Origin of the sequence: Klebsiella sp. BIGb0132 (assembly GCF_024810075.1) — a bacterium.
Classification (GTDB): Bacteria; Pseudomonadota; Gammaproteobacteria; order Enterobacterales; family Enterobacteriaceae; genus Klebsiella; species Klebsiella terrigena.
In genome coordinates, this window is the sequence record NZ_JANUDW010000018.1 from 1 (window position 1) to 54,690 (window position 54,690).

A 54,690-nucleotide genomic window follows, 5' to 3' on the forward strand; every position below is an offset into this window, starting at 1 on the left:
TGAGACTTGGTATTCATTTTTCGTCCGAGGACGTTAAGAATCCATGTCACTTTGAGTGCCCACACAGATTGTCTGATAAATTGTTAAAGAGCAGTTGCGACGCGCTTTAGCGCTCTGTCGCGAGGTCCCGTATATTACGTTTTCCTCATTCAGAGTCAAGCGTTTATTTTGCTTTTCTCTGTCGGCTTTCGCGGCTGATATTCAGCGCTGGAGCCTTCTGACCCGGCGGCGTGTTGGCCGTTGTTCCGTGTCAGTGGAGGCGCATTATAGGCGGTAATTCTGAGGTGACAAGTATAAATTCAAAAAAATGATGCGTTCGATTACTTTTCATACAAAACCACGTTCAGACTTTAATTCTTGCCTGGTTTTTAAACAAAAACGAGCCCATCGGGCCCGTTTTTGTCGTTTTGTGATTTACTGCACTGCCACTATCCGCTCATCTTTCACTACCAGCTGCACTTCTTTACCGGGAATAAGTTCACCGGAAAGGATTTGCTGCGCCAGCGGGTTTTCGATCTGCTGCTGGATGGCTCGTTTTAACGGCCGCGCACCGTACACCGGATCGTAACCATTCGCACTGAGCAGCTTCAGCGCCTCATCGGACATGCGCACTTCATAGCCACGCTCTTCCAGACGCTTGTACAGACGCTGCAGCTGAATCTGAGCAATAGAGGCAATGTGTTTTTCACCCAGCGGGTGGAATACCACAACCTCATCTATACGGTTGATGAATTCCGGACGGAAGCTTTGGCTAACAACGCCCATAATCACATCTTTCATATGACTATAATCCAGCTCACCAAACCGCTCCTGAATCAGATCGGAGCCGAGGTTAGAGGTCATAATGACGACCGTATTACGGAAATCGACCGTTCTCCCCTGCCCGTCCGTCAAGCGCCCATCATCCAGCACCTGCAGCAGAATGTTGAACACATCAGGATGCGCTTTTTCGACCTCATCCAGCAAAATCACCGAATAAGGACGACGGCGCACGGCTTCCGTCAGATAGCCGCCCTCTTCGTAACCGACGTATCCCGGAGGCGCACCCACCAGCCGCGAGACGGAGTGTTTCTCCATAAACTCGGACATATCGATACGCACCATCGCGTCATCGCTATCGAACATGAAGTTCGCCAGCGTTTTACACAGCTCGGTTTTACCGACACCGGTCGGCCCCAGGAACAGGAACGAACCGATAGGACGGTTAGGGTCGGACAAGCCGGCACGGCTACGGCGAATGGCGTTAGAGACCGCTTCAACCGCCTCGTTCTGACCAATCACCCGACTGTGCAGCTCCTGCTCCATGCGCAGCAGCTTTTCACGCTCGCCTTCCATCATTCGCGCGACCGGAATGCCGGTCCAGCGCGCCAGCACTTCGGCAATTTCCGCATCCGTCACTTTATTACGCAACAAACGCATCGTTTTACCTTCAGACTGCGTGGCCGCCGCCAGCTGTTTTTCCAGCTCCGGGATTTTGCCGTACTGCAGCTCTGACATCCGGGCCAGGTCGCCAACGCGTCGCGCCTGCTCGATGGCAATTTTTGCCTGTTCCAGCTCGGCTTTAATCGTCTGCGTTCCGGAGAGGGACGCTTTTTCCGCCTTCCACTCCTCTTCTAATACGGAATACTGACGCTCTTTATCCGCCAGCTCTTCATTCAGCATATCCAGACGCTTCAGGCTTGCCTCGTCGGCTTCTTTCTTCAGCGCCTGCTGCTCCAGCTTGAGCTGAATAATACGTCTGTCGAGTCGGTCGAGCTCTTCCGGCTTCGAGTCAATCTGCATACGAATGCTGGAAGCGGCTTCATCGATCAGGTCAATCGCTTTGTCCGGCAGCTGGCGGTCGGCAATGTAGCGATGCGACAGAGTTGCGGCCGCGACGATCGCCGGATCGGTGATCTGCACATGGTGATGCAACTCATAGCGCTCTTTTAAGCCACGCAGAATCGCAATGGTGTCTTCCACCGAAGGTTCGGCCACGAAGACTTTCTGGAAACGCCGCTCCAGCGCCGCATCCTTTTCAATATATTGCCGATACTCATCGAGGGTTGTCGCACCGACGCAGTGCAGTTCACCGCGCGCCAGCGCAGGCTTCAGCATATTACCGGCATCCATCGCGCCGTCCGCTTTACCCGCGCCCACCATGGTATGCAGCTCATCGATAAACAGAATGACGTTGCCTTCCTGCTTCGAGAGATCGTTCAGCACGCCTTTCAGACGCTCTTCAAACTCGCCGCGATACTTAGCACCTGCCACCAGAGCGCCCATATCCAGCGCCAGTACCCGCCGGCCTTTTAGCCCTTCCGGTACTTCGCCGTTGACGATACGCTGCGCCAGCCCTTCGACGATAGCCGTTTTACCGACGCCAGGTTCACCGATAAGCACCGGGTTATTTTTAGTGCGCCGCTGCAGTACCTGAATAGTACGGCGAATCTCTTCATCACGACCAATGACCGGATCCAGCTTGCCCTGTTCAGCACGCTCGGTCAGATCGACGGTAAATTTTTTCAATGCCTGACGTTGGTCTTCGGCACCCTGATCGTTCACGCTTTCACCTCCACGCATTTGTTCAATCGCCTGAGTCACATTGGCGGTTGTTGCACCGGCAGATTTCAACAGATCGGTTAGCGTACCGCGTGATTCAAGCGCCGCCAGAACGAACAGTTCCGACGAAATAAAGTTATCCTTCCGCTTTTGCGCCAGCTTGTCGCAAAGGTTCAGAATACGCACCAGATCCTGCGACGGCTGCACGTCGCCGCCGGTGCCTTCCACCTGCGGTAAACGGCTCAACGCCTGAGTAATACTGGTGCTTAACTCGCCGGCGTTAATGCCCGCTGACGTTAATAAAGGACGTACCGATCCCCCTTCCTGATTTAGCAAGGCGCTCATTAGATGAAGAGGTTCGATGAATTGGTTGTCGTGCCCTAGCGCGAGCGACTGGGCATCGGCAAGAGCAAGCTGGAATTTATTGGTAAGACGGTCCAGACGCATAACTCCTCCCATAACAGGTCAAATTTGCTACTGGAGATTAAATGAGGTCATCCCTCAATTATTCAAGGTTAAAGACCTGAACTATGCGAAAAATAAGTCTGCCTTCCGGACCGTCTTGATGCACCAGGTTATATCAGCCAGATAAAACTAGCCATACGACCCGTCGTCTTATCGCGACGATAAGAGAAAAAATCGTCCTTTTCGCTTAGCGTACAGCGATCGCCGCCGAAGACTTGCTCCACCCCGACGTTGGCCAGGCGCTGACGAGCCAGCTGATAGATATCGGCGAAGTATTTCTCACCGAGCGGACGAAAAGCGCTGTCGGCCTTCGCGTCTTTGCTCATAAAGGCTTCGCGAACTTCCGCGCCGACTTCAAAAGCCTCGGGACCGATAGCCGGCCCGAGCCACGCCAGAATATTCTCCGGCTTATCGGCGAAGCAGGCGACCGTTTCCTCCAGCACGCCGTCGCATAATCCGCGCCAGCCCGCGTGTGCCGCCGCGACTTCGGTACCCGCACGGTTGCAAAAAAGCACCGGCAGGCAGTCAGCGGTCATCACCGCGCAAACGGTGCCCGGCGTATTACAGTATGACGCATCCGCACGTTTTGAGGCATACGGCCCGCCGTCGAGTTTCAGCACCGCCGTCCCGTGAACCTGTTCGAGCCACACCGGATACGCGGGGAGCCCGCCTGCGGCAAACATCCGCCGGCGGTTTTCTTCAACATCGGGCAGATTGTCTCCGCAATGGGCGCCCAAATTAAGCGAGCCATACGGAGGCAGGCTGACGCCGCCAACGCGCGTGGAGCTACAGGCCGCCACGCCTTCCGGCATTGGCCACTGCGGTACAATCAGTTTAGTCATAGCCAGTCAATACGGTCCTTGTGCTCTTCATAATCGGCGCGCATCGCGTCAATCAGCTCAATCATATCCTGAGGGATCGGCGCATGCCACTCCATCTCGATACCGCTGATCGGGTGATACAGACGCAGCATGGTGGCGTGCAGAGCCTGACGATCGAACTGGCGCAGTGCGGTGATGAACTCCTCTGACGCCCCTTTTGGCGGACGCGGACGGCCGCCGTAGACCTGATCGCCAACCAGCGGATGGGTGATATGCGCCATGTGTACGCGGATCTGGTGGGTACGGCCGGTTTCCAGACGCAGACGCAGGCGCGTATGAATGCGGAAATGCTCCATAATGCGGTAATGCGTTACCGCCGGTTTACCCATCGGGTGCACCGCCATATGCGTACGCTTCGTCGGGTGACGACTAATCGGTTCTTCTACCGTGCCACCAGAGGTCATGTGACCAATCGCTACCGCTTCATATTCACGGGTAATTTCGCGCAGCTGCAGCGACTCCACCAGACGCGTTTGCGCCGGGATAGTTTTCGCCACAACCATCAGGCCGGTGGTGTCCTTATCCAGTCGGTGGACAATGCCCGCACGCGGAACATCGGCAATCGTCGGACAGTAGTGCAGCAGCGCATTCAGCACAGTACCGTCAGGATTGCCCGCCCCCGGATGGACGACCAGGCCGCGCGGCTTATTGATCACGAGGATGTCGTCATCCTCGTAGACGATATTGAGCGGAATATCCTGCGGTTCGAAGCGCACATCTTCTTCGATTTCAACATCGATAGAGACGCTTTCTCCCCCTAAAACTTTCTCTTTCGGCTTGTCGCTGACAGCGCCGTTTACCAGCACTCGCTGGTCAAGGATCCATTCTTTTATGCGCGAACGCGAATAATCCGGGAACATTTCGGCCAAAGCCTGATCTAAGCGTTGCCCGAGTTGATTTTCGGACACCGTTGCGGTGAGTTGTACTCGTTGTGCCATATACAGCTTCTTCGTTTAACGTTGGGTTTTACGGCTTTGCCGTATAATATAGTGTGCTATTGTAGCTGGTCTTAATCGGGAGCAGGAACAGAGATTCTCCCGCATAAACATTTTGAGGAAGTCAAAACGTCATGACGCGCATGAAATACCTGGTGGCAGCTGCCACACTGAGCCTGGCTTTGGTGGGTTGCTCCGGCTCAAAGGAAGAGGTGCCTGATAATCCGCCGAATGAAATCTACGCGACTGCCCAGCAAAAACTGCAGGACGGTAACTGGAAACAGGCAATAACGCAACTGGAAGCGTTGGATAATCGCTATCCGTTCGGCCCTTATTCCCAACAGGTACAGCTGGACCTGATTTATGCGTACTACAAAAATGCCGATCTGCCGTTAGCTCAGGCGGCCATCGACCGCTTTGTTCGTCTGAACCCGACCCATCCTAACATTGATTACGTCATTTATATGCGTGGTCTGACAAATATGGCTCTGGATGATAGCGCGCTGCAGGGATTCTTCGGTGTCGATCGCTCCGATCGCGACCCGCAGCACGCACGCGATGCCTTCAATGACTTCTCGAAACTGGTGCGCGGCTATCCGAACAGCCAGTATTCGACCGATGCCTACAAACGTATGGTGTTCCTGAAGGATCGTCTGGCGAAGTACGAACTGTCGGTCGTTGATTACTATACCGACCGCGGCGCGTGGGTTGCCGTCGTAAACCGCGTTGACGGCATGCTGCGTAGCTATCCGGATGCGCAGGCTACCCGTGACGCATTGCCGAAAATGGAAAACGCCTATCGCCAGATGCAAATGAACGCACAGGCAGATAAGGTGGCCAAAATTATCGCGGCTAACGGCAAAAACACCTGATCGCTTTTGATATAAGCAAAACGGCAGCCCCAGGGCTGCCGTTTTTTTATTCATATGAGATATACGCTGAAGCGTTTTAGCGTCAAGTCATCCTATCAAATATGACGCTCTTTCCCGCGTTCGACAAGTAAAATCTCCCCCGTTCCTGTCCTGCCTCACAAATTGCATTCGTTGACAAAAAGTGACATTAAAATGTGATTTAGATCACGCATTTTGACATTGGGCGAGGTATGCTGAGTTCACCAAGACGGGAAAGACAAGAGGTAAAATTTATGACAATGAACATTACCAGTAAACAAATGGAAATTACTCCGGCTATTCGCCAGCATGTCGCAGACCGTCTCGCCAAATTGGATAAATGGCAAACCCACTTAATCAACCCGCACATCATTCTCTCCAAGGAGCCGCAGGGTTTTGTCGCTGACGCAACCATCAATACGCCAAACGGTCACCTGGTTGCCAGCGCGCGAAGTGAAGATATGTACGCCGCGATCAACGAATTAATCAACAAGCTGGAACGGCAGCTGAACAAAGTGCAACACAAAGGGGAAGCCCGCCGCGCCGCAACATCGGTGAAAGAGGCAGGCTTTGTGGAAGAAGAAGAGTAATCCTGAACTTTACTGTCCTTAACTTAATATTGTGTAACGCCACGCGCCTTCGGGCGCGTTTTTTATTGACAGGATGAAAACAGTCCGGGTACTGTAATCCCAGCCGATTAAAGGAATTTATCTTGAAACTACTGCCGTTCTTCTTCGCATTCTTTTTTACCTTCCCCTAACCGGGAGGCAATTCGTCGTGTGATAAAGAATGCGAAGACGAACTACAAGGCCTCCCACCAGGGAGGCCTTTTTTATTTATGCCCGCTATTTTTCAGGCTGCACGCGCGCTATCGGTAGCTCGAACGATTTAGGGTATCTAAACCAATAACAAGAAAGGCAACACATATGACCGAGGAAAATCCATTACTGGCCCTGCGCGATAAGATAAGCGCCCTGGATGAGAAGCTGCTCGCGCTGCTGGCAGAGCGCCGCGGGCTGGCTGTCGAAGTCGGCAAGGCCAAGCTGGCGTCGCATCGCCCGGTACGCGATATCGACCGCGAGCGTGACCTGCTGGAGCGCCTGATGACCCTGGGCAAAGCTCACCATCTGGATGCGCACTACATCACCCGCCTGTTCCAGCTGATCATCGAGGATTCCGTTCTCACCCAGCAAACCCTGCTGCAGCAGCACCTGAATAAGATCAACCCACATTCAGCGCGCGTCGCTTTTCTGGGGCCAAAAGGGTCATACTCGCACCTTGCCGCCCGGCAATATGCGGCCCGTCATTTTGAACAGTTTATCGAAAGCGGCTGCGCCAGGTTTGCGGATATCTTCGACCAGGTTGAAACCGGCCAGGCTGACTACGCGGTAGTGCCAATCGAAAACACCAGCTCTGGCGGGATCAACGACGTCTACGATCTGCTGCAGCACACCACCCTGTCGATCGTTGGCGAACTGACGATCCCTATCGATCACTGCGTCCTGGTTGCCGCCTCTACCGATCCGCAGCAAATTAACACCGTCTACAGCCATCCGCAGCCGTTCCAGCAGTGTAGCCAGTATCTAAGCCGCTATCCGCACTGGAAAATCGAATATACCGAAAGTACCTCGGCGGCAATGGAGAAAGTCGCGCAGGCCAAATCGCCAACCATCGCGGCGCTGGGCAGCGAAGCCGGCGGTGCGCTGTACGGGCTGCAGGTACTTGAACACTGCGAGGCCAACCAGACGCAAAATATCACCCGCTTCCTGATACTGGCGCGCAAGGCGGTGAACGTCTCCGATCAGGTTCCGGCAAAAACCACCCTGCTGATAGCGACCGGCCAGCAGGCGGGTGCGCTGGTAGAAGCGCTGCTGGTACTGCGCAACCACAACCTGATCATGACCAAGCTGGAGTCGCGCCCAATCTACGGCAACCCGTGGGAAGAGATGTTTTATCTGGATATCCAGGCCAACCTGGAATCCATCCCCATGCGCAAAGCGCTCAAAGAGCTGGCGGAGATCACCCGCTCAATGAAGGTACTGGGCTGCTATCCTGGCGAAAACGTGGTGCCCGTCGAGCCCATCTAACGCTCGATAAACGCCCGCTTCTTCATCCCTGCCACCGCAACCGGCAGGGTGAAGATCGCGCCGGAGAGCGGATATTTCGCCACTTCATCCGCAGCCATGTTTTCCCGGGTGGTGGTGATAAACAGCGTACGCATATCCGCCCCGCCAAAACAGACCATCGTCGGGCAGCGTACCGGCAGACGATACTCTGCCAGCTGTTCGCCGGTCGGCGAGAAGCGGGCTATACGCCAGCCGTCAAACATCGCGCTCCAGTAGCACCCTTCGACATCGATAGCCGCGCCGTCAGGAATACCTTCCCCCGGCTGAAAGCGCCGGAAAACCTCACGCCTGCCCGGCTCGCCCTGCTCATCCAGCGGCGTACGGTAGATAACGGCATTCGGCGTATCGGAGGTATACATCCAGCGCCGGTCCTCGCTAAAGGCGAGGCCGTTAGCACCCTGGATATCGCACTGAATGACCCGCGGGGTAAGATCGCTGTCAATACGCACCAGAAGCGCGCCGTTATAATCTCCCGGCGCCCAGAAGGTGCCGGCATAAAAGCGCCCGTCGCGATCGGTCCCGCCGTCGTTAAAACGGGCCAGCTGCGGGTTGCTTGGGTTGTCGCAGATTTTACGACGCAGCAGGCCGCGCGCGTCGGTTAACCAGATAGCGCTACGCAGCGCCACGATAAAGCCGCCCTTCTCGCGCAACGCAAAGCAGCCGACCTCTTCAGGAAACTGCAGGACCTGATGCTCACCGCTGCGCATCTCGTAACGGTGAATTTCGCCCGCCATAATATCGGCCCAATATAGAGCTTGCTCAGCCTCATTCCAGGTCGGGCATTCCGGCAGGTGTCCGGCGTAATCAAACAGCGGTTGTGGTTCAGCCATCGTTTTCATCCCTATAAAAAAAGCCAGCGGGTTGCCCCTCTGGCTTTGATTATATACGGTTTTCAGCTACTGCCGATTATCATTCGCCTGGCGCAGCAGCGTGCGGCTTTCGCTCTGGAAGCGCTGGGCATAATCGCCAAACCAGTGCTCAACTTTGCGGAAGCTGTCGATAAACGCCTGCTTATCTCCCTGCTCCAGCAGGCCAATCGCCTCGCCAAAACGCTGGTAGTAGCGCTTAATCAATGCCAGGTTACTCTCCGACGACATAATAATGTCGGCGTAGAGCTGCGGATCCTGGGCGAAGAGCCGGCCCACCATCGCCAGCTCAAGGCGGTAAATCGGTGACGACAGCGCCAGCAGCTGCTCCAGGCGAACGTTCTCCTCCGCCAGGTGCAGGCCATAGGCAAAGGTCGCAAAGTGGCGCAGAGCCTGAATAAACGCCATGTTCTGATCGTGCTCAACGGCGCTGATGCGATGCAGACGGGCGCCCCAAACCTGAATTTGCTCAAGGAACCACTGATAGGCTTCCGGCTGGCGACCGTCGCAGTAGACCACAACCTGCTTGGCGAGGCTGCCGCTGTCCGGACCGAACATCGGATGTAAGCCCAGCACCGGGCCATTATGCGCCGCCAGCATCGCCTGCAGCGGCTCCGCTTTAATTGATGCCAGGTCAACCAAAATGCAGTCCGCCGGCAGCGAAGGCAGGCGGGCAATCGTTTCAGCCGTGGTATGAATAGGGACGCTGACGATCACCATCCCGGCGTCGGCAACGATCTCCGTCGCCCGCGGCCAGTCTTCTTTCTCCAGAATACGTACCCGGTAGCCTGAAAGCGTCAGCATTTTCTCGAACAGGCGCCCCATCTGCCCGCCGCCGCCGACAATCACCACCGGCCGCAGGTTCGGACAGAGGGTTTTAAAGCCTTTGTCGTTTTCGCTGGAATAGGACTCGCGCATCACGCGGCGCAGCACGTCTTCAATCAGATCCGGCGGCACGCCGAGCGCGGCCGCCTCTTCGCGGCGGGAGGCCAGCATCGCCGCCTCCCGCTCCGGGACGTAAATGGGCAGGCCGTATTTGCTCTTGACCTCGCCCACTTCCGCCACCAGCTCGAGGCGCTTAGCCAGCAGGCTCAGCAGCGCCTTATCAACTTCATCAATTTGATCGCGCAACGCGGTCAGTTCAGCAACCATACTATCCTCTTACGCCAGACGAGCCGCCAGATGGCCGCGCAGATCCTTATCAAGTTCGCGGAGCAACGCATCGGTGGTTTCCCAGCTGATGCAAGCATCGGTGACGGATACGCCGTATTTCATATCACAACGCGGCTGCTCAGAGGACTGGTTGCCTTCGTGGATATTACTCTCAATCATCAGGCCAATAATGGATCGATTGCCATCCTTGATCTGCGCGACGACGGATTCTGCCACCGCTGGCTGACGGCGGTAGTCTTTATTGGAATTACCATGACTGCAATCTACCATCAGCGACGGCTTCAGTCCCGCCTGAGTCATCTCTTTTTCGCACTGCTCGACGTCCTGCGGGCCGTAGTTTGGCGCTTTACCGCCGCGCAGAATGACGTGACCATCCGGGTTGCCCTGGGTTTGCAGCAGGCAGACCTGGCCGGCCTGGTTAATCCCGACAAAGCGGTGCGGCATCGCCGCGGCGCGCATGGCGTTGATCGCCGTCGCCAGGCTACCGTCGGTACCGTTTTTAAAGCCGACCGGCATTGACAGGCCGGATGCCATTTCGCGGTGCGTCTGGGACTCAGTAGTACGTGCGCCGATCGCCGACCAGCTGAACAGATCGCCGAGGTATTGTGGGCTGTTAGGATCCAGCGCTTCAGTGGCCAGCGGCAGCCCCATATTGACCAGCTCGACCAGCAGCCGGCGCGCAATCTTCAGACCGCCTTCAACATCAAACGAGCCATCCATGTGCGGATCGTTAATCAGCCCTTTCCAACCGACGGTGGTGCGGGGTTTTTCAAAATAGACGCGCATTACCAGGTAGAGGCTATCGCTGACCTCTTCGGCAAGTGCTTTAAAACGATGAGCGTACTCGATTGCCGCTTCCGGATCGTGAATTGAGCAAGGACCGCAGACCACCAGCAGGCGCGGATCGCGGCCGGCAATAATGTCAGAGATAGTCTGCCGGGACTGCGCAATCTGCGCTTCTTGTTCAAGGCTCAGCGGGAATTCAGCCTTCAGCTGATCCGGAGTGATCAAAACCTGTTCGTCGGTAATATGTACGTTATTCAGCGCGTCTTTTTGCATGATGGCGATCCTGGGTAGCTCGTTTGCGATAGTGTTTTCCTCACTGAGGAGAACGTAACGATACCACACAAAGTAAAGATTTCAATCCATATTCCGTAAATTTTACTTTACACCAGCAAAATAAATGGCCCTTTACCCGCCATTAAACGTAAAGTTAAATTAACACCACCCGCAGCAGCCGCCAAATAATTATCCGTCGGGCCACCTTTTCTTTACGAAAAATCCTGGCCAAAATTAACCCATTGTAAAGACCGTGGCTAATGACGATTTTCACCAACAATGCTATTCTTCGGCCGGGCAACAGCGCGCTGCAATTCACGTACCATGACGAACCAGACGGATCCGTTAATGAAACAGTTTCACCGTCTTTTTTTGATGTCTTTGTTATTCATCGTGAGCTATCCCGCTTTTGCCGCCGGGTCGTCTGCAAATGTGCGAGCCATTGTTTCAGGGATCGTGACGTACACCCGCTGGCCAGAACTCTCCGCCCCGCCCAGGCTGTGTATTTTCTCTACGTCACGCTACACCCAAAGTCTGACCCAGCAATCGCCTGAGGCTTTGCCCTACCAGCCGGTCGTTGTTCACAGCACAGAGGAAGCGTTGAATACGGTTTGTGATGGTTTTTATTTTGGTAGCGAATCGCCGTCACAGCAGTCCGAATTCACCTCTAAATACCGGCCAAGGCCCCTATTACTTATCGCGGAACAGAATACCGAATGCGCTATTGGCAGTGCTTTTTGCCTGATCATCAATGACGACAGGGTCAAATTCTCCGTTAATCTTGATGTCCTGACGCACAGCGGTGTGCGGGTCAATCCAGATGTACTGATGCTTGCCCGGAAAAACGCACATGAATAAGGATTATCCTAAGGGCCCGCGCCCCACCTTCAAAAGAGCGCTACGCCGTATCAGCATGATAAGCGTAATCATATCGATGACTCTGGTCTGGCTGCTGCTCAGCACCGCCTCCGTATTCACGCTGAAACAATACGCGCAGAAGAATCTCGAGCTCACTGCCGCCACAATGAGCCGCAGCCTTGAAGCGGCGCTGGTGTTTGGCGACAGCGCGGCGGCAGAAGATACGCTGGCGACGCTGGGGAAGCAGGGACAGTTTTCCGAAGCACTGGTGCTTGATAGCCAGAAAAAGCATTTTGCCCTCTGGCATAACCACGATCTGGTGAGCGAAGAAAAGCTCAGCGGCCTTATCAGCAAATGGCTTTTCCCACAGCCCACCGTGCAGCCCATCTGGCATGAAGGGAAAACGATCGGCGAGCTTCGCCTGACGGCGCTGGATCGGCTGATAAGCCACTTCCTCGGCATTTCCATTATCGTCCTGACCGGCAGCATCCTGCTGGCGTCCTTTATCGCCCTGCTGCTGACCCACTCCCTGCACCGCGGCATCGTTACCGCGCTGCAGAGCATTACCGAAGTGGTGCACGATATCCGCGAAAACCGCCACTTCTCTCGTCGCGTTCCCGAAGAACACATTGAAGAGTTTCATCTTTTCGCCCAGGACTTTAACAGCCTGCTCGGCGAGATGGAGGACTGGCAGCGGCAGCTGCAGGCCAAAAACGCCCAGCTTCTGCGCAGCTCTCTGCACGATCCCCTGACCGGGCTTGCCAACCGCGCAGCGTTTCGTAACGTCATCAGCAAACTGATGAATGACGACGTCACCCACCGCAGCTCCGCGCTCTTATTCCTTGATGGCGACAACTTCAAGCTCATCAACGATAACTGGGGGCACGCGACGGGCGATAAGGTCTTAATCGAAGTGGCCAGCCGGCTGATGGCGTTTGCCGGTACCGACCATCAGGCGTGGCGGCTAGGCGGTGACGAATTTGCCATTCTGCTACGCAATGTCCACACCGAGGCTGAAGTCCAGGCGCAGTGCGCCTTACTCTCGGCACAGTTTCTCCAGCCGTTTAATCTGCACAACGGCCACACCGCTACCCTGTCGCTCAGCATTGGTTACGCGCTGGCGTGGGAGCATACTTCTGCCGAAAATCTGCAAGAGTTTGCCGATCAAAATATGTATCGGATGAAACATCAGCGTTTACAGCAGGTACAAAAATAAAAGGAATCATCATGCTCAGGAAATATTTTGCTCCCGCTCTGCTGGCCGCGGTTTTTCTCACCGGCTGCCAGGCTCCGCAAGGAAAATTCTCTCAGCAGCAGGTTGCGGCGATGAAGTCCTACGGCTTTACGGAAAGTAACGGCGACTGGTCCCTGGGCCTCTCTGACACCATTCTGTTTGATAAAAATGACTACCGCCTGCGTCCCGAGAGCCAGCAGCAAATTCACAGCATGGCTTCTCGCCTTGCCTCAACCGGGATTACGCACAGTCGTTTAGATGGTCATACGGATAACTATGGCGAAGATGGCTACAACGAGATGCTGTCGCTGAAACGCGCAAACAGCGTCGCTGACGCCTGGGCGGAAGGTGCCAGCATCCCGCGCAGCAATTTAACGACCCGCGGGTTAGGTAAAAAATATCCGATTGCCAGTAACGATACGGCCAAAGGTCGTGCCGAAAACCGCCGGGTGACGGTGATTATCAGCACGCCTTAACCCCCTTAGTCTACTGAACTGGCGAGCGTCACGGCGCTGGCCGCACGCCAGCGCAGATAGTCCACGGCAACACCCAGCAGCAGGCTGGCACCCATCAGCGGCAGCGCCAGCCCCAGCAGGACGGCCATCACCAGCGTGAGCGTACGGGCGGGCCATGCCAGATTAAGCCAGGCCTGCACCAGCGTACCGGCCGGATTAAACGCCGCCTTCGGCGGACGACGGATCCACCATAAGCGATACCCCACGACTATCATCACGCACAGCGCCGCGCCAAAGGCGATCAGCAGCAGCTGATTCGCCAGGCCAAAGAGGATCCCCATGTGGAAATCGACGCCCCAGCGGGTGAGTTTCGCCATCAGCGGGAAATCGGCAAAGCGCGTACGGTCAACAACCTGCATCCGCTCACCGTCAATCGCTACCGCATCCACCCGGGTCGGCCAGCTTCGGTCTATTTCGTTCACCGTCCAGGCGAACCCCGCCCCTTTGGGAGGGCGAATCTCAAGCTTGCTGGCGTCGAGACCTGCGCTACGCGCGAGCGTCAGCACCTGGTCAAACTGCTCGCCCTTCAGCGGCGGCATCGTTTCGGGCATCGCCATATTCCCCATATGATGCTCAGCATGGGCATCATGAGCCATCGGCATCGTGGCGTGCAGTCGGGCGTTGACCTGCGGCGTCAACCAGCCGAAAGCGGCGCGCATCTTATCGACATTATCCCCGGCCCACTGCGACCAGGTTAAGCCGGTCGCGGAGAACAGCAGCATTCCCGCCAGCAGCACCCAGCCGAGGGAAGCATGCAGCCGGCGCGTATTTTGCTGGCGGTTATTGATCCGCCGGCGTGGCCGGGTCATGGCCCATAGCGCAATGCCCCCCAGCGCGGCAACCCACATCCAGGATGCCGCCAGCTCGCTATACAGCCGCCCGATATTTCCTGCCAGCAGGGACCTGTGCGCATAATCAATCCACTGGCGCAGGGGCAAAATACCGCTGGTGCCATAGACCGTCATATCGCCTTTAACCTGCAGGGTTACCGGATCGATAAACAGCGCCCGGGATTCTGACTCTCCCAACCGCGGGTCAGCGAACATCACCCGCGTGGTCTCGCCGGTGACCATGGCCGGGCGCACCGCCTGCAGGCGAAGATTTCCCTGAGTTAGCGCCTCCGCGGCCGCTATTTGGGCACTCAGCGGCTGCTTCTCCCCGCCGGGTGTCGCGCTCAGTGCGTTGTGATACAGCCAGTTTTCCAGCTGCGGCGTGGCCACATACAGCGTACCGGTTAGCGCAGCCACGAAGATAAACGGCCCGATAAACAGGCCAATATAAAAATGAAGACGTCGCAGCAGGTTCAGCCATGCCGCGCGCGAGGTGCAGGTAGTCATACTTTTCCTTTCCGAAAGCAAAAAGAGAACGTTGCGCAGTGCGCACATTATTTTTTATCAACAGGAAACAGCAGACTGGTGCGGCGGCGCGCGGGTGTCGGGATAGAGCCAGGGGAAGTAGTGCCAATGCTTCTGCACCGGGCGGACCGTAAAGATACGCAGCCGACGCAGGATGAAGGTAATAAGCAGCGCCAGCGCCAGCAGCAGGCCCGGCACGTGGGCTAGCAGCACGCAGTAGCCGCAGGCCTCGGCGTGGTCGGCCGGCATAGTATGTGAAGGCGCAGACGTCTGCGCAGCGGAATGGGACATCGCCATGCCGTGCGGCATTTCCATGGCGTGAGGCGTATCCGCCATCATCATCGCGTGGTGCATCCCGGGCATCGCGCCCATCGGATCTTTTTGCAATGAGATAGATATCAGCGGTGCGACGACGATCAGCAGGATCGAAAACAGCGCCAGCCATGCGGCCCGCCGTTTATGTGCTGACTGTCGATAAATATTGCCGGTCACCGCCCCTCCATCGTGAGGGCGACAGTGTAAATGATTTACATCAAGATAGTTAAAACAAAGATAAAAAAAGGGCCAGCCTATCAGGCCAGCCCTTTTTATCAGGATGTCGCGAAAGCGAATCTTAGTTAAGACGCTCTTTGATACGAGCAGACTTACCGGTACGCTCACGCAGGTAGTACAGTTTAGCTTTACGTACAGCACCACGACGTTTAACAGCAATGCTGTCAACTACCGGAGAGTGAGTCTGGAAGACACGCTCAACGCCTTCGCCGTTGGAAATTTTACGAACAGTGAATGCAGAGTGCAGACCGCGGTTACGAATAGCGATAACCACGCCCTCGAATGCCTGCAGACGTTTTTTGGAACCTTCAACAACCCATACTTTCACTTCCACGGAATCACCCGGGCGGAAGGAAGGTACGTCCTGCTTCATCTGTTCTTGTTCAATTTGCTTAATAATGTTGCTCATAATTTAATCTCTTATCCTGGGTAAACTGATATCGGGGGCTTACGCCATCCCATCATGTTTATGCTGCTGTTGTGCGTGTTCAGTTTTGAACTGCGCCAGCAACTTTGCTTGCTCTTCAGTCAGAGCCAGGTTTTCCAAAAGTTCAGGTCTTCTAAGCCAGGTGCGGCCCAGCGACTGTTTCAAACGCCAGCGACGTATCTCAGCATGGTTTCCCGACAGCAATACTGGCGGTACCTCCATCTCTTCTAACACTTCAGGGCGGGTATAGTGTGGGCAGTCCAGCAGACCATCGGCAAAGGAATCTTCCGTTGCCGAAGCTTCATGACCCAGAACCCCCGGAATGAACCGGGAAACGGAATCAATCAGCGTCATTGCTGGTAACTCACCACCGCTGAGTACGTAATCGCCGATTGACCATTCTTCATCAATTTCGGTCTGAATTACGCGCTCGTCTATCCCTTCGTAGCGACCGCACACCAAAATCAGCTTCTGATTCGTTGCCAGTTCGCTGACGCCCGCTTGATCAAGCTTGCGTCCCTGAGGCGACAGATATATCACCTTAGCGCCTTCACCTGCCGCGGCTTTTGCTGTATGGATGGCGTCCCGCAAGGGTTGCACCATCATTAACATCCCCGGTCCGCCGCCGTAAGGACGATCGTCCACGGTACGGTGCCGGTCATGCGCGAAGTCACGAGGACTCCAGCTCTGGATGCTCAGCAGGCCATTTTTTACTGCCCGGCCAGTTACCCCGTAATCGGTAATTGCGCGGAACATTTCAGGAAACAGGCTAATTATGCCAATCCACATAGCGCCGTCTTTTACCGTTTATCCGGAGAATTTAAAAACCAGGATCCCAATCTACTTCGATTGTACGAGTAGCGAGATCGACTTTCTTGATAACCTGCCCATCGAGGAACGGAACCAGCCGCTCCTTGATGCCAAACGCATCTTTCAGGTTTGCCTTGATGACGAGAACGTCATTTGACCCGGTTTCCATCATATCGATGACTTTACCCAGGCCATAGCCTTCGGTGGTGACTACCTGGCAACCCATCAGGTCTTTCCAGTAATAGTCGCCCTCTCCGAGCTTCGGCAGCTGCGAGGAATCCACGATAATTTCGCAATTAGTCAGCAGATTCGCAGTATCGCGATCGTCAATGCCCTTCAGCTTGATGACGATATCCTGATTGTGGTGGCGCCAGCTTTCCAGCTCAACAACCTGCCACTGACCCGCCTTCTGGATTAACCAGGGCTGATAGTCAAAAATGCTTTCGGCGTCTTCGGTGGAGGAAAACACTCTGAGCCAACCACGGATACCGTAGGAAGAACCCATTTTGCCCAATACGATCGGATCAACAGGTGCTTGTGCGGTGTGTTGCTTGCTCATCATGACCACCGTGACAGATTAAGCTGCTTTGTTCGCTGCTTTGATCAGCGTAGCTACGCGATCGGAAACGGTAGCGCCCTGGCCAACCCAGTGAGCGATACGATCCAGATCCAGACGAGTTTCTTCTTCTTTCGCGGAAGCGATCGGGTTGAAGAAACCAACGCGCTCGATGAAGCGACCGTTGCGTGCATTACGGCTGTCGGTGACAACAACCTGGTAGAACGGACGCTTTTTAGCGCCGTGACGAGCTAAACGAATAGTTACCATAACATCCTCTTGTGTGAATAGAACAACCGGGCCCCATCGAGGAACGGGGCCCGGGTGTCATATTAAAAGCCCGAAAATTTTACTGATTTCTGTGCAAAAATCAATTCAAAACTGCAATACGCTAAATAATTCGAGTTGCAGGCAGGTGGCAAGTGAGCAAATCCCCGGGAGCGTACCAAGTACGTCACCGGGGTGAGCGAATGCAGCCAACGCATCTGCGGCTTGAATTATGAGGCGTATTAACGACCAGGGAAGCCCGGCGGCATCATGCCCTTCATGCCGCGCATCATCTTCATCATGCCGCCTTTCGACTTCATCTTCTTCATCATGCGCTGCATATCGTCAAACTGCTTGAGCAGACGGTTAACGTCCTGCACCTGCATCCCGCAGCCCGCGGCGATACGGCGCTTGCGCGAACCTTTGATGATCTCAGGCTTGGCGCGCTCTTTCAGCGTCATCGAGTTGATGATAGCTTCCATCCGTACCAGCACTTTATCGTCCATCTGCGACTTAACGTTGTCCGGGATCTGCCCCATGCCCGGCAGCTTGCCCATCAGGCTGGCCATGCCGCCCATGTTCTTCATCTGACGCAGCTGCTCGAGGAAGTCGGTGAGGTCAAAGCCGTCGCCCTTCTTCAGCTTGGAGGCCAGCTTTTCGGCCTGCGCGCGGTCAACTTTGCTCTCGATATCTTCGATCAGCGACAGCACGTCGCCCATGCCGAGGATACGGGAGGCAATACGATCCGGATGGAACGGCTCCAGGGCTTCGGTTTTTTCGCCGACGCCGAGGAATTTAATCGGCTTGCCGGTGATATGACGAATCGACAGGGCCGCACCGCCGCGGGCGTCGCCGTCCACTTTAGTCAGCACGACGCCGGTCAGCGGCAGCGCTTCATTAAACGCTTTCGCCGTGTTCGCCGCATCCTGGCCGGTCATCGCATCGACGACAAACAGGGTCTCTACCGGGTTAAGGGCAGCGTGAACCTGCTTGATTTCGTCCATCATCGCTTCGTCAACGTGCAGACGACCGGCGGTATCCACCAGCAGCACGTCGTAAAACTTCAGCTTCGCTTCTTTCAGCGCAGCGTTAACGATGTCGATCGGCTTCTGGCCGACGTCGGACGGGAAGAAATCAACGCTCACCTGCTCGGCCAGCGTTTCCAGCTGTTTAATCGCCGCCGGGCGATAAACGTCCGCGGAGACAACCAGCACCTTCTTCTTGTGCTTCTCACGGAGGAATTTACCCAGCTTCGCGACGCTGGTAGTTTTACCGGCGCCCTGCAGGCCTGCCATCAGCACCACGGCCGGCGGCTGAGCGGCTAAGTCCAGCGCCTGGTTCTCTTCGCCCATCGCCGCAACCAGCTCGTTGCGCACGATCTTGACGAACTCCTGACCCGGGGTCAGGCTTTTGTTAACTTCATGCCCCACCGCGCTCTCTTTTACGCGGCTGATGAAATCACGCACGACGGGCAGCGCGACGTCCGCCTCGAGCAGCGCCATGCGCACTTCACGCAGGGTTTCTTTAATGTTGTCTTCGGTAAGGCGTCCGCGGCCGCTGATGTTGCGCAGCGAACGCGACAAACGATCGGTTAAATTATCAAACATTGTCTCTCGCCTGAGGTGGAAACTGTCGGTCGCCGCAGCGACACTACAAATACAAATTTGCCGCAGTATAACACGACATGTACCGGGATGTGATGCAACGGTTGGAGCAGACGTCGCGTAACGCTATACTGCTTCTCTTTCTTATTTAGTCAACAGTCGACGCCCATATGCCTGTTTTTGCTCTACTCGCGCTTGTCGCCTATTCCATCAGCCTGGCGCTGATCGTCCCCGGCCTACTGCAAAAGAACAGCAGCTGGCGGCGGATGGCGATACTTTCAGCAACTATTGCGCTGATTTGTCATGCTTTTGCGCTGGAGTCACGCATTTTCCCCGGCGGCGATAGCGGGCAAAACCTCAGCTTGCTCAACGTCGGCTCGCTGGTCAGCCTGATGATCTGTACGGTGATGACCATCGTCGCGTCGCGCAATCGAGGCTGGCTGCTGCTGCCCATCGTCTACGCTTTTGCGCTGATCAATCTGGCCTTCGCCACCTTCGTACCCAACGAGTACATCACGCACCTGGAAACAACCCCGGGCATGCTGGTGCATATTGGCCTGTCGCTCTTCTCTTACGCAACGCTGATCATTGCCGCCCTGTATGCCCTGCAGCTGGCCTGGATTGACTATCAGCTGAAAAACAAAAAGCTGGCTTTTAGTCACGAAATGCCGCCGCTGATGAGTATTGAGCGTAAAATGTTTCATATCACCCAGGTCGGCGTGGTGCTGCTGACGCTGACGCTGTGCACCGGGCTGTTCTACATGCACAACCTGTTCAGCACGGAAAACATTGATAAAGCCGTGCTGTCGATCGTGGCGTGGTTCGTTTATATCGTCCTGCTATGGGGACACTACCATGAAGGCTGGCGCGGTCGCCGGGTCGTCTGGTTTAACGTCACCGGCGCAGGCCTACTGACGCTGGCTTATTTTGGCAGCCGCGTACTTCAGCAGTTTATTAGCTAAATCCAGACTACGAGCAACTCCACCGGGCAGCATTACAACAGGCCATATGAACGCCGGCAGCGCCGACAAACCGCCGCATATTCTAAGGATGCGAAGGTTACAGTCTCTGCCGGATCGGGCTGGTAATCGTCCGGTGGGACAGGCTTTAAGGAGTCCCTCCTGGAACACATCTCTACCACCACGCTAATCGTGACGTTGATTATCATGGTGATCATCTCAGCCTATTTCTCCGGTTCTGAGACCGGCATGATGACGCTGAACCGCTACCGCCTGCGTCATATGGCGAAACAGGGCAACCGGCAGGCGAAGCGCGTCGAAAAGCTGCTGCGCAAACCCGATCGCTTAATCAGCCTGGTGCTGATCGGCAACAACCTGGTTAATATCCTCGCCTCTGCGCTGGGGACTATCGTGGGTATGCGCCTGTACGGCGATGCCGGCGTCGCGATTGCCACCGGGATTCTGACCTTCGTGGTGCTGGTGTTTGCCGAGGTCCTGCCCAAGACTATCGCCGCGCTGTATCCGGAGAAAGTCGCCTATCCGAGCAGCTTCCTGCTGGCGCCGCTGCAGATACTGATGATGCCGCTGGTGTGGTTGCTGAACACCATCACCCGCCTTCTGATGCGGATGATGGGCATCAAGACCGATATCATTATCAGCGGGGCGCTGAGCAAAGACGAGCTGCGCACCATCGTGAATGAATCGCGCACGCAGATCTCCCGCCGTAATCAGGACATGCTGCTGTCGGTGCTGGACCTCGAAAAGGTCAGCGTGGACGACATTATGGTTCCGCGTAACGAGATTATCGGTATCGATATTAACGATGACTGGAAGTCTATCGTCCGCCAGCTCACCCACTCGCCGCACGGCCGCATTGTGCTCTACCGCGGTTCGCTGGATGACGCCATCAGCATGCTGCGCGTCAGGGAAGCCTACCGCCTGATGACCGAGAAAAAGGAGTTCACCAAAGAGGTGATGCTCCGCGCTGCGGACGAGATTTACTTCGTACCGGAAGGCACGCCGCTGAGCACGCAGCTGGTGAAGTTTCAGCGCAATAAGAAGAAGGTGGGGCTGGTGGTCGATGAGTATGGCGATATCCAGGGTCTGGTGACCGTTGAAGATATTCTGGAAGAGATTGTCGGCGACTTTACGACCTCGATGTCACCCACCCTGGCGGAGGAAGTGACCCCGCTCAACGACGGCTCGGTGATTATTGACGGCAGCGCCAACGTTCGTGAAATCAATAAGGCGTTTAACTGGCACCTGCCGGAAGACGAAGCCCGAACGATTAACGGCATTATTCTCGAAGCGCTGGAAGAGATCCCCGTTCCCGGCACGCGCGTACGCATCGAGCAGTACGACATCGATATTCTCGACGTTCAGGACAATATGATTAAGCAGGTGAAGGTGATGCCGGTGAAGCCGCTTCGTGAAAGCGCGGCGGAATAATCGGGCATTAACGCAGTGAAGCGGTGAACCTCGGTTCGCCGTTTTTTTTGCCGCAAACCGGCGCTAGCGCAGGGAAATAAAGCATAAAAAAACGGCCACCCGCAGGCGGCCGTTTTACAGCGAATTACTTCGCCTTCGCCACGGTCACCATCGCTGCGCGAATAGTACGACCGTTCAGGGTGTAGCCTTTTTGCATCACGCCCAGCACGTTGCCTGCCGCCACGTCTTCAGACTCAACCATCGCGATGGCCTGGTGGACGTTAGGATCCAGCGGCACGTTGGTCTCGGCAATCACTTCCACGCCGAATTTATGCACAACGTCCAGCATCGACTTCAGCGTCAGCTCAATACCTTCAACCATAGAAGCCATGTCCGGATTAGCTTTATCGGCCACTTCCAGCGCGCGGTCCAGGCTATCGATCACCGGCAGCAGTTCGTTAACGAACTTCTCCAGGGCGAATTTATGCGCCTTTTCCACGTCAAGCTCAGTGCGACGACGCAGGTTTTCCATTTCCGCTTTTACGCGCAGGACACCTTCGCGTTCACGAGTCTGGGCTTCAACCAACTGCGCTTCCAGATTCGCAATTTTTTCATCGCGCGGATCCACCTGGTCAGCAGAAACCTCAGGCTCAACCGCCTCAACGTTGTCGTGCTGTTCCGTGATAATTTCTTCCGGGGCTTGCCCGTCAGGCGTTTTCTGTTCTTTACTACTCATGAATTTCTCCGCGTTTTTTTCGCATTCATCTCGCTAACTTCGCTTATTATGGGGATCAGTTTCCGGGTTTCAAGGGAAGCAGTCAGATTGTCATCATTCATTTAACGCAAGGACATCCAGAACATGAAGAACCATTTCAAGTGTATAGGCATTGTGGGGCACCCTCGTCACCCGACCGCGCTGACCACACATGAAATGCTCTGGCGCTGGCTGTGCAGCAAAGGCTATGAAGTTCTGGTTGAACAACAGATCGCCCATGAGCTACAGCTTAGCAACGTCAAAACGGGAACGCTGGCGGAAATTGGCCAACAGGCGGATCTGGCGGTCGTCGTTGGCGGCGATGGCAACATGCTCGGCGCCGCGCGCACCCTGGCGCGGTACGATATTCAGGTGATCGGCATTAACCGCGGCAATCTTGGTTTCCTGACCGACCTCGACCCGGATAACGCGCTGCAGCAGCTTGCCGACGTGCTTGAAGGCCACTATATCGCCGAAAAACGCTTTCTGCTGGAGGCCCAGGTCTGCCAGCAGGATTGCCAGAAGCGCATTAGCACGGCGATTAATGAAGTGGTTCTGCATCCGGGCAAGGTCGCGCATATGATTGAGTTCGAGGTCTATATCGACGAGGTCTTTGCCTTCTCCCAGCGCTCCGACGGCCTGATTATCTCCACCCCGACGGGATCCACCGCCTATTCGCTCTCCGCCGGTGGCCCTATTCTGACGCCTTCGCTCGATGCCATCACCCTGGTGCCGATGTTCCCGCATACGCTCTCGGCCCGTCCGCTGGTTATTAACGGCGACAGCACCATTCGCCTGCGCTTCTCCCAGCGCTGCAGCGACCTTGAGATCAGCTGCGATAGCCAGATAGCCCTGCCGATTCAGGACGGCGAAGATGTCTTAATCCACCGCTGCGACTACCACCTGAATCTTATTCACCCGAAAGATTACAGCTATTTCAACACATTGAGCACCAAGCTCGGCTGGTCGAAAAAATTATTCTGATTTTATAAGCTGCCTCTTTACTGGATAAAAAACCAGTCTATACTGTACGAAAACACAGTAATGGTTTTTCATACAGGAAGGCAGCTATGTTGGCGCAACTTACCATCAGTAATTTTGCTATCGTTCGTGAACTGGAGATCGATTTCCACAGCGGCATGACCGCCATCACCGGGGAAACCGGTGCGGGGAAATCGATAGCCATCGATGCGCTTGGCCTGTGCCTTGGCGGCAGAGCGGAAGCAGACATGGTGCGAAGAGGCGCCAGCCGCGCAGACCTGTGCGCGCGCTTCGCGCTAAAAGATACGCCCGCGGCGCAGCGCTGGCTGGAAGAGAACCAGCTGGAAAGCGGACGTGAGTGTTTACTTCGCCGCGTCATCAGCACCGACGGCCGCTCGCGCGGCTTCATTAACGGTACCGCCGTTCCGCTCTCCCAGCTTCGCGAGCTCGGCCAGCTGCTTATCCAGATCCACGGCCAGCACGCGCACCAGCTGTTAACCAGGCCAGAACATCAAAAAACGCTGCTCGATGGTTATACCGGTGAGTATGCGCTTACTCAGCTCATGGCCGGGCATTATCGCCAGTGGCACCAGAGCTGCCGCGAGCTGGCGCAGCATCAGCAGCAGAGCCAGGAACGCGCCGCCCGCGCCGACCTGCTGCAGTATCAGCTAAAAGAGCTGAACGAGTTCTGCCCTCAGCAGGGTGAATTCGAACAAATCGACGAAGAGTACAAACGCCTTGCCAACAGCGGCCAGCTGCTAAGCACCTGCCAGCATGCGCTGACGGTGATGGCGGACGGCGAAGAGGCGAACCTGCAGAGCCAGCTCTACGCCGCTAAGCAGCTGGTGGGCGAGCTGGTCGGCATGGACAGCAAGCTCTCGGGCGTGCTGGATATGCTGGAAGAAGCCTCAATTCAGCTTAGCGAGGCAACCGACGAGCTGCGCCATTACAACGACCGCCTGGATCTCGACCCGAACCGCCTGTTCGAACTGGAGCAGCGCATCTCGCGGCAGATATCCCTCGCGCGCAAGCATCAAATTACGCCAGAAGAGCTGCCTGCGTTCTATCAGGCGCTGTTAGAAGAGCAGCGCCTGCTGGACGACAGCGCGGGCTCGCTGGAGTCGCTCAGCCAGACGGTGGTTGAACATCGCCAGCTGGCGCTGGAAACGGCCCGCCAGCTGCACGCCGCGCGTCAGCGCAGCGCCGATGAGCTGACCCGGCTGATCACTGAAAGTATGCACTCACTTTCTATGCCTCACGGGGTCTTTGCTATCAATATCGCCTTTGATGAGCGTCATCTGACCGCCGAAGGCGCGGATCGCATCGAGTTTCGCGTGACGACCAACCCCGGCCAGCCGCTGCAGCCTATTGCTAAAGTGGCCTCCGGCGGCGAGCTATCCCGTATTGCGCTGGCGATTCAGGTCATTACCGCGCGGAAGATGGAAACGCCGGCGCTGATTTTCGATGAGGTTGATGTCGGCATCAGCGGCCCAACGGCCGCCGTGGTCGGCAAGCTGCTGCGCCAGCTGGGAGAATCGACTCAGGTCATGTGCGTCACTCACCTGCCGCAGGTGGCTGGCTGCGGTCACCATCACTTTATCGTCTGCAAAGAGACCGACGGTGAGATGACCGAAACCCACATGCATCCGCTGGATAAACGCGCGCGTCTGCAGGAGCTGGCTCGCCTGCTGGGCGGGAGCGAAGTCACGCGCAACACGCTGGCGAACGCGAAAGAGTTGCTCGCGGCGTAAACTTTTTGATTTCCGCAGAGTCATAGTGAACAGCAAATTGCCGCAAGACCTGCAGTCGAAGGTTTCCAACTGGGCAAAGGTCTATTATTATCGGCATATTACAGATGAGCCACGTACTGCTCGGGCCCGAAAAGGAATCAAATCACTATGCGCTGTAAAACGCTGACTGCTGCCACAGCGGTTCTTCTTATGTTGACCGCAGGCTGTTCCACTCTGGAACGAGTGGTTTACCGTCCTGACATCAACCAGGGTAACTATCTGGCACCTAACGATGTAGCAAAAATTCGTGCCGGCATGACGCAACAGCAGGTTGCTTATGCTCTGGGTACCCCAATGATGTCGGATCCGTTTGGCACTAACACCTGGTTCTACGTTTTCCGTCAGCAGCCTGGGCATGAAAAAATTACCCAGCAGACCCTCACTCTGACCTTTAACAGCAGCGGTGTGTTAACCAACATTGATAACAAACCGGCTCTGACCAAAGACTGATGCGCAGACCCCGGCGGTAGTCATACCGCTCTGGAAACGCAAAAAGCGCTCATTGAGCGCTTTTTTTATGCCAACCGACACTACTTCTCGTCGTTCTTTTTTTCTGCCCGCTGGCGCCGCAGCTCTTTCGGGTCGGCAATCAGCGGCCGGTAAATCTCCACCCGGTCGCCATCATGAACCTCATCGTGCAGCTTAGCCGGGCGGCTATAAATTCCCACCTTGTTTTTCGCAAGGTCGATATCGTCGCGTAGCGCCAGAAGCCCGCTGGCAATAATCGCCTGTTCGACGGTCGCCCCCTCCTCCAGCTTTACGCTTTGCAGATACTGCTTTTCCGGCAAGGCATAGACGACTTCAACGACGATTTTAGCCGACACGATAAACCTCTTTCGCCCGGGTGGTAAACGCCTGCACCATGTTGAGCGCCAGCTCTTTAAAGATGCGGCCAAACGCCATTTCAATCAGCTTATTGGTGAACTCAAAATCAAGGTGGAATTCGATTTTGCACGCCTCCGGGCTCAGCGGAATAAACCGCCAGCCGCCAATAAGCGATTTAAACGGGCCATCGACCAGGCTCATCAGGATGCTCTGGTTGCTGGTTAGCGTATTTCGCGTTGTGAAAGTCTTGCTGATGCCTGCCTTGGACACATCAACCGCCGCCATCATCTGCGTCGGTCCGGACTCCAGCACGCGGCTACCGGTGCAGCCTGGCAAAAAATCAGGGTAGGACTTCACATCGTTTACGAGTTGATACATCTGCTCCACGCTGAACGGCACCAGCGCGGTACGGCTAATCTGAGGCATAGCAAGTTCCACATTTAAACACGGCGCAAATAATATCATTTATCTGCTGCTAAAAAAAACGCTGTGCCACAACTCATGCTAAGATAACGCGTTACACCTCGCAGGATGGATTGAGGTAACTATGTATAAGATAAGCGATGACTTCAGGACACTATGACTAAGAAAAAATCACACAAACCTGGATCAGCCACCATTGCGCTGAATAAACGCGCCCGTCATGAATACTTTATCGAAGATGAATACGAGGCGGGTCTTGCCCTGCAAGGGTGGGAAGTTAAATCTCTGCGCGCCGGCAAAGCCAACATCGGCGATAGCTACGTGATCCTGAAGGACGGCGAAGCCTATCTGTTTGGTGCCAACTTTACGCCAATGGCCGTGGCTTCAACCCACTACGTCTGTGACCCGACGCGCACCCGTAAGCTGCTGCTGAATCAGCGCGAGCTCGATGCGCTGTACGGCCGTATTAACCGGGAAGGTTATACCGTCGTTGCCCTGTCGCTGTACTGGAAAAACGCCTGGTGCAAAGTCAAAATCGGCGTGGCAAAAGGTAAGAAACAGCACGACAAGCGTACCGATCTGAAAGACCGCGAATGGGCGGTAGATAAAGCGCGCATTATGAAACACGCCGGACGCTAATCTCCTCCTCTAAGGGCCAGCTAAGCTGGCCCTTGTGCTATATCGTTGTTGATGCTGCTTTTTTGCCCAACCAGGCGCCATAAACCACCGAACGGGGGCTGGTAAGCCTGTTCATAAATCTGTTATACTTGTTCTAACACATTGGGGCTGATTCTGGATTCGACGGGATTCGCGAAACCCAAGGTGCATGCCGAGGGGCGGTTGGCCTCGTAAAAAGCCGCAAAAAAATAGTCGCAAACGACGAAAACTACGCTTTAGCAGCTTAATAACCTGCTCTGAGCCCTCTCTCCCTAGCTTCCGCTCTTAAGACGGGGATCAAAGAGAGGTCAAATCCAAAAGAGATCGCGTGAATACCCTGCCTGGGGTTGAAGCGTTAAAACTAATCAGGCTAGTTTGGTAGTGGCGTGTCTGTCCGCAGGTGCCAGGCGAATGTAAAGACTGACTAAGCATGTAGTGCCGAGGATGTAGGAATTTCGGACGCGGGTTCAACTCCCGCCAGCTCCACCAAATCGTGATCCGGATACGTCCGGTGAAGTACAGAAAGCCCGCATGGCACAAGACCTGCGGGCTTTTTTGTGTCTGTCATTGTCCGAGGACATCCGGCTAAATCCAGAGAAAATTGGTACACGTTTAGGTACACGCTATACTGTGGTCCATTAAACGTGTACCAATTATGGAAGGGATCCAGACATGGCGCGCATTACACGCCCCCTCACTAACAACGAAATCCTCAAAGCGAAACCCCGCGAAAAAGACTTCACCCTGCATGATGGTGATGGCCTGTTCTTGCTCGTCAAAACCTCCGGTAAAAAACTCTGGCGCTTCCGTTATCAGCGACCGGGAAGCAGCAGCCGCACAAATTTGAGTCTCGGATCATACCCTGCCCTTACACTCGCAGCAGCTCGTCAGATACGCGACCAGCACTTAACCACCCTCGCGCAAGGCATGGATCCACAACAGCAGCAGGAGCAAGCGTCAGAACAACGCCAGATTGAGTTAGACAGCATTTTCTCAACAGTGGCTGCTAACTGGTTCCAGATTAAAAGCAGAAGCGTCACAGAAGATTATGCAAAAGACATTTGGCGCTCTTTAGATAAAGACGTGTTCCCCACTATCGGTTCGATACCTGTTCAGGAGATAAAGGCCAGAACGATTGTTGAAGCACTAGAGCCAATTAAAGCTCGTGGTGCACTTGAGACTGTGCGTCGTTTGGTACAACGTGTTAACGAGATAATGATTTATGCGGTTAACACCGGTCTGATAGATGCGAATCCTGCATCAGGTGTTGGCATGGCCTTTGAGAAACCAAAAAAGCAAAACATGCCGACGCTGCGGCCAGAAGAGTGGCCAAAATTGATGCGGTCACTGGTTATGTCTAATTTATCTGTTCCAACACGCTGCCTCATTGAATGGCAACTCCTTACACTTGTGCGCCCTTCTGAGGCCTCTGGTGCTCGTTGGGCAGAGATCGATCTCGATGCCAAGCTCTGGACTATTCCAGCCGAACGGATGAAGGCTAAGCGTGAGCACATCGTACCTCTATCTCCACAGGCATTAGACATTCTGGAAGTGATGAGGCCAATCAGTAATCATCGTGAACATGTTTTTCCGAGCAGAAATGATCCAAAGCAACCTATGAACAGCCAAACAGCAAACGCAGCACTCAAACGAATCGGATACGGAGGTAAACTAGTCGCTCATGGTTTAAGAAGTATTGCAAGCACTGCTTTAAATGAGGCAGAATTCAGCAGTGATGCAATTGAAGTTTCTCTAGCTCATGCCGATAAAAATGAGGTTAGAAGAGCTTACAATCGCGCCATCTATCTTGACACACGTGTGATTATGATGGAATGGTGGGGTAATTTTGTGAGGAACAACTAAAAATAAGGAGATAGAATGTTGCGTGACATGATAGATGTTACGGATGATAAATGCTTAACGCAAGGCACAATATTTAATTGTGCTTATAGTGCTTCTTATCCAAATGATGAGACGTTAGGTTTAATTATCACAGCCCGGTGTGATATCGCAAATGCAGATAAAGTAAAATTTTATAATTTCATACCAGCAATTCCCTTTGAAATTTGGAAAGAGAAAGAGCTCCTTTCTATCATAAAAAAGCAAACTTATAAAAATTTAAATTCACAATATTTAAGCTTGCTCAGTGAAGCTAAGTTTTCAAAAAACAATCTTGAAACATATGGTTACAGCCGAATTTATGATGTAATTGCAGATAAAAAGCTACTTAAACCTAAGCAATTAGACAGATTGGAATCTTTGAAAGAAAAAATCAATTCGATTGAACAGAATTATACTTATGAAAAATTATTAATTTTTTTTCGTGATGATATATCAAAAATCCTGAGCGATATCATTGAAAATAAAAACCCAGACTTTTTCCTTATCGATGAAGTTGTTGGTTATAAGTCCGTCATAGTTAATTTAAGAGAGATCTATGAGTTAAATATCTTAACTGCAAAAAGAATTCCAGATGGTATAGAAATTGATGATGGGGATACATACCCAGGCTTAAACTTAAATACCCCCAATAAATTCTGCAGCATTGTTGGTCAGTTAAAATCTCCATTTATAGAATTATTGATGCAACGTTTCACAAATAACTTTGTTAGAGTTGGTGTAGATAATCATCATCTCTCATTATTAACTAAAATAATGGGTATATAAATATGAGCTTCATTGCAATTGAAAGTAATGCAGTACGTAAAATCGTTGCTGAAAAAATTCTGCAATCAGCTGATTACGATAAGGGACAACTACTTGCTGATGTATTAAAGGAACAAATACCGTTTGACTTTAGCCTTGATATCAAAGCGATATCTTCGGGTGCTGGAATTTACATAGTAACAAAAAACCCCAATAAAAAAAATATGCTTATCTTTGACACCTCAACTTTCAATGGTTTCAAAAGAAGCAGTAATGAAGTCATCACTATACTTCAAAAATCTTGCAGACTTGCAATCAAACTGTGGGACAAAATTGGCCATAGCCCATGTGAAAAAATAATCAATGGCTCCTCTTTAATTGCGTTATTACCTTTGTCATTTACTACAGGCAAGTCTTATAAAGTTATACTTGACAAGTCTCCAGATAAGGAAAGACAAGAAAAAAGGAACGAAAGTAGTTTTTTGATTTTTCTTGATGGATATGAAACCAGTAACAATCCACCAAAGCTTGCAAATTTCCGAAAGGCAAAAGATGGAGTCAATGAGATTGATGTTGCTTCACAATTTTTAGCTCCAACAAAAGAAGATAGTAGTTCTTCTTCATACCTGAACATCAATGAAATTGACAATAATGATAATCTATCTAACCCTCACATGGGGCTGGATTTTTGGGCAAAAAATCTAACTGAAAGTCAGAAAAGATTTGTTTATAGTGAAAGCCTTGGTCCAGATATTCTAAAAGGAGCGGCAGGAACAGGTAAAACCCTAAGCTTAATTTTAAGGTGTGTTGTTCAACTGAATAATGCAAAAAAAACCGAAAGTAATTTGAAAGCTATCTTTATAACGCATAGCATTGCAACAAAAAAAAATATCGAAAATCTCATCGCTTCAAATGGTGGTTCAGAATATATTGATTCAGAAACGCAACAATCCGTTGAAGTAACTACCTTGCAGGAATGGTGCATAAAAAACCTTGGAAATAGAATTGAGGCCACTGAGTATTTAGATAGTGATGCATTTGAATCTAAACAATTGCAACTCTTATATATAAATGAAGCGTTAGATGACTTCTTATTATATGATTATGCAGGATCTATTAATTTCATATCGCCTGCATTAAAAAAATTCTTTGGTAACAATGATCCATGGGGAATATCTATACTACTACAAGAGGAAATCTCAACTTATATAAAGGGCAGAGCTGGAGATGACCTTAAAACTTATACATCTCTATCTAGAAGCAAAAATGCCATTCCTCTTGAAATTGAGGATGATTATAAAACAATCTTCTCAATATATAACAGATACCAAGACAAATTAATAACACTTAATTCATTTGACAGTGATGACATCACATTATCCGCACTCAAGGAAACATCAACTCCAATATGGAAAAGGAGAAGAATTAACAGCGGCTTTGATATAATGTATATTGATGAAACCCACTTATTTAACATTAATGAATTAAGCTTATTCCATAATTTATTAAAGCCAAACTCAAACCACATAGTATTTACTATGGATCGTAGTCAAGCCTCTGGTGATACAACCATTACCAAAGAAGATGTAGCTAAAGAACTAGATGCTACTTTAGCTCATGAGCACGGATTGAATGCCGTCTTTCGTTCTTCGGAGCACATCATTAACTTAGCCAGTTGCGTATTAGCTTCTGGTGCCACTCTTTTCCAAGAATTGGAAAATCCACTGGCTGAATCGATGACAGGTCATACGTCACTCATTGAAGAAAAATGCAATATTCCGTATATCATTAGTAAGCAAAATACAAATGAAGTTTATAGAACAACCTTCGCCCTTGCGGATCATATCTCCCAAAACTCAGGTATTCCTCGGAGTGATATACTAATAGTCCCATGCACAGACAATGTATTAAAAGAAATTAAGGAGTATGCACTTTTACACTCTAAGCAACATATTAGCATAGAAAGGCGCGGGGATAGTCTAGCTGTTGTAACAGCAAGTGAAGAAAATGCTTATGTGATAGGCGGAATGGAATACATTGGAGGTTTAGAATTCTCTGCAGTTATAATTATCGGAGCGGATTCAGATAAATTCCCTGAACAATCAAGTTATAACGGCGAATCACTTCACTTTATTAACTATTCATCTTTTAATAAGTTATACGTTGCTATTACTAGAGCCAAATATCAAGTCGCATTTGTCACAGAGAAAACTCAAAAATTAAGTCCTTTGCTTGAGACGGCTTATCGTGAGGGGCTTATCATACAAGATGACGAGCTAGCAAATACTTTATGAATGCGAAAATGTGCTCAATGGATTACAGCCCATAGAGCGCAATACTTTCCCACCACGCCTGCTAGCTTCATGGCTTGGTTTACGTGCCACTATATGTATGGTTTCAAGCTGTTACAGGACAGAATATATCAGTTGAATTCATGACAGTAACTGAGCAGCTTCAAAAGTAACGCCTTCAACATCTAAAGTGACTTATTTCCGCCGCCTCCGGGCGGCATTTTCTTGCCATTCACCTGACAGCCTCAGAGGCTCGTCACGCTTTCGAACAGCACCGCACCATCCACCGACACTCCTGCGAACCCGCGCAGCGCTGCGACGCGCTCAGGCCGCCAAATTAAATATAACTAAATAAATACTTTACCGCTGGCGCGCAGTGCTTTCCCCGCCTCGCCTGCACGCTTCATGGGTCGGTTTTCATGCAGGTGCAGCGGGGGGCTCAGGCCGCGCCGGGACAGGATTGCGAAGGGAGTGACGGGACGGGAAAGCGCATGCAAAACCATGCACCCTGTGGATGCATGGCTTAATTCGGAAAAAATAGCGGTATTTTCGGGGATTTTTTGCGGAGCTACTTACTGGCCAGCTCCGTGCGCCGGCGGGCATAAATCAGGCTCTGTGCGGGGGTGTATTTTTCCTGATTATCGACCCGCGAAGCCGTGTCAGGCCTGAATCCGATGGCCGTTAAAATATCGCTGTCTTCTGCCGAATAATGAATTTCTTCACCGGTACTCAGCCACACGGACAGCGCTTCGCGCAGGTAATGCGCCGAACGGTCGAGCGCATGGCCGGTCAGGAGTGCGGGCTGCTGGCTGAGTCCCATCAGCTCCGGGGCAAGCGTGTCAGCCAGCTCTGTCCCGTGCGCCTGCATAAAGTCATTCAGCCGGTTGCGGATACTGATGCGCTGTACCGATTCATGGGAGCGGATATAGCGCCCGGCGGCCTGATTTATCTCCCATTTTTTGACATCGATAATGTCGCGCAGTGTCTGCATTCTGCCCGGTATACGGTCATCCCCGGCCAGCACCTGTTCCTGATATTCCTGCTCTGCGGCCGCCAGTTCGGCTTTACGGTTCAGCCAGCCGGTTTCGTTCTTCTGACAGGCTTCAAAGGCCTGCTGTAGCGTGAGGGTGGTCATGGTCAGTTCTCCCCTGATTAATGACGGTATGGCGAGCTGTAGCAGCCCTGCACTTTACGGGGTGCCGGGGGTGTGACCGGCTCCGCGACAGGCGGCGCTTTCTCCGCCGGGGGCCGGATAACCTCGTCGATGGCTTCAGTGGTGCGGAACGTCGCCGAGCACTCAATATTGGTGCACTGGTGATAGCGCTGTTTGACGTTCTCCGACAGATAGCGGGAGGTGCGGGCATGCGCCGACTTTTTGCAGAACGGACAGTGCATCATGGCAGCAGCCCCCGCGCTTTCAGGTCAGCCTCGCGCTGACGGATTTTCTCCTGCCAGACTTTTAGCTGGCCAGGTGTGCTGGCGGCGTCGTGGTCCATGTGCGGAAGCGCGACGGCCGGGAAGCCGGTCAGGGAGAGCACCGGCTCATCCGCTGGCGTGACGGAGAAGTCGCTCACTTTCCTGGTCAGGAAGGTCACCACCTGATGCATGACCTCTTTCTCCGGCTCGATGTAGCCCTGATGGCCAATGGTGTTGGCGAGCGGGTTTGCCATCACATCCGCTTTCAGCACCATCGCCCGGACCAGTGGTCCGAGGGTGTCGTTCAGCGCGCGGTCGAGCTCTTCCTTGGCGTATTCAGACAGTACGGCATGATGCGCCTGCCGGAATGCCTTTGCGGTGCTGTTGCAGGCGACTTTCAGCAGGTCACGTTCAAAGGCCAGCACCTCGGTCAGGTTGTCACATTCCTGCGCCAGCTCCCGGCGGGCCACGCGTTCGATATGGCCGCTTTTCAGCTCATCGGTCAGCATGGCGCCCCCGGCACGGAAAGCAGCACGCCATGTGCGGGTATCGCTGCCGTTGTCCTGCTCCAGCTCCGCTTTCTGCTCCTCTGCGCGGGTGATGGCCGTCAGGGTGTCCTCCATCAGGCGGGCCTGTTCAAGATGGGCCGCTCTGGCGGCGGTCAGTCGCTCCAGCGCCGGTTTCAGGTAATCAGGGATAAAGGGGATGTCGGTCATGGCAGATTTCCTCGTGGTTTCAACTTGAGGTGATTCTGCCGGGGCACACACAACAACACGACCTGTTGCGGTTGTGGCAGTTCTGGCACAAACAGGACATCAAAACCCGGCTTGCCAGAGAAAGGTCTCAGGAAAAGCATACTCACCGTTTGTTTTTTTACTATTAACTATTCACCACTGTTCACCATAAGAAAAAATATAAGCAATACAGTAAGATAAAGGGTGAACAGTTGAGGGGTTGACTGTTCACCCACTGTTCACCACTGTTCACCTTTCTGTTTTTACGATGCTCTGCTTGCTTAGATTTTTTAGTTATTAAAAAATAAATATATATATCTAAAAGTAATCATCGGTTTGCCAAAGGATTATCAGGGATTGTCAACGATTGTCAGGGATTGCCACTGTTTGCCATTTGCTTGTTAACAGTTTGTTGTGTGGTGGGCCACTACAAAATGACTTGTTGCCCTCGGGGAAAATATTCACAAAATAGAGAGCTACCCGAAGCCGGACGGACACGACCGGCACTGTATGGACTTTATGAGGTAGCCCGATGCACACCGCTTTTTCTTCCCCGTCTTCTGCCCCTGCCGCGCCGCTGATGCCGGTCTCTGATGCCGTTCAGGAGCGCTTTATTCGCCTGCCCGAAGTGATGCATCTGTGCGGGCTGTCCCGCTCCACGATTTACGACCTCATCAGCCGGGAGGCTTTTCCGAAGCAAATCTCCCTCGGCGGAAAAAATGTGGCGTGGGCTCAGTCGGAAGTCATCGGGTGGATGGCCGACCGTATCGCCGAACGCAACCGGGGCTATGACGCATGATGATGCCCGTTCCGCAAAAAGCCCCTTTTTCTGGCTTGCTTCCCTTTGCCGTTTCCAGGTATAGTTTCGCTGCTGTCGCAAAATCGGCAGCCGGGCGTAGGAACCCGAGCGAAACAAAGGCGACACCAGACGCGCCATGCGTCTTTTTTTGTGTCTGTGCTCTCGTGCACCCATTATTTGCGCACTGGTTTTTTAGCCATTGCAGCATCTTTATAATGGTGGCCCGGGCGGGGCAGCCTCCGGGCTGGCCGGTTTCCTTTGTTGCCGGTATTCCTACCCCCGTCCGGGCTACCACCCATGAGCGTAGGAACTCCGGTGGTGGCTGTATTCAGCTAACAAAGGAGGTTGCCCCTATGGCTACGACCCTCACCCCGTCTCACCCGCAATTTGTCTTCGTGTTTGCCGCTGTCCGTCGCGCAGACCGTCAGCCCCGTATCTGTATGCTTCGTACCGTTGCCGGTAATGAACACGCCGCACGCCTTTCCCTCGTCCGCGATTACGTCCTCTCGTTTGCCGGGCGTCTGCCGGTGGCGGAGGTGCGCGCATGAGACACTCCACGATTACTGCCCGTGACCTCGAATGCCTTGAACATATGCGCAATGTCGGCAAGCTCGTCAGCGACCTGATGCAGGTGCAGGACTGCACCTCCCTGCGCCGCGACCCGGCGCAACAGTCGCAGCTTACCTCCGTGATTTACCTGATGACCGCCCAGCTCGACGGCGTGGTCGAGCGCTGCAACCAGCGCTGGCTGACCGGGGAGGGCAACGTATGAAAACGCCTCTGCCGCCCGTATTACGTGCCGCCCTGTATCGCCGCGCCGTGGCCTGTGCCTGGCTGACCCTGTGCGAACGTCAGCATCGCTATCCCCACCTCACCCTCGACGCGCTGGAAAGTGCCATCGCCACCGAGCTGGAAGGCTTCTACCTGCGCCAGCACGGCGAGGAAAAAGGCCGTCTGATTGCCTGTGCACTGCTGGAAGATTTGATGCAGGCCGGGCCGCTGAAAGCCGCCCCGTCGCTGTCCTTCCTCGGGCTCGCCGTGATGGATGAGCTCTGCGCCCGCCATCTGACATCGCCTGTACTGCACTGAGGGAGAAAACTATGAAAATGAACGTAAGGGACACCGTAAAACAGGCGTGCGGCCACTGGCCGCGCATTCTCCCGGCGCTGGGAATGAAAGTGATAAAAAACCGCCATCAGGCCTGCCCGGTGTGTGGCGGCGCTGACCGGTTCCGCTTTGACGATAAAGAGGGGCGCGGTACATGGTTCTGTAACCAGTGCGGCGCCGGTGACGGCCTGAAACTGGTTGAGAAGGTGTTCGGCGTGTCGGCATCCGAGGCCGCCGGGAAGGTGAACGCCGTCACCGGCCACCTGCCGCCGGTGGCCCCGGAGGTGGCAGCAGCCGCAGAGGCTGAGACTGAAGCCGACCGCAAAGCAGCGGCCGCGCTGGCCGTCAGACTGCTGGAGAAAACGCGCCCGGCCACCGGCAACACCTACCTGACCCGCAAGGGCTTTGCCGGTCGTGAGTGTCTGACGCTGACCACGTCGCACAAAACCGGCGGCGTGGCCTACCGCGCCGGTGATGTGGTGGTGCCGCTGTATGACGGGACCGGCGCGCTGGTTAACCTCCAGCTTATTAATGCTGAGGGGCTCAAGCGCACCCTGAAAGGCGGGCAGGTCAAAGGGGCATGCCATCTCATCGACGGACAGAAACAGGCCGGGAAACGCCTGTGGATAGCGGAGGGCTATGCGACGGCCCTTACCGTGCATCACCTGACCGGCGAAACCGTCATGGTGGCGCTGTCGTCCGTGAACCTTCTTTCTCTGGCGAGCCTGGCTCGTCAGAAACACCCGGCCTGTCAGATTATCCTCGCCGCCGACCGTGACCTGAACGGCGACGGCCAGACTAAAGCCGCTGCGGCCGCAGAAGCCTGCGAGGGCGTTATTGCCCTGCCGCCGGTATTTGGTGACTGGAATGATGCGGTGATGCTGAAGGGGGAGGACGCCACGCGGAAAGCCATTTATGCCGCCATCCGGCCAGCGGCACAGAGCCCGTTCGACACCATGAGCGAGGCGGAATTTACCGCCATGAGCGCCAGCGATAAGGCGATGCGGGTGCACGAGCATTATGGCGAAGCGCTGGCCGTCGATGCCAACGGCCAGCTCCTGTCCCGCTATGAAAACGGCATCTGGAAGGTGATAACGCCGTCTGATTTTGCCCGCGACGTGGCCGGACTGTTCCAGCGCCTGCGCGCCCCGTTCTCGTCGGGGAGAATTGCGTCGGTGGTGGAGACCCTGAAACTGATTATTCCGCAGCAGGAGGCACCGGCACGCCGTCTGATTGGTTTTCGCAACGGCGTACTCGATACCCAAAGCGGCCTGTTCAGCCCGCACAGCAAATCACACTGGCTGCGCACCCTGTGCGATGTGGATTTCACCCCGCCGGTGGAGGGCGAAACGCTGGAAACCCACGCGCCGAACTTCTGGCGCTGGCTCGACCGGGCGGCCAGTGGCAACCCGACAAAACGTAACGTGATTCTGGCTGCGCTGTTTATGGTACTGGCGAACCGCTACGACTGGCAGCTCTTTCTCGAAGTCACCGGCCCCGGCGGCAGCGGGAAAAGTATTCTGGCCGAAATCGCCACGATGCTGGCCGGAGAGGATAACGCCACGTCGGCGGATATCGACACGCTGGAAGACCCCCGTAAACGTGCCTCCCTGATTGGCTTCTCGCTCATTCGTCTGCCTGACCAGGAGAAATGGAGCGGTGACGGTGCCGGACTCAAGGCCATTACCGGCGGCGATGCGGTCTCCGTTGACCCGAAATACCAGAATCCCTACTCGACGCATATTCCGGCGGTGATTCTGGCCGTGAACAACAATCCTATGCGCTTCACCGACCGCAGCGGCGGCGTGTCACGCCGCCGGGTGATTATCCACTTCCCGGAGCAGATAGCGCCGGAAGAACGCGACCCGCAGCTCAGGGATAAAATCGCCCGCGAGCTGGCCGTCATCGTGCGCCAGTTGATGCAGCAGTTCAGCGACCCGATGAGCGCCCGCGCGCTGCTCCAGTCGCAGCAGAACTCCGACGAGGCACTGAGCATCAAGCGTGATGCTGACCCGACGTTTGATTTTTGCGGCTATCTGGAGGCGCAGCCGCAGACCAACGGGATGTTTATGGGTAATGCCAGTATCATCCCGCGTAATTACCGTAAATATCTCTATCACGCGTATCTGGCCTATATGGAGGCCAACGGGTACAGGAACGTGCTCAGCCTGAAAATGTTCGGACTGGGACTGCCCATGATGCTGAAAGAGTACGGGATGAATTATGAGAAGCGGCACACAAAGCAGGGGATACAAACTAACCTGTCGCTGAAAGAGGAAAGCTACGGCGACTGGCTGCCGAAGTGCGACGAACCCACCGCGACATAACCTATCCGGACCGGCAACAGCCGGTCTTTTTGTATATGCCCCTCCCTCAAGGGTGAACAATCCACTGTTCACCCTTCACCGTATGTTCACCCTGTATCACTATGAAAGTATTAATAAAAAACCAAAGGTGAACAGTGTGAACAGTTAAACCCAAAAAAACTTTTTACCCCCCCCCTCATCACCATCATATTGCGGTGATGGTCGCCGGAAACAGGCCAGAGACGCGCTGAGGTGAAGAGTTGACTGTTCACTCTTCACCAACCGTTCATCATCTATCATCATGATATTAAAAAGAAAAATAAGGAGGTGAACAGTGTGAACAGTTAAATGCAAAAAAACTTTTTACCCCCCCCTCATCACCATCATATTGAGGTGGTGGACGCCGTAAACAGGCCGGAGATGCGCTAAGGTGAAGAGTTGACTGTTCACTCTTCACCAACTGATCACCGACTATCATTATGATATTAAAAAGAAAAATAAGGAGGTGAACAGTGTGAACAGTTAAATGCAAAAAAACTTTTTATCCAGCCTTTGTAGATCCAGAAAAATCATCAGGAGGAAGAGCAATCGACAACTTTAGATAGGGAAGAATGCTATGACATTCCATAATTGGTACACGTTTAGGTACACAAATGAAAGTTGAACACATTAAAATAATTTAAATTTAAATACTTACGCGATTTATTCAGACTCCGCCAGCTCCACCAAAATTCTCCATCGGTGATTACCAGAGTCATCCGATGAAGTCCTGAAAGCCCGCACGGCGCAAGCCCTGCGGGCTTTTTTGTGCCCTCAATTTGTCCCGCGAAGTCTGATGCCAACTAATTAAATCCGATCCTTTTAGGCACCTTGTTAGGCACCTCATAAAGCATTATTGTTTTTGAGGTGCCTAAAACTATGGAAACCCGGCAATGGCAAGACAAACCAAACCTCTATCCGTGAAGGAAATCGAATCAGCCAAACCCAAGGAAGCGGGGTGGGTCAGTCCAAGCTTAATGGCGGGCATAAAAGTAATGTAGTTTAGCCACAACCTGTACTTGAGATTTATTAATCTGTCGCCAATTAATTGACTACGCTAGTAGTAGATGCCTTTAAGTTCCGTGTTGAACCCGCTGCAATTGAATAACTATTCTCATTGACAATGTGGGGAGCCTGAATGATTAATCTGCGTGAATCCCATAATCGATATCAGAAGCTTACCCGGCTTCTCGTTAGTATTACGCTCGGCCTTGTAATGGCATTTACTTCAGTTCAGGCTTCAGGGGCTAGTGAAGATTGGGGGGGGTGCTTGATTCCTGTTGGTGCTGAGACCGCGACAGGTCCTGTCATTGATATGGTAAAACTGCAGGAGAATAAACAGGAACTCATTGTTGCGTGGAAAGGTTTGTTCCTTTTCGATAATAAGCTGAAGCAAGTGACCATCGCTGATCGTGAAACGACTGGCGAAATTACCGCGATACAAAAACTGCCCAGCATCCATGAAGTACTTATTGGTGCTATTAATGGTGTGTTTCTATATGACGCTACGTCACGAAAAGTGAGTATGGCTGACGGAGGCGGGACTGAACCCGTGATTTTGATGCACTCTCTGCCGGATGGTAAAGGGGTTCTGATCGGCACCTGGAATGGCCTATTTTTATTCGATATAGAATTGAAAAAAGTGGTAAGGATCGAGTGGAAAAATCCGGGGGCGGTAGTCTGGATGTATGATTTACCTGGGCGTAATGGAGTTCTAATAAGCACGTGGGAAGGAGTATTCCTGTTTGATCCTGAATCTAAAAAAGTGGTCATAGTCAGCAATACTGAGACGGGGAAAGCCGGTGAAACATTTGCCCTCTCAAAAAGTGACCAAGCACTCATTGGAGCTCAGAATGGCTTATTTCTCTCAGAAGGAAAACGAGTGAAAGTGATCCCTGGAGTAAAAATAAATTCAGTAAATGCGATACATGATTTTCCCGGTAGCCCCAAGATACTCATTGCTGCAAAAAATGGCGTTTATTTGTTTGATAAGAATTTATCTACGACAAAGTTGGCTGACGGTATAAACACTGGTTCTGTCTACGACACGCAGGATTTGACGGATGGCAAAGGCGTCATTATCGCTGCGGAGAATGGTTTTTACTTGTTTGATAAGGCTTTGGGAAAGGTAGTTCAGGCTGATGGTGAAGAACCAGGTCATGTGTTTGTCATGCACGATTTGCCCGGAGCTAATGGGATACTCATTGGTGCGGAGAAAGGGTTATACCGCTTCGATATTGCTTCAAAAAAGATCGTATCAGTGGGCGATGTGAATACGGGCACTGTGGGCGAAGTGCATGACTTGCCCGGTAATGATGGATTATTAATCGGCTCTTCGAACGGTTGGTTTCGGCTCGATACAGCATCATTGAAGATGATCCCCGCGGGTGGTGAGAGGACGGGGCTAGTGTTTGTGATAGATACGGCACCTGAAAGCGATGTAGTCTTAATCGGTGCGCAGAATGGCCTTTATACAATTCCTTCTTTGCCGTTGAGTAAAGCTGACGTCCAATATATTCAGAAGGATCCGTTTCTTAAGGATATGACCCAAGAGGTTGACCTACGTATTTCTCACCCCTGCGCTTCTCAGATTGAGGAGCTCGGACTGCGTCTCTCACTCTTATACGATAAAGCTGAACCGAATACGAAACAATGGGCTGAGATTAATCGAGTTAAAAGTACGAAGATGGCGGCTGAATTCGCTGAAGTTACTTCAAGTGTGACATTTAAGGAAGCAGGTAACTGGCAACTGCAGCTATCTCAGGCTGGAACTACAATAGGAAAATCTATCCAGATCCCTGTCAAAGGAAAAACACTGATAGAATATTTTATGTCTGTCTGGCCACAATTAATGATCGCGCTCGGCGCTATATATATCATCCTGTTTTTGGCTCTGTTAGTATTCTCTCATTATTCACTCTCCGTTTTTGGTGTGCTTTCAGATCCGGCCTGGGGCGCAAAATTGTTGACCGGGCCATTTTTTTTATTACGGCATGTGCCGGCAGTACAGTGTTGGGTGCTGGAGCCTTGGTTTCAAAACGTCCGCAGAAAGTTACTGGCCGCTGAACCCTCCCCTTTCTTTGATTCACCTGTGCGAAATACAATGGGAGAGATGCTAGCGTCCTCAGCCTTACTCGGTGAATTAAACTCCCGAACACGCGTGTGGCTGCAAGGGGGCATTGGAATGGGGAAAACCGCTATTTTTAAGGCATGGGCGAGGGCCTACTACTGCGGCTCGGAAAATACAACACTTGCAAATGTAGTTCGTCTGTATGGCTTTATATTGATTATGTTGCCGGTTAGGGATTATGCAATGATTAAGTCCCCAGATTCGGCTAATCCTGAAAGCTGGGTTGTCGAAGTCATCAGCAGGCGATTCATGCAATTTGGGTTGCCGCTTGGCGATGTAAGCTTACTGACTGCTATGCTACGTGCAGGTCATATTGCTATTGCGCTCGATGGTACAAATGAAGCTGATTGTAAGGAGGCGATTACTTCGTTTGAACGTCAGTACCCTCAAGTAAAAATTATTGCTACTTCACAATCCGAAGCGCAAGAGAATTGGTCATTTTGGACTTTACCGAAAACGATTGCCAAACAGCGTACAGAGCTGCTGATGCTATGGTTCAGAAATAGTGAAACCGGTAGAGAACTGGATAAACGTCTGGCTTCGGAGAGTAACGTTGAAATAGTGTCAGGCTATGACCTCCGACTTTTGTTTGAACTAATGGAAAGCGATCCGTTTGGCACACCAATACCTGAGGGGCGGATTGGACTCTATTGTGCCATTCTTTCAAGGGCCACACGTGGTGATGGGGAACCGCTTGACCTGTCACCACTCCGGCAACTGGCGGTGAAGATGGTCGTCGAGAAAGGACGTTCGTTTACGTCCGAAGAGGGGGATGCGCTTGGCGATGGTGTAGCAGATATTCTCTCCAAAGACAGTCCAAGGGTGATACGTAAGGTCCAAAATAAGTGGGAGTTCCGCCATGACCAAATGCGTGCTTTTCTCGCCGCCTGTTCATTAGCTGAGGACTCTTCAACGATGAAACAACTCATATCTCGCATAGAAGAGGGCAGGATGTTTCGGTTGATGAGGGATGACCAAGAGGCTCTATGGGGGTTTCTGGCTGGCGTACTCAGCGATAACGATTTACGGACTTTATGGATCTACGCACAAAACGAACCTGAGGACAGGGCATTGTTGCAGAGCGCGCTTCAGCGCATAGCCGATAAGCGTAAGATACAACTGTCACGGCCGGTGGCAGATTGAACTCTGCATACTTCGAATGTTGTTTGTGTCTAGGCTGATAAATATGTGTATTTTTTTTATTTTTATTAACATTGAGACCTCCAATGTGCGTACGAGCATGGTGTAACCATGGACTTCTCCCGCCCCGGAAAGCCGACAGATAATCCGTTTATTGAATCATTTAACGGTAGTCTGCGGGATGAATGCCTGAACATTCACTGGTTCCTGTCACTGGAAGATGCACAATACAAACTCGACAACTGGGCAGGGAGTATAATCATGAGAGAACACATTCATCATTAAATGACATGACTCCGGCTGAGTTTATCCGGGGCCTGCAAAAAGACGAAGGTCTCTGATTTAGCACTATGGACTGACCCCACTCTGCTCACCTTCCCTTTGAGCAAACGCTTTATCGCCCCGCAACGCGACTCACGCATTTCATTCCCTTTCAGCCCCACCCCCCCACTAAAGGCCCACCGTGAAAATGGACTTTACGTGCCCTCCCCGACGGGGATTCCTTCTAAAAAGTCGCCTTATTTGTTATATTGTGCTTATTGATCACTCACCTCTGCGGTGCCAAAAAGAATAATATTCACCGCGACCCAGGAAGATGAAATGCTAGATTACCGCTTCCCGACAGCTTTGCAGATGGTTCTCAGCGTAGCGATGGCGGAGCAGTTGGGTGAACGTTCGACCAGCGCGATCCTCGCCTATGGCCTGGAAGCCAATCCGAGCTTTATCCGTAAACTGATGGTTCCCCTCACGCGCGACGGCATTATCGTCTCGACGCTGGGGCGCAACGGATCCATCCACCTTGGCCGCCCGGCTGATAAAATTACCCTGCGCGATATCTACGTATCCGTTATCGAAGACAAAAAGTTGTGGGCTTCGCGTCCTGACGTCCCGGCCCGCTGCGTGGTCAGCGCCAACGCCTGCTGGTACTTCAAATCCATCGCCGACGAAGCCGAGCAGGCATCGCTGAACGTGCTGGCCCGCCATACAGTGGCGAGCGCGCTGGAAAAGGTCAAAAAAGGCGATATCAGCGGCTGCCTGTCGCTGTTCGAAGCAGACGATCTCGCCAAAAAAGCGCACTAAACCCGTCGCTCCGGCCCCCTTAAATAGTAAAAAACCGCCTTCACTGAAGGCGGTTTTTTTATGCTACAAAGGCTGCTCACAACGTCAGGAAGGCTGAACTTCCACTGCCGGCTTGCCGCGCGCTACGAACTTGCGCAGCGTGACGTAAAACACCGGCGTCAGGAACAGACCAAACAGCGTCACCCCTAACATCCCGGAGAACACCGTGATCCCGGTGACACCGCGAACCTCCGCGCCCGCACCGTGTCCCAGAATCAGCGGAATGGTCCCGGCGATAAAGGCAATCGAGGTCATTACAATCGGACGCAGACGCAGGCGGCAGGCCTCCAGCGCGGCCTCGACAATCCCTTTCCCCTGCATCTCCAGCTCGCGGGCGAACTCGACGATCAGGATCGCGTTCTTACAGGCCAGCCCCATCAGCACCACCAGCCCCACCTGCACGAACACGTTATTATCCCCGCCGGTTAGCCAGACGCCGAACAGCGCGGAGAGCAGGGTCATCGGGACGATCAGGATCACCGCCAGCGGCAGCGTCCAGCTCTCATACAGCGCCGCCAGCACCAGGAACGCCAGCAGCACCGCGACCGGGAAGACGATCATAGCCGTATTGCCCTGAGTGGCCTGCTGGTAGCTAAGGTCGGTCCATTCAATATTCATCCCGTTCGGCAGCACCTGCTTTGACATCCCGGCCAGCGTTGTCATCGCCTGAGCGGACGACAGCACGCGCGGATCGGCATCGCCGATCAGGTCCGCCGCCGGGTAGCCGTTGTAGCGGATCACCGGGTCAGGCCCGTAGGTGGTGGTGATATTCACCATGCTGCCAATCGGCACCATCTCACCCTGGCTGTTGCGGGTGCGCAGATTACCGATATCCTCCACGCTCTCGCGGAACGGTCCGTCAGCCTGAGCCATCACGCGCCAGGTGCGGCCAAACTGGTTGAAATCGTTCACGTAGGACGATCCCAGATAGGTCTGCAGCGTCCCGAACAGGTCGGTCAGCGACACGCCCTGGGCCTTGGCCTTATCGCGGTCCACCTGCACATCCAGCTGCGGAACGTTGGCCTGATAGGTGGAGATTGGGAAGTGCATTCCCGGCGTCTGCATAATCGCCCCCGACATGGTGTTAACCGCGGTTTGCAGCGCGCCGTAGCCCAGCCCGGCCCGGTCCTGAATATAGAGCGAGTAGCCAGAACCCTGGCCCAGCCCCAGAATCGGCGGCGGCAGGATCGAGAAGCCGAACCCCTGCTGCAGCTGCGCGATCTTCGCGTTAATCTCGGCGTTAATTTCCGCCGCGGTGTGCGTACGCTGATCGAACGGCTTCAGGCCGAAGAAGACCGTCCCGGTGTTCGGCGTATTGGTAAACTGCAGCGCGTTGAGCCCCGGAAACGCCACCGCATAATCCACGCCTTCGGTGTTCATGCCGATTTCGCTCATTTTGCGGATCATCGCATCGGTTCGCGCCAGCGAAGCGCCTTCCGGCATCTTCACGCCACCAATCAGGTACAGCTTATCCTGGGTCGGAATAAATCCGCCGGGCACGACTTTAAACATCACGCCGGCGGCGCAAAGCAGCAGGAGATAAACCACGAACACCGACCCGCGGCGGCCAAGGGTTTTCGCGACCAGCCCCTGATAGCCGTTAGAGCTGCGGTTGAAGAAGCGGTTAAACGGCCGGAACAGCCAGCCGAACAGCCTGTCGATAAGCCGGGTCGGCATATCTTTCGGCGCGCCGTGCGGCTTCAGCAGCAGCGCCGCCAGCGCCGGAGAGAGCGTCAGCGAGTTAATCGCCGAGATCACCGTCGAAATCGCGATGGTCACCGCAAACTGCTTGTAGAACTGCCCGGTCACGCCGGAGAGGAAGGCCATCGGCACGAATACCGCACACAGCACCAGGGCGATCGCGATAATCGGCCCGGACACCTCGCGCATCGCCTGGTGCGCAGCCTGCAGCGGCGCCAGCCCCTCTTCAATATTACGCTCGACGTTCTCCACCACCACGATGGCGTCATCCACCACGATCCCGATGGCGAGCACCAGCCCGAACAGGCTCAGGGTATTCAGCGAGAAGCCAAGCAGATAGAGAATGCTGAACGTCCCCACCACCGATACCGGCACGGCAATCAGCGGGATGATCGACGCGCGCCAGGTTTGCAGGAACAGAATCACCACCAGCACGACCAGCACCACCGCTTCCAGCAGGGTTTGCACCACCGCACGGATGGAGTCGCGCACGAAGACCGTTGGGTCGTACGGCGCCGCCCACTTCATATCCTCCGGGAAGCGCGTCGACAGCTCGCTCATCTTCGCGCGCACGGCGTTAGAGAGGTCGATGGCGTTCGCCCCCGGCGACTGGAAGATACCAATCCCGACCGCGTCTTTATTATTCAGCTGCGAGCGCAGGGCGTAGCTGCCGGAGCCCATCTCAATGCGCGCCACGTCATGCAGGCGCACCAGCGATCCGTCCTGGGCCGTTTTGAGGATGATATTGCCGAACTCCTCCTCGGTATGCAGGCGCCCCTGGGCGTTAATCGAGATCAGGAAATCGCTCTCTTTCGGCAGGGGCTCAGCGCCGAGCTGGCCGGCGGAAACCTGCACGTTTTGCTCCTGCATCGCCGCAACGACGTCAGAGGCGGTCAGGCCGCGCGCCGCCACCTTATTAGGGTCCAGCCAGACGCGCATGGCGTACTCGCCGGAGCCAAAAATCTGAATCTGGCCGACGCCGGGCAGGCGCGCCAGCTCATCTTTGACCTTCAGCGTGGCGTAGTTACGCATATACAGCGAATCGTACTTGCCACCGGGCGAGAACAGATGCACCACCAGGGTCAGCGTGGGGGACTGCTTCTGGGTGGTGATCCCGAGGCGGCGAACATCCTCAGGCAGGCGGGCTTCGGCCTGCGATACTCGGTTTTGCACCTGAACCTGCGCCTGGTCGGGATCGGTACCCGGGCGGAAGGTCACGGTGGTCACCAGCACGCCGTCGGAGCCGGCGACGGATTTCATGTACATCATGTTTTCAACGCCGTTGATCGCTTCTTCCAGCGGCGTTGCCACGGTTTCCGCGATAACCTTCGGGTTGGCGCCCGGATACTCCGCGCGCACCTGCACGCTCGGCGGCACGACGTCAGGATATTCGCTGACCGGCAGCAGCGGAATCGCGATCAGCCCGGTGACGAAAATCAAAATCGACAGCACCGCGGCAAAAATCGGCCTGTCGATAAAAAAGCGGGAAAAGTCCATACGACGGATTCTCTGGTAAGGGATCAGTTAAGGGCGGTGCTGGCGGTCATGGCAACGGTTTTTGCGTTAACCGGCATGCCCGGCATAAACACTTTTTGTAAGCCGTCTACGATGACTTTATCGCCGGGGTTGAGCCCCTGCTGCACGATGCGCAGGCCCGCCGCCAGGCGGCCAGGCGTGATATCACGACGCTGCGCTTTACCATCTTTATCAACGATATAAACGTATTTACGGTCCTGATCGGTTAATACCGCCTTGTCGTCAATCAGCATGGCGCTAAACTCGGCGCTGCCCGGCAGGCGCACGCGGGCGAAGAGTCCCGGCGTAAACAGGCGCTGGGCATTATCCAGCACCGCGCGCATGCGGATCGTGCCGGTACTCGGCGTGAGCTGATTGTCGAGGAAATCCACTTTGCCCTGATGGGGATAGCCCGCCTCCCCAACCAGGCCAATTTCTACCGGCAGGGCCAGATGGCTGCTGGACGCCCCCTGCCCGCTGCGGGCAAGGTTTTGATAGTGAAGATAGGTTGATTCATCCACGTCAAAGTAGACGTACACCGTCTTCTGCGATACCAGGGTGGTGAGCACGCTGGCGCTGTCGCCTGCGGTGACGAGGTTGCCGCTGGTGATCAGCGCGCGGCTGGCGCGGCCGTCGATAGGTGCGGTCACTTTGGTAAAATCAAGATTCAGCTGCGCCGCGTCAACCGCCGCCTGCGCCGCCCGCATATCGGCCTGCGCCTGGACGGCGGCCGAACGCCGCTGCTCCCACTCTTCACGGGAGACCACGTTGGTGTTTACCAGCTTATCGGTTCGGCCGGCTTCGCTGCGCGCCAGGCTGGCCTGGGTTTTGCTGCGCGAGAGCTCCGCCTGCGCCTGCTCGAGCGCGGCGCGGTAGGTTCTGTCGTCGATGGTGAACAGCACCTCGCCCTTTTTCACTTCCTGGCCATCGGTGTAGTTCACTTTATCGATATAGCCGGAGACGCGCGGGCGCAGCTGGACGCTCTCTACCGCTTCGATTCGGCCGTTGAAGCTGTCCCACTGGCTGACAGGCTTAACCACGACGTCGGCGGCGCTGACGGCAGGCGCCTGCGGCGCGGCATTTTGCGCGACACCGTTATCGCATCCGGCAAGCAGCGCCGCGAGCAGCGCCGTCCCCAACAAACGCCGATGAAAGTTAACCCAAGGTTTTTGCAGGCTCATTATTTTTATTCCGCTGGTTGTTGTTGCCGCCGAACAAGACGCCGCGGGGGACGCAGCGCCACTTCCTTTGTTCGGGCTGGCTGAAGGCCATTTGTGTCGCTCATCGCCACAAAATATGTATCAATTACGAATACACTATCGCGGCGATTGTAGGGAGGCGCTAAATTAAGTGCAAGAATAATTGTTGCACTTTATGTGCTATTCGCGAGAGTGAAGTATGACCATTTGTTAAGGTCCGTTGTTTTTTCTGGATTTACCGCAACCGCCTGGCGCCTTCAGGGCCGTTTCGCTGCCCCGGCCCGCACTAAATCCGCCATCGGAGAGGGCCGGCGGCATTAGATGAAACCCTAAGAGCCCCACCGCGTATGCCCTGCGGCCATTTTGTACCTGCATTCCTGCGGGACAATTTCTCTGATTCCAGTTAACCTTGTGACCGATTGCAGAAAACATCGCACTTACTGAGCAATGTCATGATTTTGACCCGGATGGAACACGATGACTGTCCCGTATTATCAGTACGAAAAGTGTCTGAAATAAGGTATAAAGCCGCATGAAAATCCCAAACAGAATCCAACCTCTGGTCGATGACGGCCTGATAGACGAAGTGCTTCAGCGGCTGAAAAGCGGTAAAGAAGCCGACGTTTACACTGTTTTATGCGGTGATAAGATCCAGTGCGCCAAAGTGTACAAAGAGGCGGCACAGCGCAGCTTTAAGCAGGCCGTGCAGTACCAGGAAGGGCGTAAGGTCCGCAATTCGCGTAATAACCGCGCGATGCAAAAGGGCTCAAAGTTCGGCCGCAAGCAGCAGGAGGAGACATGGCAAATGGCCGAGGTCGACGCCCTGTTCCGCCTGGCTAACGCCGGGGTTCGCGTACCTCAGCCCTATATCTGCATTGACGGCGTATTATTGATGGAGCTTATCACTGACGCCGAGGGCGCGGTGGCCCCGCGCCTGAGCGATGTCGCCCTGACGGAAGAGGAAGCCGTTGCCGACTTCGCGACCATGATCCGCAATATCGTGCGCATGCTGTGCGCCGGTCTTGTTCACGGTGATTTGTCGGAGTTCAACGTCCTGCTCGATGCGCAAGGGCCGGTGATTATCGACCTGCCGCAGGCGGTAGATGCCGCGGCAAACAACCACGCGCAGTCCATGTTCGAACGCGACGTGAATAACATCACCGCCTACTACGGCCAGTTTGCCCCGCAGCTCTTAAAAACGCGCTATGCGAAAGAGATCTGGATGCTGTATGAAGACGGGAAATTAACTCCGGAAACGCCGCTAACCGGCCTCTTTGTTGAAGAGGTCCACGCGGTCGATATGGACTCGCTGCTGGATGAAATCATCGCCGCGGAAGATGAGTTCTACGACCGCCAGCGCGCCGCCAAAGAACGCGACGACGAATAGTTGTCGGCCTTTGCGCTGCCGCACGGCAGCCCAGGCTAAGGGGCAGACAGACGCTTAGCCGCGCATCTCCTCGCAGACGGGCCCGGCAACAGGGTCCGTCTGGCCCTACAGCGCCAGCGGCAATCCACCCGCCGCAAAATCCCTGACCACACCGCAGCTTAAACACCGCCCCTAAGATACGCCTTCCCTTTCCGCTCCCTGCATACTTTTGAACAGCATAGTAACGCCTGAATGCTGCTTATCTCGCCGAACCGCGCCGCCAACGCGCCTGCCTGGCCCATGATTACGAAATCATTATCCTCATTATAATCAATAGCAACATGCGCATAAGCGGCGTTTAAAGCAAAGTGCGATCGGCGTCAAGGTTATGACATTACGCCTGTTCTATGTTTGTTCATATGTTCAGATATCATTAAAATGTTCACAGCCAATAAAGCGCTTCCTGCACCTGGCGTAACCGCTTAGCACACACCTTAACCCCCCGCTCTTTGAGGAGGCAGTGATATGACAGCAACGACCGAATTGTATCCTTCGGCGCACATCGCCGAACTTTTTTTCCCGCTGGCCGGCGATGAAAACGCCGTTTTACAGGTCATCCACAAAATCGCCGACATCGGCTATTACCGGGGATTTGAAACCGGCATTATCCACCGCCCGGAGATAGCGGCGAACATCCGCGATCTCGCCGAACGGCAGCGCCTGAACGTCACCCAGTGGCTGACCTTCGAACTGCTCAAGGACCAGCTCAACCTCAGCAGCCTCGACCCGGAGCTGCGGGAGAAATCCATCCGTCGCGCCTGCGAGCTGGTGCACCTGGCGGCCGAATGCGGCACCAGCAAGCTGTCGCTGGTGAGCGGCGGCGATCCCGGCGACGCGCGCCGGGAAGAGGCTAAAAAGGGGTTTGGCGAAGCGCTGGTACGCATTGGCGAAGTCGTTGGCCAGTATGACAACATGCTTTTACAGGTGGAGCCGCTCGACCGTTTCGCGCATAAATGTCAGCTGATTGGCCCAACGGACGAAACCGTGGAGTGGATGAAAGCGCTGCGCCCTGACTGCCCGAAGCTCTATCTCGCCTGGGACAGCGCCCACGTCTCGCTGAATCAGGAAGATCTGGCGGAATCACTGACGCTCGCCGCGCCGCTGATTTCGCAGCTGCATCTGGCGAACGCCATCCTCGACCCGCAGGCCGAGGGCTACGGTGATTATCATATGAAGTTTGGCGAACCGGGTTTTCTCACCACCGCGTCAGCGGCGCACATCATCCGAACCGCAATGAGCCTTGCGCTGCCGAAGGAGCTCGGCCCCATCTCCCTTGCCGTCGAAATGCGCACCACCGAGCAGGACGACCTGTGGGATAACGAGCGCCAGTGCCGCGAGTTTCTGCAGAGCGCCTGGCGCGAGGCGCAGCGCTGATAGCGACGCCTGAATAGCAACACCTGAATAGCAAAGGGGCCATAAAGGCCCCTTTTTATTAACCCCATTGCGCCCGTAGGCATTACGCTGACGTCACGCCAATGAGACCGGCGTCAGCAGCGGCTTGCCGGCATAAAACGCCGTAATATTATCGATGACCAGCTGCGCCATCGCCGCCCGGGTGGCGCGGGTGGCGCTGCCAATATGCGGCGTCACCACCACGTCATCACGGTTCAACAGCGCCTGCGGAACCTGGGGCTCGTTGGCGAAAACGTCCAGACCCGCGCCGCCGATCGTGCCGAGGGTGAGCGCCTCCGCCAGCGCCTCCTCATCCACCACGCTGCCGCGGGCGATGTTGATTAAAATCCCCTGCGGCCCCAGCGCGGCCAGCACGTCGTGGTTAATCAGCTTCTGGCTCTCCTTCCCCGCGCTAGCGCATACCATCAGCACATCGCTATTTTTCGCCAGCGCCAGCAAATCGGGATAGTAGGTCACCTCGCTGCTTTCCACGGGATTGCGGTCAAAGCAGGCAATGCGCATCGCAAAGCCCTGCGCCCTTTTCGCGACCGCCCGGCCAATGCGGCCGAAGCCCACGATGCCCAGCCGCCCGCCGCTAACTTTGGTTGACTGCGGGTAGGTACCGGACTGCCAGTCGCCGCGCTCAATAAACTTCTGCGCGCCGGTAATGCGCCTTGATACGTTCAGCATCAGGGCGATCCCAAGGTCGGCAACGTCATCGGTCAAAATATCCGGCGTATTGGTCACCTGGACGCCTTTTTGCGCAGCGGCGCGAATATCCACGCCGTCATAGCCAACGCCAAATACGGCGATTAGTTTTAATTGTGGCAATTGATTAATCAGCGCGGCCGCAACCTTCGACTCCCCACTGGCTAATATTACCTGGACTTCCCCGGCAATGGCATGCAATTGTTCAGCGGACAATTTACCGTATTCATACAACGTGTGGGCGAGCGCTAACTCATCCGCTAACACCTGCGGTACTTTATCCACTCGTAATATAACTGACATATCAGCATCCTGTATTTAATAGTGATCCGGCCACATAACCCTGCGGCTATTTATTTCTGGTACGAAAGCTGGCCGTTTTTCAGCGGTAATTTATTGAAGTTAATGCACAGCGTTCCGACGGTGTAGAACCCGGCACAGACGGCGAAATAGACCAGCACGCTTTCAAAGCTCCCGGTGGCCTGTAAAATAACGCCCACCAGAATCGGCACCAGAATCCCGGCGCAGCTGTTAGCCATATTCATCAGCCCGCCAACCAGACCTACGCGGTCTTTCGGCGCCAGAATGGCCGGGAAGCTCCAGTAGAGGCTGCCGAACATCATGAAGAAGGCGGCGACGGAGAGCAGGCCAACGGCGAGGTCCGGATCGGTCACCGTCGACAGCGCATACAGCACGCTCAGCCCGACGATACCGGAGATAGAGAGCAGGCTTTTCAGCGAGACGTTATGGCTGACGCCTTTTTTCACCAGGAAGTCGACGAAGAAGCCGCTAAACAGGCATCCCAGCGTCCCCATGATAAAGATGATAAACGTCGAGTTACCGATAGAGGCCAGCTGCAGACCCTGCGCCTGCGCCAGATAGCTCGGTCCCCAGGTCAGCAGTCCCCAGTACACCATGCCCCAGGAGGCGCGGCCAATCATGATCGCCGCCATCGTAAACCAGCTGATCCCCAGCCCCTTGGTCGGCGCGGTACTCTCCTCACCGGTCGCGCTGCTGACGTTGCCGGCGGCAATATACGCCACCTCCTGCGGGTCTACTTTCGGGTGTTCTGTCGGGCGGTCGCGCAGAATTCGCCATGCCACAAAACCCAGCAGCATGGTGAAGAGGCCGACCACCACGAAGGTGACGCGCCATGAGTCCAGCAGCACGATTAAATGGGCCACGATAATCCCGCCGATCGCCACGCCAAGCGGGCTGCCGGAGTCCATGATAACCGCCCCGCGGCCCCTTTCTGATTGCGTCAGCCAGGTTGAACTCAGCTTCGCGCCGCTGGGTGAAACCGGCGCTTCCATGACCCCTAAACCGATACGGGAAAGGATCAGGCTAATCCCGCCGCTCGCCAGGCCGATAATGGCCTGGAAGAACCCCCAGCCAAACAGCGCGCCGGTGATCACTTTACGCGGTCCGTAGCGGTCGAGCAGCCAGCCACCCGGCACCTGCAGCAGAGCATAGGACCAGAAGAAGCTGCTAAGAATCAAACCCTGAGTGGTGGGTGAAAGATCGAACTCTTCTTTTATATACGGCATCCCGATCGATAAAGTAATACGATCCATCAGGTTAACGGCTAATAAGAAGAACATCGTAGCAAAGATAACCCAGCGGTAGTTAGTGGGCTTCTTTGTATTTGGTAATGGAGTGAGTGTAGAGTCAGACATAATTAACCTTCGATTTTAAAAGTCGTTAAAAAAATAAAACGAAATTAATCTATGAGCGTTAAGTACCCGGTGAACATTAGTTACTCTTTTTTCTTAATGTGAACAAAAGAGCGATTGATGAACTTATGTTACAGACATAACAACATATACGTCAGAAACCGTGTGCGACCTTAATCACAGAACATGGAAATATGCTTATAATCATTTTTACAATCCCTGATAAAAATACCGACCATGACGTTAAGTTCATTCTCATCGATAAATAAGAATAAACTGTGGAGTTAAAAATAAAATAAATTGCGCCGGCGGCTTATGCCCCTTACCTGGAATTTCAGCGGCGGCGCATTTTTATTTATCAGGCGCCGACAGGGTAGCCCAACCATTTTTCCAGCATCTGCCGGGACTGGATCAGCACCTCGAGGCTATACGCCGGGTCGATAGGTGAATCCCCCCGCAGCGGATAGCTGTCGCGCTGGCGATGCATGCGCAGCGGAATCTCCAGGCTACAGGGAATGGCGCGCGCCTCCAGCTCTTTCAGCATTGGCACATAGTTCAGCTGGCCGTAGCCCATCGGCGTGAAGTGCACCTCCCCGTCGCGGACCTGCAGATCCTTCAGGTGGCAGTGCTGAGCCCCCGGCAGCATGGCGATCGCCGCCGCAACCGGATCGACGTCCGGGCACAGCGAAACAATATTGCCGGCATCAACGTTGAAGGCCACCGCCGGACTATCGATAGCCTCCAGCAGCGCAAAGCCGTCGTCGGCCAGGCGGAAGACGTCATAATTCGGATCGCCGCCGTTTTCCAGACAGATCGTGCAGCCGTGCTCGGTGGCAACCGCCGCCAGCTCGCGCAGGTTATCGATAATACGCGCGCGATCGGCGCTTCTGCCGACGCAGACGTTGATCCATTTTGCGCCAATCATGCTGGCAAAGCGGATGCGCTGGCTGAACTGCTCCACGGCATCCGCGGCGCCCATATTCATCGTCGCCCCCAGCGCATACGTGCCCAGCTGGTGTTTTTCCAGCAGCTCGCGAATATGCGCCGCGTTTTCCGCGCCAAAGAGCTCGGGCGGCATATCGCCCACGTAGCCCTGGTTATAGGCCAGCTCAACGTAATGAAACCCGGCTTTTTTAATGGTGCTAAAGGCGACGTCGGTATCAAGGCCGTCGAACATCGCGGTATTTACGCCAATCACAAGTTTACTCATGACGATCCCTTCCTTTATGTTGCAGAGCTGCCAGCGTTGTTGTTGCCAGAATAGCCGATAAGCCAGCCCCGCGTTTATCAAACACCCCGGTGATAGCAGACCCGAACCTACGCCAGCAGCGCTTTCGCCTTAGCGACCACGTTCTCAACGGTGAAGCCGAACTCTTCGAACAGCAGCTCAGCCGGCGCGGACTCGCCGAAGCTGGTCA

49 protein-coding genes, 1 other RNA gene, 3 pseudogenes and 1 other annotated feature are annotated in these 54,690 nt (G+C 54.2%); of the genes and pseudogenes, 28 read left to right on the forward strand and 25 right to left on the reverse strand.

Translation table 11 applies throughout. The annotated features are described in order from the left end of the window. Window positions 1–414: 414 nt before the first annotated feature. From clpB to rluD, 3 genes are all read right to left on the reverse strand, one after another. Window positions 415–2,988: an ATP-dependent chaperone ClpB gene (gene clpB, locus M2416_RS25990; RefSeq protein WP_259227531.1), complete on the reverse strand. Its 2,574-nt coding sequence runs from the start codon at window positions 2,986–2,988 to the stop codon at window positions 415–417. 128 nt (window positions 2,989–3,116) lie between these two features. Further along, the gene (gene yfiH / locus M2416_RS25995) at window positions 3,117–3,848 is read right to left on the reverse strand and encodes a purine nucleoside phosphorylase YfiH (protein WP_259227532.1); all 732 of its coding nucleotides are present in this window, start codon (window positions 3,846–3,848) and stop codon (window positions 3,117–3,119) included. Then, window positions 3,845–4,825, reverse strand: coding sequence for a 23S rRNA pseudouridine(1911/1915/1917) synthase RluD (gene rluD, locus M2416_RS26000; protein ID WP_259227533.1), 981 nt, complete (start codon window positions 4,823–4,825; stop codon window positions 3,845–3,847). The genes yfiH and rluD overlap by 4 nt, the downstream gene beginning before the upstream one ends. A gap of 131 nt (window positions 4,826–4,956) precedes the next feature. Here rluD and bamD point away from each other — a divergent pair, with 131 nt between their 5' ends. From bamD to pheA, 4 genes are all read left to right on the forward strand, one after another. Then, entirely contained in the window at window positions 4,957–5,694 is a 738-nt protein-coding gene (gene bamD / locus M2416_RS26005) for an outer membrane protein assembly factor BamD (RefSeq protein ID WP_041146779.1), read from the forward strand. Between the two features lie 272 nt (window positions 5,695–5,966). Beyond that, window positions 5,967–6,302, forward strand: coding sequence for a ribosome-associated translation inhibitor RaiA (gene raiA, locus M2416_RS26010; RefSeq protein WP_045855684.1), 336 nt, complete (start codon window positions 5,967–5,969; stop codon window positions 6,300–6,302). Window positions 6,303–6,423: 121 nt separating this feature from the next. Continuing rightward, window positions 6,424–6,548: a sequence feature (Phe leader region), on the forward strand. Beyond that, window positions 6,425–6,472, forward strand: a complete 48-nt coding sequence (gene pheL, locus M2416_RS26015; protein WP_121497579.1) for a pheA operon leader peptide PheL — start codon at window positions 6,425–6,427, stop codon at window positions 6,470–6,472. (Overlaps the previous feature by 48 nt.) Before the next feature lie 90 nt (window positions 6,549–6,638). After that, entirely contained in the window at window positions 6,639–7,799 is a 1,161-nt protein-coding gene (gene pheA, locus M2416_RS26020; protein ID WP_041146781.1) for a bifunctional chorismate mutase/prephenate dehydratase, read from the forward strand. Here pheA and M2416_RS26025 read toward each other — a convergent pair. The 3 genes from M2416_RS26025 to aroF form a co-directional block, all read right to left on the reverse strand. Next, complete coding sequence (locus M2416_RS26025; RefSeq protein WP_259227534.1) at window positions 7,796–8,668, reverse strand: SMP-30/gluconolactonase/LRE family protein; 873 nt, start codon at window positions 8,666–8,668, stop codon at window positions 7,796–7,798. The two genes, pheA and M2416_RS26025, sit on opposite strands and share 4 nt — an antisense overlap. Window positions 8,669–8,734: 66 nt before the next feature. Continuing rightward, window positions 8,735–9,856 carry a bifunctional chorismate mutase/prephenate dehydrogenase gene (gene tyrA / locus M2416_RS26030; RefSeq protein WP_041146782.1) on the reverse strand — a complete coding sequence of 374 codons (1,122 nt, stop codon included), beginning with the start codon at window positions 9,854–9,856 and terminating at the stop codon, window positions 8,735–8,737. Between the two features lie 9 nt (window positions 9,857–9,865). Beyond that, window positions 9,866–10,936: a 3-deoxy-7-phosphoheptulonate synthase AroF gene (aroF, locus tag M2416_RS26035; RefSeq protein WP_123708465.1), complete on the reverse strand. Its 1,071-nt coding sequence runs from the start codon at window positions 10,934–10,936 to the stop codon at window positions 9,866–9,868. Window positions 10,937–11,284: 348 nt separating this feature from the next. Here aroF and M2416_RS26040 point away from each other — a divergent pair, with 348 nt between their 5' ends. Genes M2416_RS26040 through M2416_RS26050 form a run of 3 tightly spaced genes read left to right on the forward strand, consistent with a single transcriptional unit; the run spans window position 11,285 to window position 13,504 of the window. Then, on the forward strand, window positions 11,285–11,794 hold the full coding sequence (locus M2416_RS26040; RefSeq protein ID WP_259227535.1) for a regulatory sequestration protein YfiR: 510 nt from the start codon (window positions 11,285–11,287) through the stop codon (window positions 11,792–11,794). Next, a complete protein-coding gene (gene dgcN, locus M2416_RS26045) occupies window positions 11,787–13,010 on the forward strand; it encodes a diguanylate cyclase DgcN/YfiN (RefSeq protein WP_259227536.1) in 1,224 nt (407 codons plus the stop codon). The genes M2416_RS26040 and dgcN overlap by 8 nt, the downstream gene beginning before the upstream one ends. 11 nt (window positions 13,011–13,021) lie before the next feature. Beyond that, window positions 13,022–13,504 (forward strand): OmpA family protein, encoded by a 483-nt coding sequence (locus M2416_RS26050; RefSeq protein WP_259227537.1) that lies wholly within the window; start codon window positions 13,022–13,024, stop codon window positions 13,502–13,504. A gap of 5 nt (window positions 13,505–13,509) precedes the next feature. Here the strand turns inward: M2416_RS26050 and M2416_RS26055 are convergent, their stop codons facing one another. The 7 genes from M2416_RS26055 to ffh form a co-directional block, all read right to left on the reverse strand. Beyond that, the gene (locus tag M2416_RS26055; RefSeq protein WP_259227538.1) at window positions 13,510–14,880 is read right to left on the reverse strand and encodes a PepSY-associated TM helix domain-containing protein; all 1,371 of its coding nucleotides are present in this window, start codon (window positions 14,878–14,880) and stop codon (window positions 13,510–13,512) included. 57 nt (window positions 14,881–14,937) lie between these two features. After that, window positions 14,938–15,390: a DUF2946 domain-containing protein gene (locus M2416_RS26060; RefSeq protein ID WP_259227539.1), complete on the reverse strand. Its 453-nt coding sequence runs from the start codon at window positions 15,388–15,390 to the stop codon at window positions 14,938–14,940. 121 nt (window positions 15,391–15,511) lie between these two features. Beyond that, window positions 15,512–15,859: a 50S ribosomal protein L19 gene (gene rplS / locus M2416_RS26065; protein ID WP_041146788.1), complete on the reverse strand. Its 348-nt coding sequence runs from the start codon at window positions 15,857–15,859 to the stop codon at window positions 15,512–15,514. A gap of 39 nt (window positions 15,860–15,898) precedes the next feature. Further along, window positions 15,899–16,666 carry a tRNA (guanosine(37)-N1)-methyltransferase TrmD gene (trmD, locus tag M2416_RS26070; RefSeq protein WP_045855697.1) on the reverse strand — a complete coding sequence of 256 codons (768 nt, stop codon included), beginning with the start codon at window positions 16,664–16,666 and terminating at the stop codon, window positions 15,899–15,901. Window positions 16,667–16,697: 31 nt separating this feature from the next. Further along, window positions 16,698–17,246, reverse strand: a complete 549-nt coding sequence (gene rimM, locus M2416_RS26075; RefSeq protein WP_041146790.1) for a ribosome maturation factor RimM — start codon at window positions 17,244–17,246, stop codon at window positions 16,698–16,700. Between the two features lie 18 nt (window positions 17,247–17,264). After that, window positions 17,265–17,513, reverse strand: a complete 249-nt coding sequence (rpsP, locus tag M2416_RS26080; protein ID WP_041146791.1) for a 30S ribosomal protein S16 — start codon at window positions 17,511–17,513, stop codon at window positions 17,265–17,267. Window positions 17,514–17,752: 239 nt separating this feature from the next. Beyond that, window positions 17,753–19,117: a signal recognition particle protein gene (gene ffh, locus M2416_RS26085; protein ID WP_041146792.1), complete on the reverse strand. Its 1,365-nt coding sequence runs from the start codon at window positions 19,115–19,117 to the stop codon at window positions 17,753–17,755. A 167-nt stretch (window positions 19,118–19,284) separates the two neighbouring features. Here ffh and M2416_RS26090 point away from each other — a divergent pair, with 167 nt between their 5' ends. Continuing rightward, on the forward strand, window positions 19,285–20,076 hold the full coding sequence (locus M2416_RS26090) for a cytochrome C assembly family protein (RefSeq protein WP_041146793.1): 792 nt from the start codon (window positions 19,285–19,287) through the stop codon (window positions 20,074–20,076). 159 nt (window positions 20,077–20,235) lie between these two features. After that, the gene (locus tag M2416_RS26095; protein WP_041146794.1) at window positions 20,236–21,522 is read left to right on the forward strand and encodes an HlyC/CorC family transporter; all 1,287 of its coding nucleotides are present in this window, start codon (window positions 20,236–20,238) and stop codon (window positions 21,520–21,522) included. Between the two features lie 124 nt (window positions 21,523–21,646). On the opposite strand, the gene grpE is transcribed toward M2416_RS26095, so the two are convergent. Further along, entirely contained in the window at window positions 21,647–22,237 is a 591-nt protein-coding gene (gene grpE / locus M2416_RS26100) for a nucleotide exchange factor GrpE (protein ID WP_076948147.1), read from the reverse strand. 123 nt (window positions 22,238–22,360) lie between these two features. Here grpE and nadK point away from each other — a divergent pair, with 123 nt between their 5' ends. The 3 genes from nadK (at window position 22,361) to bamE (ending at window position 25,476) form a co-directional block, all read left to right on the forward strand. Continuing rightward, window positions 22,361–23,239, forward strand: coding sequence for an NAD(+) kinase (gene nadK / locus M2416_RS26105; RefSeq protein ID WP_041146796.1), 879 nt, complete (start codon window positions 22,361–22,363; stop codon window positions 23,237–23,239). Window positions 23,240–23,325: 86 nt separating this feature from the next. After that, window positions 23,326–24,987, forward strand: coding sequence for a DNA repair protein RecN (recN, locus tag M2416_RS26110; protein ID WP_259227540.1), 1,662 nt, complete (start codon window positions 23,326–23,328; stop codon window positions 24,985–24,987). A 147-nt stretch (window positions 24,988–25,134) separates the two neighbouring features. After that, on the forward strand, window positions 25,135–25,476 hold the full coding sequence (gene bamE / locus M2416_RS26115) for an outer membrane protein assembly factor BamE (protein ID WP_259227541.1): 342 nt from the start codon (window positions 25,135–25,137) through the stop codon (window positions 25,474–25,476). Between the two features lie 80 nt (window positions 25,477–25,556). On the opposite strand, the gene M2416_RS26120 is transcribed toward bamE, so the two are convergent. Further along, window positions 25,557–25,850 carry an RnfH family protein gene (locus M2416_RS26120; RefSeq protein WP_259227542.1) on the reverse strand — a complete coding sequence of 98 codons (294 nt, stop codon included), beginning with the start codon at window positions 25,848–25,850 and terminating at the stop codon, window positions 25,557–25,559. After that, window positions 25,840–26,277 carry a type II toxin-antitoxin system RatA family toxin gene (locus M2416_RS26125; RefSeq protein ID WP_041146800.1) on the reverse strand — a complete coding sequence of 146 codons (438 nt, stop codon included), beginning with the start codon at window positions 26,275–26,277 and terminating at the stop codon, window positions 25,840–25,842. The genes M2416_RS26120 and M2416_RS26125 overlap by 11 nt, the downstream gene beginning before the upstream one ends. A 153-nt stretch (window positions 26,278–26,430) precedes the next feature. Between M2416_RS26125 and smpB the strand changes: the two genes are divergently transcribed. From smpB to M2416_RS26150, 5 genes are all read left to right on the forward strand, one after another. Then, complete coding sequence (gene smpB, locus M2416_RS26130; RefSeq protein WP_041146801.1) at window positions 26,431–26,913, forward strand: SsrA-binding protein SmpB; 483 nt, start codon at window positions 26,431–26,433, stop codon at window positions 26,911–26,913. 143 nt (window positions 26,914–27,056) lie between these two features. Then, window positions 27,057–27,420: a transfer-messenger RNA gene (gene ssrA / locus M2416_RS26135) on the forward strand. A gap of 183 nt (window positions 27,421–27,603) precedes the next feature. Further along, a complete protein-coding gene (locus M2416_RS26140) occupies window positions 27,604–28,794 on the forward strand; it encodes an integrase domain-containing protein (protein ID WP_259227543.1) in 1,191 nt (396 codons plus the stop codon). A 15-nt stretch (window positions 28,795–28,809) separates the two neighbouring features. Next, window positions 28,810–29,598, forward strand: a complete 789-nt coding sequence (locus tag M2416_RS26145; protein WP_259227544.1) for a hypothetical protein — start codon at window positions 28,810–28,812, stop codon at window positions 29,596–29,598. Window positions 29,599–29,600: 2 nt separating this feature from the next. Further along, window positions 29,601–31,871, forward strand: a complete 2,271-nt coding sequence (locus M2416_RS26150) for a UvrD-helicase domain-containing protein (protein WP_259227545.1) — start codon at window positions 29,601–29,603, stop codon at window positions 31,869–31,871. A gap of 565 nt (window positions 31,872–32,436) precedes the next feature. Here M2416_RS26150 and M2416_RS26155 read toward each other — a convergent pair. From M2416_RS26155 to M2416_RS26165, 3 genes are read right to left on the reverse strand one after another with little or no spacing between them, the layout of a single operon-like run. After that, complete coding sequence (locus M2416_RS26155) at window positions 32,437–33,003, reverse strand: phage polarity suppression protein (RefSeq protein WP_259227546.1); 567 nt, start codon at window positions 33,001–33,003, stop codon at window positions 32,437–32,439. Window positions 33,004–33,020: 17 nt separating this feature from the next. After that, the gene (locus M2416_RS26160; protein WP_004185270.1) at window positions 33,021–33,266 is read right to left on the reverse strand and encodes an ogr/Delta-like zinc finger family protein; all 246 of its coding nucleotides are present in this window, start codon (window positions 33,264–33,266) and stop codon (window positions 33,021–33,023) included. Beyond that, complete coding sequence (locus M2416_RS26165; protein WP_259227547.1) at window positions 33,263–34,000, reverse strand: glycoprotein 3; 738 nt, start codon at window positions 33,998–34,000, stop codon at window positions 33,263–33,265. The genes M2416_RS26160 and M2416_RS26165 overlap by 4 nt, the downstream gene beginning before the upstream one ends. A 550-nt stretch (window positions 34,001–34,550) precedes the next feature. Between M2416_RS26165 and M2416_RS26170 the strand changes: the two genes are divergently transcribed. The 9 genes and pseudogenes from M2416_RS26170 (at window position 34,551) to M2416_RS26210 (ending at window position 43,619) form a co-directional block, all read left to right on the forward strand. Beyond that, the gene (locus M2416_RS26170; protein WP_259227548.1) at window positions 34,551–34,817 is read left to right on the forward strand and encodes a helix-turn-helix transcriptional regulator; all 267 of its coding nucleotides are present in this window, start codon (window positions 34,551–34,553) and stop codon (window positions 34,815–34,817) included. After that, window positions 34,814–35,365, forward strand: coding sequence for a host cell division inhibitor Icd-like protein (locus tag M2416_RS26175; protein ID WP_259227549.1), 552 nt, complete (start codon window positions 34,814–34,816; stop codon window positions 35,363–35,365). Before M2416_RS26170 ends, M2416_RS26175 begins: the two co-directional genes overlap by 4 nt. Continuing rightward, window positions 35,362–35,589: a hypothetical protein gene (locus M2416_RS26180; RefSeq protein ID WP_259227550.1), complete on the forward strand. Its 228-nt coding sequence runs from the start codon at window positions 35,362–35,364 to the stop codon at window positions 35,587–35,589. Before M2416_RS26175 ends, M2416_RS26180 begins: the two co-directional genes overlap by 4 nt. Further along, entirely contained in the window at window positions 35,586–35,906 is a 321-nt protein-coding gene (locus tag M2416_RS26185) for a DUF5375 domain-containing protein (RefSeq protein ID WP_004219159.1), read from the forward strand. The genes M2416_RS26180 and M2416_RS26185 overlap by 4 nt, the downstream gene beginning before the upstream one ends. Before the next feature lie 11 nt (window positions 35,907–35,917). Then, window positions 35,918–38,251, forward strand: a complete 2,334-nt coding sequence (locus tag M2416_RS26190) for a primase-helicase zinc-binding domain-containing protein (RefSeq protein WP_259227552.1) — start codon at window positions 35,918–35,920, stop codon at window positions 38,249–38,251. Between the two features lie 911 nt (window positions 38,252–39,162). Next, window positions 39,163–39,234: pseudogene (locus tag M2416_RS26195) on the forward strand (integrase arm-type DNA-binding domain-containing protein); the annotation flags it as partial. Window positions 39,235–39,407: 173 nt separating this feature from the next. Continuing rightward, window positions 39,408–42,542 carry a ligand-binding sensor domain-containing protein gene (locus M2416_RS26200; RefSeq protein ID WP_259227553.1) on the forward strand — a complete coding sequence of 1,045 codons (3,135 nt, stop codon included), beginning with the start codon at window positions 39,408–39,410 and terminating at the stop codon, window positions 42,540–42,542. Between the two features lie 87 nt (window positions 42,543–42,629). After that, a pseudogene (locus tag M2416_RS26205) lies at window positions 42,630–42,880 on the forward strand (integrase core domain-containing protein); the annotation flags it as partial. Between the two features lie 259 nt (window positions 42,881–43,139). Next, a complete protein-coding gene (locus M2416_RS26210; RefSeq protein WP_041146807.1) occupies window positions 43,140–43,619 on the forward strand; it encodes an RrF2 family transcriptional regulator in 480 nt (159 codons plus the stop codon). 84 nt (window positions 43,620–43,703) lie between these two features. Here M2416_RS26210 and oqxB read toward each other — a convergent pair whose 3' ends face one another. Beyond that, entirely contained in the window at window positions 43,704–46,856 is a 3,153-nt protein-coding gene (gene oqxB / locus M2416_RS26215) for a multidrug efflux RND transporter permease subunit OqxB (protein WP_259227554.1), read from the reverse strand. A gap of 23 nt (window positions 46,857–46,879) precedes the next feature. Beyond that, window positions 46,880–48,055, reverse strand: a complete 1,176-nt coding sequence (locus tag M2416_RS26220; RefSeq protein ID WP_259227555.1) for an efflux RND transporter periplasmic adaptor subunit — start codon at window positions 48,053–48,055, stop codon at window positions 46,880–46,882. A 550-nt stretch (window positions 48,056–48,605) separates the two neighbouring features. Between M2416_RS26220 and M2416_RS26225 the strand changes: the two genes are divergently transcribed. Continuing rightward, window positions 48,606–49,460, forward strand: a complete 855-nt coding sequence (locus tag M2416_RS26225) for a PA4780 family RIO1-like protein kinase (protein ID WP_259227556.1) — start codon at window positions 48,606–48,608, stop codon at window positions 49,458–49,460. Window positions 49,461–49,964: 504 nt separating this feature from the next. After that, window positions 49,965–50,873 carry a sugar phosphate isomerase/epimerase family protein gene (locus tag M2416_RS26230; protein ID WP_259227557.1) on the forward strand — a complete coding sequence of 303 codons (909 nt, stop codon included), beginning with the start codon at window positions 49,965–49,967 and terminating at the stop codon, window positions 50,871–50,873. A gap of 93 nt (window positions 50,874–50,966) precedes the next feature. Here M2416_RS26230 and M2416_RS26235 read toward each other — a convergent pair whose 3' ends face one another. The 4 genes and pseudogenes from M2416_RS26235 to M2416_RS27025 form a co-directional block, all read right to left on the reverse strand. After that, window positions 50,967–51,902: a 2-hydroxyacid dehydrogenase gene (locus tag M2416_RS26235; protein ID WP_076948153.1), complete on the reverse strand. Its 936-nt coding sequence runs from the start codon at window positions 51,900–51,902 to the stop codon at window positions 50,967–50,969. A 50-nt stretch (window positions 51,903–51,952) separates the two neighbouring features. Beyond that, window positions 51,953–53,275, reverse strand: coding sequence for an MFS transporter (locus tag M2416_RS26240; protein ID WP_195710530.1), 1,323 nt, complete (start codon window positions 53,273–53,275; stop codon window positions 51,953–51,955). A gap of 355 nt (window positions 53,276–53,630) precedes the next feature. Continuing rightward, complete coding sequence (locus M2416_RS26245) at window positions 53,631–54,482, reverse strand: sugar phosphate isomerase/epimerase family protein (protein ID WP_259227558.1); 852 nt, start codon at window positions 54,480–54,482, stop codon at window positions 53,631–53,633. A 107-nt stretch (window positions 54,483–54,589) separates the two neighbouring features. Beyond that, window positions 54,590–54,690: pseudogene (locus tag M2416_RS27025) on the reverse strand (transketolase-like TK C-terminal-containing protein); the annotation flags it as partial.

Coding starts and splice junctions, on each gene's coding strand:
- grpE (WP_076948147.1), bottom strand. CDS start 22,237: ATGAGTAGTAAAGAACAGAAAACGCCTGACGGGCAAGCCCCGGAAGAA.
- recN (WP_259227540.1), top strand. CDS start 23,326: ATGTTGGCGCAACTTACCATCAGTAATTTTGCTATCGTTCGTGAACTG.
- M2416_RS26155 (WP_259227546.1), bottom strand. CDS start 33,003: ATGACCACCCTCACGCTACAGCAGGCCTTTGAAGCCTGTCAGAAGAAC.
- smpB (WP_041146801.1), top strand. CDS start 26,431: ATGACTAAGAAAAAATCACACAAACCTGGATCAGCCACCATTGCGCTG.
- aroF (WP_123708465.1), bottom strand. CDS start 10,936: ATGCAAAAAGACGCGCTGAATAACGTACATATTACCGACGAACAGGTT.
- M2416_RS26225 (WP_259227556.1), top strand. CDS start 48,606: ATGAAAATCCCAAACAGAATCCAACCTCTGGTCGATGACGGCCTGATA.
- rplS (WP_041146788.1), bottom strand. CDS start 15,859: ATGAGCAACATTATTAAGCAAATTGAACAAGAACAGATGAAGCAGGAC.
- yfiH (WP_259227532.1), bottom strand. CDS start 3,848: ATGACTAAACTGATTGTACCGCAGTGGCCAATGCCGGAAGGCGTGGCG.
- M2416_RS26055 (WP_259227538.1), bottom strand. CDS start 14,880: ATGACTACCTGCACCTCGCGCGCGGCATGGCTGAACCTGCTGCGACGT.
- M2416_RS26245 (WP_259227558.1), bottom strand. CDS start 54,482: ATGAGTAAACTTGTGATTGGCGTAAATACCGCGATGTTCGACGGCCTT.
- ffh (WP_041146792.1), bottom strand. CDS start 19,117: ATGTTTGATAATTTAACCGATCGTTTGTCGCGTTCGCTGCGCAACATC.
- M2416_RS26175 (WP_259227549.1), top strand. CDS start 34,814: ATGATGATGCCCGTTCCGCAAAAAGCCCCTTTTTCTGGCTTGCTTCCC.
- M2416_RS26240 (WP_195710530.1), bottom strand. CDS start 53,275: ATGTCTGACTCTACACTCACTCCATTACCAAATACAAAGAAGCCCACT.
- M2416_RS26235 (WP_076948153.1), bottom strand. CDS start 51,902: ATGTCAGTTATATTACGAGTGGATAAAGTACCGCAGGTGTTAGCGGAT.
- oqxB (WP_259227554.1), bottom strand. CDS start 46,856: ATGGACTTTTCCCGCTTTTTTATCGACAGGCCGATTTTTGCCGCGGTG.
- M2416_RS26180 (WP_259227550.1), top strand. CDS start 35,362: ATGAGACACTCCACGATTACTGCCCGTGACCTCGAATGCCTTGAACAT.
- M2416_RS26090 (WP_041146793.1), top strand. CDS start 19,285: ATGCCTGTTTTTGCTCTACTCGCGCTTGTCGCCTATTCCATCAGCCTG.
- tyrA (WP_041146782.1), bottom strand. CDS start 9,856: ATGGTTGCTGAACTGACCGCGTTGCGCGATCAAATTGATGAAGTTGAT.
- bamE (WP_259227541.1), top strand. CDS start 25,135: ATGCGCTGTAAAACGCTGACTGCTGCCACAGCGGTTCTTCTTATGTTG.
- M2416_RS26230 (WP_259227557.1), top strand. CDS start 49,965: ATGACAGCAACGACCGAATTGTATCCTTCGGCGCACATCGCCGAACTT.
- nadK (WP_041146796.1), top strand. CDS start 22,361: ATGAAGAACCATTTCAAGTGTATAGGCATTGTGGGGCACCCTCGTCAC.
- trmD (WP_045855697.1), bottom strand. CDS start 16,666: ATGTGGATTGGCATAATTAGCCTGTTTCCTGAAATGTTCCGCGCAATT.
- M2416_RS26145 (WP_259227544.1), top strand. CDS start 28,810: ATGTTGCGTGACATGATAGATGTTACGGATGATAAATGCTTAACGCAA.
- M2416_RS26200 (WP_259227553.1), top strand. CDS start 39,408: ATGATTAATCTGCGTGAATCCCATAATCGATATCAGAAGCTTACCCGG.
- M2416_RS26125 (WP_041146800.1), bottom strand. CDS start 26,277: ATGCCTCAGATTAGCCGTACCGCGCTGGTGCCGTTCAGCGTGGAGCAG.
- M2416_RS26165 (WP_259227547.1), bottom strand. CDS start 34,000: ATGACCGACATCCCCTTTATCCCTGATTACCTGAAACCGGCGCTGGAG.
- M2416_RS26040 (WP_259227535.1), top strand. CDS start 11,285: ATGAAACAGTTTCACCGTCTTTTTTTGATGTCTTTGTTATTCATCGTG.
- rluD (WP_259227533.1), bottom strand. CDS start 4,825: ATGGCACAACGAGTACAACTCACCGCAACGGTGTCCGAAAATCAACTC.
- dgcN (WP_259227536.1), top strand. CDS start 11,787: ATGAATAAGGATTATCCTAAGGGCCCGCGCCCCACCTTCAAAAGAGCG.
- M2416_RS26160 (WP_004185270.1), bottom strand. CDS start 33,266: ATGATGCACTGTCCGTTCTGCAAAAAGTCGGCGCATGCCCGCACCTCC.
- M2416_RS26220 (WP_259227555.1), bottom strand. CDS start 48,055: ATGAGCCTGCAAAAACCTTGGGTTAACTTTCATCGGCGTTTGTTGGGG.
- clpB (WP_259227531.1), bottom strand. CDS start 2,988: ATGCGTCTGGACCGTCTTACCAATAAATTCCAGCTTGCTCTTGCCGAT.
- M2416_RS26150 (WP_259227545.1), top strand. CDS start 29,601: ATGAGCTTCATTGCAATTGAAAGTAATGCAGTACGTAAAATCGTTGCT.
- M2416_RS26210 (WP_041146807.1), top strand. CDS start 43,140: ATGCTAGATTACCGCTTCCCGACAGCTTTGCAGATGGTTCTCAGCGTA.
- raiA (WP_045855684.1), top strand. CDS start 5,967: ATGACAATGAACATTACCAGTAAACAAATGGAAATTACTCCGGCTATT.
- M2416_RS26190 (WP_259227552.1), top strand. CDS start 35,918: ATGAAAATGAACGTAAGGGACACCGTAAAACAGGCGTGCGGCCACTGG.
- bamD (WP_041146779.1), top strand. CDS start 4,957: ATGACGCGCATGAAATACCTGGTGGCAGCTGCCACACTGAGCCTGGCT.
- rpsP (WP_041146791.1), bottom strand. CDS start 17,513: ATGGTAACTATTCGTTTAGCTCGTCACGGCGCTAAAAAGCGTCCGTTC.
- M2416_RS26050 (WP_259227537.1), top strand. CDS start 13,022: ATGCTCAGGAAATATTTTGCTCCCGCTCTGCTGGCCGCGGTTTTTCTC.
- M2416_RS26025 (WP_259227534.1), bottom strand. CDS start 8,668: ATGGCTGAACCACAACCGCTGTTTGATTACGCCGGACACCTGCCGGAA.
- M2416_RS26140 (WP_259227543.1), top strand. CDS start 27,604: ATGGCGCGCATTACACGCCCCCTCACTAACAACGAAATCCTCAAAGCG.
- pheA (WP_041146781.1), top strand. CDS start 6,639: ATGACCGAGGAAAATCCATTACTGGCCCTGCGCGATAAGATAAGCGCC.
- M2416_RS26185 (WP_004219159.1), top strand. CDS start 35,586: ATGAAAACGCCTCTGCCGCCCGTATTACGTGCCGCCCTGTATCGCCGC.
- M2416_RS26170 (WP_259227548.1), top strand. CDS start 34,551: ATGCACACCGCTTTTTCTTCCCCGTCTTCTGCCCCTGCCGCGCCGCTG.
- rimM (WP_041146790.1), bottom strand. CDS start 17,246: ATGAGCAAGCAACACACCGCACAAGCACCTGTTGATCCGATCGTATTG.